The sequence below is a fragment of the Acinetobacter amyesii genome, assembly GCF_002018365.1.
Classification (GTDB): Bacteria; Pseudomonadota; Gammaproteobacteria; order Pseudomonadales; family Moraxellaceae; genus Acinetobacter; species Acinetobacter amyesii.
On the sequence record NZ_MVKX01000014.1, the window covers coordinates 1 to 49,143 of the forward strand.

At 41.7% G+C, this 49,143-nt stretch carries 40 protein-coding genes and 1 rRNA gene; 21 read left to right on the forward strand and 20 right to left on the reverse strand.

What is annotated here, in order from left to right; translation table 11 throughout:
- Window positions 1–82 precede the first annotated feature (82 nt).
- Entirely contained in the window at window positions 83–1,360 is a 1,278-nt protein-coding gene (gene tviB / locus B1202_RS16160; RefSeq protein ID WP_078191621.1) for a Vi polysaccharide biosynthesis UDP-N-acetylglucosamine C-6 dehydrogenase TviB, read from the reverse strand.
- Window positions 1,361–1,758: 398 nt separating this feature from the next.
- On the opposite strand from tviB, the gene B1202_RS16165 reads away from it, so the two are divergent.
- From B1202_RS16165 to ahr, 12 genes are all read left to right on the forward strand, one after another.
- Complete coding sequence (locus B1202_RS16165) at window positions 1,759–2,835, forward strand: polysaccharide biosynthesis/export family protein (RefSeq protein WP_078191622.1); 1,077 nt, start codon at window positions 1,759–1,761, stop codon at window positions 2,833–2,835.
- On the forward strand, window positions 2,835–3,263 hold the full coding sequence (locus tag B1202_RS16170; protein ID WP_078191623.1) for a low molecular weight protein-tyrosine-phosphatase: 429 nt from the start codon (window positions 2,835–2,837) through the stop codon (window positions 3,261–3,263). The genes B1202_RS16165 and B1202_RS16170 overlap by 1 nt, the downstream gene beginning before the upstream one ends.
- A 16-nt stretch (window positions 3,264–3,279) precedes the next feature.
- Window positions 3,280–5,466, forward strand: coding sequence for a polysaccharide biosynthesis tyrosine autokinase (locus tag B1202_RS16175; protein ID WP_078191624.1), 2,187 nt, complete (start codon window positions 3,280–3,282; stop codon window positions 5,464–5,466).
- A 249-nt stretch (window positions 5,467–5,715) separates the two neighbouring features.
- On the forward strand, window positions 5,716–6,429 hold the full coding sequence (locus B1202_RS16180; protein WP_078191625.1) for an FKBP-type peptidyl-prolyl cis-trans isomerase: 714 nt from the start codon (window positions 5,716–5,718) through the stop codon (window positions 6,427–6,429).
- Window positions 6,430–6,483: 54 nt separating this feature from the next.
- Window positions 6,484–7,176: an FKBP-type peptidyl-prolyl cis-trans isomerase gene (locus B1202_RS16185; RefSeq protein ID WP_078191626.1), complete on the forward strand. Its 693-nt coding sequence runs from the start codon at window positions 6,484–6,486 to the stop codon at window positions 7,174–7,176.
- 193 nt (window positions 7,177–7,369) lie between these two features.
- Window positions 7,370–8,110: a dienelactone hydrolase family protein gene (locus tag B1202_RS16190; RefSeq protein WP_078191627.1), complete on the forward strand. Its 741-nt coding sequence runs from the start codon at window positions 7,370–7,372 to the stop codon at window positions 8,108–8,110.
- Between the two features lie 51 nt (window positions 8,111–8,161).
- Window positions 8,162–8,521, forward strand: coding sequence for an HIT family protein (locus tag B1202_RS16195; protein ID WP_078191628.1), 360 nt, complete (start codon window positions 8,162–8,164; stop codon window positions 8,519–8,521).
- Window positions 8,522–8,675: 154 nt separating this feature from the next.
- Complete coding sequence (gene mutY, locus B1202_RS16200) at window positions 8,676–9,722, forward strand: A/G-specific adenine glycosylase (RefSeq protein WP_078191629.1); 1,047 nt, start codon at window positions 8,676–8,678, stop codon at window positions 9,720–9,722.
- Window positions 9,723–9,789: 67 nt separating this feature from the next.
- Entirely contained in the window at window positions 9,790–10,317 is a 528-nt protein-coding gene (locus B1202_RS16205) for a M23 family metallopeptidase (protein ID WP_143221638.1), read from the forward strand.
- Between the two features lie 15 nt (window positions 10,318–10,332).
- Window positions 10,333–10,578, forward strand: coding sequence for a hypothetical protein (locus B1202_RS16210; RefSeq protein ID WP_078191630.1), 246 nt, complete (start codon window positions 10,333–10,335; stop codon window positions 10,576–10,578).
- Window positions 10,579–10,597: 19 nt separating this feature from the next.
- Window positions 10,598–11,167, forward strand: coding sequence for a DNA-3-methyladenine glycosylase I (locus B1202_RS16215; RefSeq protein WP_078191631.1), 570 nt, complete (start codon window positions 10,598–10,600; stop codon window positions 11,165–11,167).
- A gap of 25 nt (window positions 11,168–11,192) precedes the next feature.
- Window positions 11,193–12,215 (forward strand): NADPH-dependent aldehyde reductase Ahr, encoded by a 1,023-nt coding sequence (gene ahr / locus B1202_RS16220; RefSeq protein ID WP_078191632.1) that lies wholly within the window; start codon window positions 11,193–11,195, stop codon window positions 12,213–12,215.
- 70 nt (window positions 12,216–12,285) lie between these two features.
- Here ahr and B1202_RS16225 read toward each other — a convergent pair whose 3' ends face one another.
- Window positions 12,286–13,722 (reverse strand): PLP-dependent aminotransferase family protein, encoded by a 1,437-nt coding sequence (locus tag B1202_RS16225; protein WP_078191633.1) that lies wholly within the window; start codon window positions 13,720–13,722, stop codon window positions 12,286–12,288.
- 107 nt (window positions 13,723–13,829) lie between these two features.
- On the opposite strand from B1202_RS16225, the gene B1202_RS16230 reads away from it, so the two are divergent.
- Window positions 13,830–14,258, forward strand: a complete 429-nt coding sequence (locus B1202_RS16230; protein ID WP_228145188.1) for a hypothetical protein — start codon at window positions 13,830–13,832, stop codon at window positions 14,256–14,258.
- A 32-nt stretch (window positions 14,259–14,290) separates the two neighbouring features.
- On the opposite strand, the gene B1202_RS16235 is transcribed toward B1202_RS16230, so the two are convergent.
- Both B1202_RS16235 and dapB read right to left on the reverse strand, forming a co-directional pair.
- A complete protein-coding gene (locus B1202_RS16235; protein ID WP_078191634.1) occupies window positions 14,291–14,935 on the reverse strand; it encodes an START domain-containing protein in 645 nt (214 codons plus the stop codon).
- 58 nt (window positions 14,936–14,993) lie between these two features.
- Window positions 14,994–15,815: a 4-hydroxy-tetrahydrodipicolinate reductase gene (gene dapB, locus B1202_RS16240; protein ID WP_078191635.1), complete on the reverse strand. Its 822-nt coding sequence runs from the start codon at window positions 15,813–15,815 to the stop codon at window positions 14,994–14,996.
- Window positions 15,816–16,013: 198 nt separating this feature from the next.
- Between dapB and B1202_RS16245 the strand changes: the two genes are divergently transcribed.
- Window positions 16,014–17,657 (forward strand): PglL family O-oligosaccharyltransferase, encoded by a 1,644-nt coding sequence (locus B1202_RS16245; RefSeq protein WP_078191636.1) that lies wholly within the window; start codon window positions 16,014–16,016, stop codon window positions 17,655–17,657.
- A gap of 93 nt (window positions 17,658–17,750) precedes the next feature.
- Here the strand turns inward: B1202_RS16245 and dnaJ are convergent, their stop codons facing one another.
- The 4 genes from dnaJ to B1202_RS16265 all read right to left on the reverse strand — a co-directional run bounded on the left by dnaJ (window position 17,751) and on the right by B1202_RS16265 (window position 23,730).
- Window positions 17,751–18,869: a molecular chaperone DnaJ gene (gene dnaJ / locus B1202_RS16250; protein ID WP_078191637.1), complete on the reverse strand. Its 1,119-nt coding sequence runs from the start codon at window positions 18,867–18,869 to the stop codon at window positions 17,751–17,753.
- A 106-nt stretch (window positions 18,870–18,975) separates the two neighbouring features.
- Window positions 18,976–19,353 (reverse strand): hypothetical protein, encoded by a 378-nt coding sequence (locus tag B1202_RS16255; protein WP_078191638.1) that lies wholly within the window; start codon window positions 19,351–19,353, stop codon window positions 18,976–18,978.
- A gap of 133 nt (window positions 19,354–19,486) precedes the next feature.
- Window positions 19,487–22,624, reverse strand: a complete 3,138-nt coding sequence (locus B1202_RS16260; RefSeq protein WP_078191639.1) for an efflux RND transporter permease subunit — start codon at window positions 22,622–22,624, stop codon at window positions 19,487–19,489.
- Complete coding sequence (locus B1202_RS16265; RefSeq protein ID WP_078191640.1) at window positions 22,624–23,730, reverse strand: efflux RND transporter periplasmic adaptor subunit; 1,107 nt, start codon at window positions 23,728–23,730, stop codon at window positions 22,624–22,626. Before B1202_RS16265 ends, B1202_RS16260 begins: the two co-directional genes overlap by 1 nt.
- Window positions 23,731–23,881: 151 nt before the next feature.
- Between B1202_RS16265 and B1202_RS16270 the strand changes: the two genes are divergently transcribed.
- From B1202_RS16270 to B1202_RS16285, 4 genes are all read left to right on the forward strand, one after another.
- Complete coding sequence (locus tag B1202_RS16270; protein WP_143221636.1) at window positions 23,882–24,505, forward strand: TetR/AcrR family transcriptional regulator; 624 nt, start codon at window positions 23,882–23,884, stop codon at window positions 24,503–24,505.
- Between the two features lie 152 nt (window positions 24,506–24,657).
- Complete coding sequence (gene ppc / locus B1202_RS16275) at window positions 24,658–27,342, forward strand: phosphoenolpyruvate carboxylase (RefSeq protein WP_078191642.1); 2,685 nt, start codon at window positions 24,658–24,660, stop codon at window positions 27,340–27,342.
- Between the two features lie 297 nt (window positions 27,343–27,639).
- Window positions 27,640–28,944: a solute carrier family 23 protein gene (locus B1202_RS16280; protein ID WP_078191643.1), complete on the forward strand. Its 1,305-nt coding sequence runs from the start codon at window positions 27,640–27,642 to the stop codon at window positions 28,942–28,944.
- Window positions 28,945–29,060: 116 nt separating this feature from the next.
- Window positions 29,061–29,963: a LysR family transcriptional regulator gene (locus tag B1202_RS16285; RefSeq protein ID WP_078191644.1), complete on the forward strand. Its 903-nt coding sequence runs from the start codon at window positions 29,061–29,063 to the stop codon at window positions 29,961–29,963.
- A gap of 9 nt (window positions 29,964–29,972) precedes the next feature.
- On the opposite strand, the gene B1202_RS16290 is transcribed toward B1202_RS16285, so the two are convergent.
- A complete protein-coding gene (locus B1202_RS16290) occupies window positions 29,973–30,710 on the reverse strand; it encodes a sulfite exporter TauE/SafE family protein (RefSeq protein WP_078191645.1) in 738 nt (245 codons plus the stop codon).
- 377 nt (window positions 30,711–31,087) lie between these two features.
- Here B1202_RS16290 and B1202_RS16295 point away from each other — a divergent pair, with 377 nt between their 5' ends.
- Window positions 31,088–32,584 (forward strand): ATP-dependent nuclease, encoded by a 1,497-nt coding sequence (locus B1202_RS16295; protein ID WP_078191646.1) that lies wholly within the window; start codon window positions 31,088–31,090, stop codon window positions 32,582–32,584.
- Between the two features lie 146 nt (window positions 32,585–32,730).
- Here the strand turns inward: B1202_RS16295 and B1202_RS16300 are convergent, their stop codons facing one another.
- From B1202_RS16300 to ilvD (B1202_RS16320), 5 genes are all read right to left on the reverse strand, one after another.
- Window positions 32,731–33,627, reverse strand: a complete 897-nt coding sequence (locus tag B1202_RS16300) for a DUF4747 family protein (RefSeq protein ID WP_078191647.1) — start codon at window positions 33,625–33,627, stop codon at window positions 32,731–32,733.
- A 201-nt stretch (window positions 33,628–33,828) separates the two neighbouring features.
- A complete protein-coding gene (locus B1202_RS16305) occupies window positions 33,829–34,116 on the reverse strand; it encodes a chorismate mutase (protein ID WP_078191648.1) in 288 nt (95 codons plus the stop codon).
- Window positions 34,097–35,419: a hypothetical protein gene (locus tag B1202_RS16310; RefSeq protein ID WP_078191649.1), complete on the reverse strand. Its 1,323-nt coding sequence runs from the start codon at window positions 35,417–35,419 to the stop codon at window positions 34,097–34,099. The genes B1202_RS16305 and B1202_RS16310 overlap by 20 nt, the downstream gene beginning before the upstream one ends.
- 151 nt (window positions 35,420–35,570) lie before the next feature.
- Entirely contained in the window at window positions 35,571–37,256 is a 1,686-nt protein-coding gene (gene ilvD / locus B1202_RS16315; RefSeq protein ID WP_078191650.1) for a dihydroxy-acid dehydratase, read from the reverse strand.
- A 687-nt stretch (window positions 37,257–37,943) separates the two neighbouring features.
- Window positions 37,944–39,773 carry a dihydroxy-acid dehydratase gene (gene ilvD, locus B1202_RS16320; RefSeq protein ID WP_078191651.1) on the reverse strand — a complete coding sequence of 610 codons (1,830 nt, stop codon included), beginning with the start codon at window positions 39,771–39,773 and terminating at the stop codon, window positions 37,944–37,946.
- 437 nt (window positions 39,774–40,210) lie between these two features.
- Between ilvD (B1202_RS16320) and fmt the strand changes: the two genes are divergently transcribed.
- Window positions 40,211–41,170: a methionyl-tRNA formyltransferase gene (gene fmt / locus B1202_RS16325; RefSeq protein ID WP_078191659.1), complete on the forward strand. Its 960-nt coding sequence runs from the start codon at window positions 40,211–40,213 to the stop codon at window positions 41,168–41,170.
- Window positions 41,170–42,477, forward strand: a complete 1,308-nt coding sequence (gene rsmB / locus B1202_RS16330; RefSeq protein WP_078191652.1) for a 16S rRNA (cytosine(967)-C(5))-methyltransferase RsmB — start codon at window positions 41,170–41,172, stop codon at window positions 42,475–42,477. Before fmt ends, rsmB begins: the two co-directional genes overlap by 1 nt.
- Before the next feature lie 77 nt (window positions 42,478–42,554).
- On the opposite strand, the gene B1202_RS16335 is transcribed toward rsmB, so the two are convergent.
- From B1202_RS16335 to rrf, 6 genes are all read right to left on the reverse strand, one after another.
- Window positions 42,555–42,662 (reverse strand): methionine/alanine import family NSS transporter small subunit, encoded by a 108-nt coding sequence (locus tag B1202_RS16335; RefSeq protein WP_078191653.1) that lies wholly within the window; start codon window positions 42,660–42,662, stop codon window positions 42,555–42,557.
- Window position 42,663: 1 nt separating this feature from the next.
- Window positions 42,664–44,148, reverse strand: a complete 1,485-nt coding sequence (locus tag B1202_RS16340; RefSeq protein ID WP_078191654.1) for a sodium-dependent transporter — start codon at window positions 44,146–44,148, stop codon at window positions 42,664–42,666.
- A 367-nt stretch (window positions 44,149–44,515) separates the two neighbouring features.
- Window positions 44,516–45,076, reverse strand: a complete 561-nt coding sequence (locus B1202_RS16345; RefSeq protein WP_143221637.1) for a DUF1287 domain-containing protein — start codon at window positions 45,074–45,076, stop codon at window positions 44,516–44,518.
- 87 nt (window positions 45,077–45,163) lie between these two features.
- On the reverse strand, window positions 45,164–46,609 hold the full coding sequence (locus B1202_RS16350) for an aldehyde dehydrogenase family protein (protein WP_078191655.1): 1,446 nt from the start codon (window positions 46,607–46,609) through the stop codon (window positions 45,164–45,166).
- A 359-nt stretch (window positions 46,610–46,968) separates the two neighbouring features.
- Window positions 46,969–48,342 carry an MFS transporter gene (locus tag B1202_RS16355; protein WP_078191656.1) on the reverse strand — a complete coding sequence of 458 codons (1,374 nt, stop codon included), beginning with the start codon at window positions 48,340–48,342 and terminating at the stop codon, window positions 46,969–46,971.
- Between the two features lie 640 nt (window positions 48,343–48,982).
- A 5S ribosomal RNA gene (gene rrf / locus B1202_RS16360) occupies window positions 48,983–49,097 on the reverse strand.
- Window positions 49,098–49,143 lie beyond the last annotated feature (46 nt).

The window sequence follows — 49,143 nt, forward strand, 5'->3', positions numbered from 1 at the left end:
CACCTGTTACCAGCCATGTTTTAGGCGCTGTTTTAAGGTTTTCACATACCTGTTGATATTGATTCATTTTGGTATGGCTCACTTATAAACGAAGATCAGATTCGGCTTGAGATAGCACGTATTTCAAGTCATACAGCACATGATCAGCTTTACCCAAAGCACGGATGGCATCTACGCCCATGTCTTTAAATTGCTCATGCGCGACTGCCAAAATCACAGCATCATATTCACCTTGTGCAGGCGCTTGTACAGGCTGAATCCCATATTCATGCACAGCTTCAGCAGCATCCACCCAAGGATCATATACATCAACATTGACATGATATTCTTGCAGTTCTTTCACAATATCAATGATGCGGGTATTACGGATATCAGGGCAATTTTCTTTAAAGCTTAAACCTAAAATTAAGACTTTGGCATCTTCTACTTGAATGCGTTTTTTCAGCATGGCTTTCACCAACTGAGTGACCACATAAGCGCCCATACCATCATTTAAACGGCGACCCGCTAAAATAATTTCAGGGTTGTAGCCAATCGCTTGTGCTTTATGGGTTAAATAGTACGGGTCAACGCCAATACAGTGACCGCCAACCAAACCAGGGCGGAACGGTAAGAAGTTCCACTTAGTACCTGCCGCTTGCAATACCGCTTCGGTATCAATACCCATTTTATTAAAAATTAAAGCCAATTCATTAATTAAGGCAATATTCACATCACGCTGGGTGTTTTCAATCACCTTGGCTGCTTCTGCAACTTTAATGCTGGCTGCTTTGTGTGTGCCTGCTTCAATAATCAGGTTATAAACTGCATCAACATAATCAGCGACTTCAGGCGTAGAACCCGAGGTGATTTTTAAAATATTCGTCACACGGTGCAGTTTATCGCCTGGGTTAATACGCTCAGGGCTATAACCTGCATAAAAATCTTGATTGAATGTTAAACCTGAGTTCTTCTCTAAAACAGGAATACAGACTTCTTCAGTCGCACCAGGATAAACCGTTGATTCATAGACAACCACGTCACCTTTTTTCAACACTTTTGCAATGCTTTCTGAAGCTTTTACCAATGGGGTTAAATCTGGCTGTTTATATTCATCAATCGGGGTTGGAACAGTAACAATAAAAAAATTACAGTCATTTAAGTCTTCTAAATTTGCGCTGTAACTTAACTGAGCCGACTGTGCTAACTCTTCAGGAGAGACTTCTAAAGTATGATCACGTCCGCTACGTAATTCATCAATACGCTTCTGATGAATATCAAAGCCCACCACGGGAACTTTTTTTCCAAACTCAACAGCTAGCGGTAAACCGACATAACCTAATCCGATTATGGCAATTTTTAATTCGGAGAGTTGTAACATACTGAAGCCTATGTCATCGATGAACTATCAATCATCGTTATGTTGTAAATAGCGTTAAATTATATCAGAAAATCAAATTTCGATTGTGTAATGATGTTCTATGACGACTGTAATTTTAATCAAGAATATTTATAGGATTAAACAATTCCCCCTATAAAACAAACATTACTCATTTAAAAAAAATCAACTAACAACAAGATCTTTAAAAGATATTCATACATGCAAGTCTTGATTAAACTTACGATTTAAAACAAATGTAAAGCTATATTCTACAAGGTGAATAGTATAAACTTAACATTCTAAAATGAGTAATTTGGGTACTTAAACCCGCATTTTAATGATTCAAAAATTTTATAAATAGGATTTGTATTCGAGTGAGTTACTATCGTTATAGCTGTATGTTAGCTTTGAGTCTAAGTATGACGGGTTGTGCCATTACTTCAGGCTTACAAACCTATGACCTTCCTAAAGAAGGCACATTTCAGACTGATTTAGGCTCGACAGTCAATGTTATTAAACTAACTCAAGAAAATTTAGTTGCTGTTCAACCCGCCCAAGTAAATCAGCAAAATTTTGCCCATCTATTCAATCAACAACAAAAAAGTTATCGTCTAAACTCAGGTGATATTTTATCTATTTATTTATGGGCATACCCTGAAATTACACCACCCACAAATACAATTAACAATCAAGATGCCATTATTTCTAATGGCTATCAAATTGATCAAAGTGGCTATATCCAATTTCCAATTATTGGCCGATATAAAGCTGCAGGAAAATCGCTGACACAAGTCAATCAGGAATTACGCAGCCAACTTGCTCGTTACTTAAAAACCCCAGATGTGATTGTTCGCGTACTTTCCTACCAAGGACAACGTTTTTCGGTTCAAGGTAACGTGATGAAAGGTGGTCAGTTTAATTTAACCGACCAACCTACCAGCGTATATACTGCACTTGGTCTTGCTGGTGGCGTGAATACGCAATTTGGTGACAATACGTCTATTACCCTGGTACGCCAAGGACAAACTTACAACTTAAATAGCATCCAGTTAGAAAAAGCAGGCTATTCACTACATAATCTGCTCATCCAACCTAATGATACGATTTATGTCAATTCACGCGAAAATCAGAAAATATATGTGATGGGTGAATCTGGTAAAAATCAATCCCTTCCAATGCGTGATCAAGGCATGAGCTTAAGTGATGTCCTCGGAGAGAGCTTAGGGGTAAATTCGCTTTCCGCAAGTCGAGGTAAAATCTACGTAGTGCGTAGCGATATGAACAGCCCGATGACTGAAATTTACCATTTAGATTTAACCAGTATTGGTGACTTTGGGCTCGCAAACCAGTTCAAAATGCGTAGCAACGATATTGTATACGTTGATGCATCTGGTTTAGCTCGTTGGCAGCGTGTGATCAATCAGGTAATTCCTTTCTCAAATATGATCTATAACATCGACAGAATGGGTCAATAATGTTATTTAAAAATATTCTGGTGGTCTGTGTAGGTAATATTTGCCGAAGTCCTATGGCAGAATATCTTCTGAAAAAGGATCATCCCGACCTGAATATTTATTCAGCGGGAATCGCAGGGATGATTGGACATGCAGCAGATGAAAAAGCTCAATACTGTATGCAAAAAATTGGCATCGATATGAGTGGACATATTGCCCAAAAATTGAATGCTGAACTGATCAAAAAATCAGATTTAATTTTAGTCATGAGTTCAAATCAACAAAAGCATATTGAACAAACGTGGCCATTTGCAAAGGGAAAGACCTTTCGTTTAGGACATTGGCAAGGTAAAAATGTGCCTGACCCATACCAGCACGATCAAGCCTTTTTTGACCAGACCTCAGAACTGATCCAATCTTGCGTTGCAGATTGGACTAAACAAATTTAACTTTTGATGTACGATTATGAGCCAAAATACCAATACAGAAGATACAATTGATTTAAAAGAATTATTTTTCTCTCTGATTGCACAGTGGAAGTTAATTGCTCTATGTGTGATTTTAAGCCTCGTTTGTGCCTTACTTTATTTAAGAGCAACACCAGATACTTATGCAGTCAATGCTTTAGTACAAGTTGAAGAAAGTAAAGGGGCTTCAGCTGCTTTGTTAGGTGATCTGTCTAATATGATTGATCAAAAACAACCCGCCCAAGCAGAAATTGAGATTCTTAAATCGCGTTTAGTTCTAGGTACCGTGATTCAAAATTTACATCTCGATCTAAAAATTTCGGGTACTGAAAATTCCTTTACTGACCGATTAATCTCAGCTCATGAATATGCCACCGAATATAAAAATAAATCTGTGGTTTTCAAAGATAATGAAAAAAGTTTTGAAATCCGCCAATTTGATATCCCCGCACTCTATCGCGACAAGGATCTTGGCCTACAGTTTCAAGAAAATAAATTTTCTTTAATTGATCTTCAGACTGAGCAAACAATTTTAACAGCACCATTGAACCAAAAAAATTCTTTACGTACTGCAGAAGGCCTTTGGGAAATCTCAATTTATAGTAAAGATCAATTCAAAGATCACTATTTAATTCAAAAGCAGTCTCTTCCTGCCGCAGTTGACAGTATTTTGGCAAATTATTCTGTTGCTGAAAAAGGTAAAATGACGGGCGTGCTTGGCCTTAACTATCAAGGCCAAGATAAAGAACATATTACAAAAGTTCTAAATGCCATTTTAGCAGCCTACAGTCATCAAAATATTGAACGACGCTCTGCTGAAAGTGCACAAACTTTAAAATTTTTGGATGAACAACTCCCCGAACTGAAACAACAACTTGATGTCGCAGAACGTGAATTTAACAAATTCCGTCAAGAGTTTAATACCGTCGATGTAACCAAAGAATCTGAACTATATTTAACTCAAAGCGTCACTCTTGAAACTCAAAAAGCTGAATTAGAGCAAAAAGTTGCTGAAGCTTCTGCGAAGTACACTAGTGAACATCCTGTAATGCAGCAAATGAATGCTCAATTGGGTGCAATTAACAGCAAAATTGGTGAACTCAATACCACCTTAAAAAAATTACCAGATTTACAGCGTCGTTATTTACAACTCTATCGTGAAGTTGAAGTCAAGCAACAACTGTACACTGCTCTACTTAACTCTTATCAACAATTACGTATTGCCAAAGCTGGTGAAATTGGCAATGTCCGTATTGTGGATACTGCTGTAGAGCCGATTAAACCGATTGCGCCGAAAAAACTACAAATCTTGATACTTTCAATTTTCCTCGGTGGTTTCCTCGGTACATTACTTGCACTACTACGTAACATGCTTCGCTCAGGAATTAAAGATTCTTCAGAAATTGAAAACAATCTGGATCTTCCTGTTTATGCCACTGTGCCACGTTCACCTGTTCAAGAAAGCCGTATTAAACTCTTGAAGAAGAAGAAAACAATTCCAGTTCTTGCAGTTAAAAATAGCGATGATATTGCAATTGAAAGCCTGCGCAGTATGCGTACTGCCATTCACTTTGCACTGACATCTGCAAAAAATAACCTGATCATGATTTCAGGTCCTGCACCAGAAGTCGGTAAATCATTTATTTCAACCAACTTAGCTACGATTCTTGCGCAAAGTGATAAACGCGTTTTAATTATTGATGCCGATTTACGTCGTGGTTATTTAAACAAATACTTCAATCATGATAACCAACCAGGCCTTTCTGAGTATTTAAATGGTCAGCGTGATCTAGACAGCATCATTAAAACCACTGAAATTCCAAATTTAAGTGTGATTACTCGCGGTAAGAGCCCTTCTAACCCATCTGAGCTTTTAAGTTCTGGTAAATTTAAAGAATTCTTAGATTTGATTTCACCGATGTTCGATCATGTGATCATTGATACCCCTCCTGTACTTGCGGTGACAGACGGTATCATTATTTCGCAATTTGCTGGCGTGAATCTGGTGATTGCTCGTTATGCGAAAACTCAGTTGAAAGAATTAGAGTTAACCGTGAACCGCTTTGAACAAGTGGGTGTGAAGGTCAATGGTATTATTCTAAACGACATTCAACGTAGCTCAGCTGGTTATGGTTATGGCTATAACTATTCTTATGGTTATAAAGCCTCAAAAGACCAAGACTGATTCAAGCCTATTCAACAAAAAAGCCACCGAATACGGTGGCTTTTTTTATTTGCGAAATTTATGTTGCATGCATCATTCTGTATAAAAAATGTTTTATATATTCATACCGTTATAGTATAAAAATAAGAACATGACTATGATGATCTTTCCTGCACCTTACCTGATCATAGAGATAGGTAAGCGCTGAACAGGAAAAGTCTGCTAGAATTTCAGCAACTTTTTACATATAAAATAATTGTGGGAAAATATATGAGTAAGGCCCTACCTATCGCTGTCGCTGTATTACTCGGCGGTGCCGCACTTGTTCCTGTTTACTATGCAACTAAAACACCTGCTACGCAATCAGCAACATCAACTCAACCAGCTGCAAATGCTTCTGCTGTCGCTAAAATCAGTTATGCACTTGGTTATGAAGTTGCCCATCAAACGCCTCCAGAATTAGATATTGATAGCTTTGTCACTGGTGTTCGTGCAGGCCATGCTCGTGCAAAACCTGCATATACTGAAGAAGAATTACAAAAAGCATATGCTGAGTTCCAGCAAGAAATGCAAAATAAGCAGCTCGAAAGCAATAAGCAAGCACAAAGTAGCAGCGATAATTTCTTAACAGAAAACAAAAGTAAAGCTGGGGTTAAAACCACTGCTTCTGGTTTACAGTACCTAACAACGAAAGAAGGTACAGGTAAACAACCGCAAGCCACATCAGTTGTTAAAGTTCACTACACAGGTAAGTTAGTGGATGGCACTGTATTTGATAGTTCAGTACAGCGCGGCGAGCCAATTGAATTCCCACTGAATCAAGTGATTCCAGGTTGGACTGAAGGTCTACAGTTAATGAAGGAAGGTGGCAAAGCCACTTTGTATATTCCTTCAAACCTAGGGTATGGTGCTCAAGGTGTTCCAGGAACGATTCCACCGAACAGTACTTTAATTTTTGATGTAGAACTCATTGAAGTTAAATAATAAAACCGGTACAGGAGAGCTTTTCGCTCTCCTGCTTTATTTTGAGACTCGGTCATGAAATTACAGATCAGTATTTTGTGTTTGGCACTCTGCTCAAGCACTGTATTTGCCAAAGATGTCAGTAATAAAAGTAGTGCTGCAGAACAAGTCGGTTATAGTTTTGGTTATTTAATGGGACGCAGTAATGCTGAATCCATTAAGGACTTAGATATTGATGCATTTGTTGCAGGTTTAAAGGCAGCATCTAAAGGTCAAGCTTCGTCACTAACAGATGAAGAAATGACCCGTGCCTTAACCCAATATAAAAAGCAAACCGAAGCGAAACAACTGATTGAACTGAAACAAAAAGCGGATGCAAATGCCACCATTGGTGCAGCTTTTCTTGCTGAAAATGCAAAAAAACCGGGCATTCAGGTCACGAAATCTGGCCTGCAGTATCAAGTCATTCAAGCCGGTAAAGGTAAATCACCCAAAGCCAATTCAACAGTGAAAGTTCACTATGAAGGTCGCTTAATTGATGGCACTGTTTTTGATAGTTCAATTGCACGCAACCAACCTGCGATGTTCCAGGTGAGCCAAGTGATTCAAGGTTGGACAGAAGGTCTACAGTTGATGAAAGAAGGTGCAACATATCGCTTCTTCATTCCTGCAAATTTAGGCTATGGTCAAATTGGTTCAGCAGATGTCATTGAGCCAAACAGCACACTGATTTTTGATGTAGAGCTCATTGAAGTTCTCCCGAAATAACAATACTCCCTTCAGGTGCATCGACAAATCTCGGTGCTCCTTAATATTTCATCGTTCCATTATTTTCTTTTACAATTTTTTTGATTGATTTGACTTAAAATTCACATTGATATCTTATATTTATTTCACAAAAACTCATTTCCCTTTATCTTATATCTTCATCAACTGCGTAGCCGCACATAAGGATTTGACCATGACCGTTAAAATTAAGACTCGCGAAATTCAATATACAGCAGCTGATGGAACTCAACTTTTTGGCTATTTTGCCGCACCAGAGTCAGACACTGCGGTCGCAGGTGTGTTAGTTGCCCCTGAATGGTGGGGACGCAATGAATATACCGAACAACGTGCGCGCGAATTGGCAGAACAAGGCTATGCTGCTTTCGCTTTGGATATGTATGGTGACAAAAAAGTCACCACTGATGCCAAGCAAGCTTATGAATGGATGATGCAGACTTTTGATCATGCCAACACCATTGTGACCCGCGCGTCTGCTGCATTAAACACTTTGGCACAGCAAAAAGAAGTAAATGCAGATAAACTCGCAGCTATAGGCTTTTGCTATGGCGGAAAAGTCGTGCTGGATTTAGCTCGTTCAGGTGCTGCATTAAAAGCTGTGGTGACCTTCCATGCAACACTTGCTACAGCGACTCCTGCACAAACTGGACAAGTCCAAGCAGAGATTTTAGTGCAACATGGTGAGCTCGACTCGATGGTGAGCTTAGATGATGTTGCAACCTTTAGAAATGAGATGGATGCTGCCCAAGTTAAGTATCAAATCAATATTTTTGAAGGTGCAAAACATGGCTTTAGCAACCCGATGGCGGATGAGCGTGCCAAAGCCAACGGCGTAGATTTAGCTTATAACGCTGCTGCAGAACAGCAAAGCTTAGCAGCCATGTATGCCTTGTTAGCACGCCAGCTTGGTTCTTAAAGCCATAAGAACCAATACCAATATTTAATTTATAAAAATGAGGAGAGCACAATGACAGAACTCAATTGTCCATATTGCAATTTTGACGAATATGACGTGATTGCAAAAAATGATTTTGGTGTTGTACTTCCTGAACCACATACCCTGTCTAAAGGGCATGCTGTCATTGTCCCGCTACGTCATGTTGGTTCATTTTTTGAAATTACTGATAAAGAACGTAAAAGTTTAATGTCCTTACTTGAACAAGCGCGTAATGAATTAAATTTACGCTATCAACCCACTGGCTTTCATATTGGATTTAATGATGGACAAGTTTTTGGCGAAGCCACTGAACATGTGCATATTCATATTATTCCACGTTATGAAAACCAAACATTGGCGCTTGATACCCGCTGGGGTTTTAAAAGCTAAGCTTTCAAAATTTACACTCACTAAGGAGCTTCGGCTCCTTTTTTGATAGCCGCTATTTTTGCATTTCCCCTGATATACAGATTCATTTTGAACAAAAAGAATGACTATTGAAAGATGTATACTAGGCCAGTTTTTTCAATTTTGACTGTATTACATGTTTAACTTTTCTGATGCCCTTCTCGATTGGTTTGATGTCCATGGTCGTCATGACTTACCGTGGCAAGTGAAGGATGACCCTTACAAAGTATGGGTTTCAGAAATTATGCTACAACAAACCCAAGTCAAAACCGTCTTACAATATTTTGATCGATTTATTCAACGATTTCCGACTGTTGAAGATTTAGGCTATGCATCTTGGGATGATGTGGCGCCCTATTGGGCTGGCCTAGGCTACTATGCACGGGCTCGGAACTTACACAAAGCCGCAGGAATTGTTGCACGTCAGGGACATTTTCCAAGCAATCTTGAGCAGTGGATGGAACTACCGGGCATCGGCCCGTCTACCGCGGGTGCGCTGATGTCTTTAGGTTTAAGACAATATGGCGTGATTATGGACGGCAACGTCAAGCGAGTATTGTCTCGTTTCTTTGCTATAGAAGATGATTTATCGAAACCTATACATGAACGGGCCATGTGGCAACTGGCGACAGAGCTCTGCCCCACTGAACGTAACCACGATTATACCCAAGCGATTATGGATCTTGGTGCAACGGTATGCACGCCGAAAAAACCACTCTGTTTATATTGTCCCATGCAACAGCACTGCAAAGCACATGCTCAGGGTTTAGAAACTGAATTACCTTATAAAAAGCCTAAAAAGCCTGTTCCAGTGAGAGAGGCTCAAGTCATGCTGATTCAATCTGCAGGAGAATGGCTGTGGATACAACGTCCGAATAGCGGGCTATGGGGTGGTCTGTGGTGTTTACCTATTTTTGATCAACCCCATGAGTTTCAATCCCACACTCAGCAGCTTGGTCTGAAACCTACCACCACTCAAGTGCAAATATCACATAGCTTTACCCACTTCACTTGGCTTTTAGAGGCTACAGTGTTTAGCGTTGCCGCCGATCAAAAAGAGCATTTAGCCATTGAATGCAACGCACAGTGGTATACCCCGATACAAGCCACTGCACTCGGTATTCCAACCGCCATGAAAAAACTCATTTCTACGCTAGAACTCGAAAGCCATTCTATGCCATAGTTTTGAACTGCTCATCAATTGTATAGGGACAAATGTGATTCAAGGATTTTTTCAGCTTCGCAAAGGGTTGTTCGGCGGTATTGGTTTTATTTTGCTTTTACTCAGCGCCTGTACGTCGACTCCACCCAAACCATCAGGCAGTACATTGCCTGCTCATGAAGTGAAAAAATTACAAAGCATGCGTTTATCCAATCAATTGCCTGTTCCTGTTCATCAAGTCAAACGAAGTGCGCTCAAGGATACTTGGGGCGCAGCGCGTAGCCAAGGACGAAGCCACGAAGGCATTGATATTATGGTTCCACGTGGAACAAAAGTCCTCAGTGCTACAGAAGGTTTAGTTGCTGACTTACGTAATAACAATTTGGGTGGTAAAGTGATATGGATTATGGGGCCTGCAGGTTCTTGGCATTATTATGCGCATCTTGATGGTCATAAACGCGGCTTAAACGTCGGCGACTATGTCAAAAAAGGTGATGTCATTGGCTATGTAGGTAATACTGGCAATGCTCGACATACTGCACCACATTTGCATTATGGCATTTACTTGGGTGGTAAAGGTCGCAATGCTGTTAACCCCTATCCGTATTTACGTTAATTTTAGGAAACATACATGTCAGAAGCGTTGATCAATCGTCTGGTGGAATTTGCAGAATCTGGTAATCAACAAAAAATCAGCCTCAATGGACAGTCTTATCAGGGCTGGATCATGGAGATCACTGAAGAAGCATTACTCATCAGCACCGGCTACGCAGACAAATCAGGTAAAGATGTATGGATTCAATTTGCCGATCTCGATCAAGCGGAACTGTTGTATTGGGACAATAAAAACGATCAATGGACTGTCTTTAAAATTTAAGTCAAAAGGAGCATTCAACATGACGATACAACGCTGTGCTTGGTGCTCCGAAGATCCTTTATATATTGCCTACCACGACACTGAGTGGGCTAAACCTAGTTTTGATGAGCAGCATCTCTTTGAAATGCTGTGTCTTGAAGGACAACAAGCGGGGCTGTCTTGGATTACTGTACTGAAAAAGCGGGCCTGCTATCAGCAGCATTTTTTTCAATATCCCATTGCCGAAATTGCAGCGTTGAGTGACCTACAATTACAAGAAAAATTACAAGATTCAGGTTTGATTCGCCATATCGGCAAACTCACTGCCATTCGAGATAATGCAAAAGCATGGCAACAGTTAAAAGCCCAAGGGATTCATCCTGTGGAATTTCTTTGGAGTTTTGTCGAAGGTCAGATTGCCAATAATGATGTAGTTGAATATCGCAGCGCCCCTGCACAAACTGCCCAAAGTCAGGCCATGTCCAACGCATTAAAAAAGCATGGTTTTAAATTTGTCGGCCCAACGACTTGCTATGCTCTGATGCAAGCCATTGGCATGGTCAATGATCATGAAAATCACTGTGACTTTAAATACACACACGCAGAATGACCTCAAAAACAGAAAGGATAGAATAATGAGTGACAACACATTCCACGCCTATGCAGCAATGAACAGTGGTGAAGCCCTTGTTCCCTATCAATTTGATGCAGGTGAATTACAAGCCCATCAGGTTGAAGTCAAAGTCGAGTATTGCGGTCTTTGTCACTCAGATATTTCTATTATCCAAAATGATTGGAAATCTTCGGTTTATCCTGTGGTCCCAGGGCATGAAGTGATTGGAACCATTACCCAACTCGGCAGCGAAGCCAAAGGACTGAAAATCGGACAACGTGTGGGCATTGGCTGGACAGCAGAAAGTTGTCAACATTGTGACCCATGTATCGATGGTCGCCAAGTGCAATGTACTGGAACCAAGACAGCGACAATCGTCGGTCATGCAGGTGGCTTTGCCGACAAAGTCCGTGCGGGCTGGCAATGGGTTATTCCACTTCCAGATGATCTCGATCCAACCAGTGCTGGCCCTCTGCTCTGCGGTGGGATTACGGTATTTGATCCCATCTTACAGCACCAAATTCAGGCCATTCATCATGTTGCCGTGATCGGCATTGGTGGTTTAGGTCATATGGCGATTAAACTGCTGAAAGCTTGGGGCTGTGAAATTACTGCGTTCAGTTCAAACTTAGATAAAACCGATGAACTTAAAGCCATGGGGGCTGACCATGTGGTGAATAGTCGTGATCTTGCCGCGATTAAAGCGCAGCGTGGGAAATTCAATTTGATTTTAAGCACGGTCAATGTGACGTTGGATTGGCAAGCCTATCTTTCGACTTTGGCACCGAATGGAAGCGTTCACATGCTCGGCCTAGCACTTGAGCCGATGCAAATCCCCGCAGGAATGTTGATCAGCGGTGCTAAATCTGTCACTGGCTCATCAACAGGCTCACCTGCAGCACTGCGTGAATTACTTCGATTCGCTGCACGTCAAAATATTGCTCCACAAATTGAAATGTATCCTATGTCTCAGGTGAATGAAGCGATTGAACGTTTGCATTCAGGAAATGTTCGTTATCGAATTGTGCTGAAAGCTGATTTTTAACGGTAAAAATCTAAGCCCAAAAAGCCTGCTGCATGCAGGCTTTTTTGTGTCCTTTATACACTCATCAAAATTAGACGGTATTTGAGTTTATGCATTCCTTACGCACCCAATCTGCAAGCAATAAAATGGCCTGCTGAATTTCTGTAGACAACTCATGCCCTGCATTTAGGCGAATACAATTGTTATAACGATTGTCCTCACCAAAAATTAAACCTGGCACAATATTGATGCCATGTTTTTGCGCATGGTAATACAGCGCCAAACTGTCTATTTGTTCAGGCATCTGCAACCACAGTGCATAACTGCCTTGAGGCCGATTTAGACGGATATCAACCCCTTGAAAAGCATCGTAAATATACTGACGATACTGCTCGACTTGCACCATTAATTTAGGACGCAATTCAGCAAGATGTTGGCGATAAGCACGACTAAAAATCAAATCTGCAAGTCCTAACTGCAAAGGCGTATTCACCGAATCATTTTGCAAAAGTAATTTGGGACGCAAATGTTGCAAATGTGGTGGAAGACAAAACCACCCCACCCGATAAGAAGGCGATAAAGATTTTGAAATCGACGCACAATAGATCACATAGCCCGCCCGATCCCAGTATTTGATAGGCAATGGCCGCTTTGCATTGAAACTACACTCAGCATAAATATCATCTTCAATCACATAACATTGATATTTTTCAGCCAGTTGTGCAATTCGTTCCTTATCTTCATTACTTAAGCAAAAACCCAAAGGATTTTGAAAATTTGCAGTCAATAAGCATACTTTCGCGCCTGAATCCCGCATTGCCTGCTCTAAACGATCTAAATCAAAACCTTCAGTATTGGCAGGAATTTCAACAATTTTCCGCTTTAATAAAGCTAATAATTGCAATTGCCCGTTATAGTTCGGCGTCGGGACAATGACACTCTCCCCTTCCGCACTCAGATTTTGCAACATCACTGACAAAGCAGGCATACAACCATTGCTGATGTAAATATCATCCTTAGGCATGTAAAAACCATCTTCAGCCCAATGTGCCGACAAAGCTTCACGCAATTGTGGATGACCTTGCCGATTGTTATATAAAAAATCCTCTGGTTTACAATGCTTTAATGCCCTTTGGATTGAACGTCTGATTGCCTCAACAGGAACAAAATTGGGGGACAACTGAATTGAACCCAAATGAATCAGGCGACTATTTGCAGATGCTTCATGGATCTGAATTTGCAATTCTAAATTCGAAATTTCACGAGGTCGGGAATCAAAATCAGGATGATTCGGCACGGCAATTTGCTGGGCTTTCTTTGAGGATTGCACAAAATAACCAGACTTTTCTTTGACATAAATGAGGCCTTTGGCTTCAAGTAATTCATAGCAGCGTTTCGCGGTATTTAAACTGATCTGATGCTGCTGTGAAAATTGACGCAGCGCATACAAACGCTGCCCTGCAGCCAATTCACCACTATAAATTTTCTGTGCCAACTGCTGCGCAAGCTGCTGATATTGAAAAGCCATCTGTACCCTTTTTTTAATCATTCTTGTATCTGTACCCATTAAGTTAACAGATTTAAGCTGAATGCATCAGGTTGATATCTCAAAAATAACGATAGGGGGACAATTACATGAATGACTTCACACAGCTTCGAGCGGGTCTAATCATCTTCAGCACACTCACGCTTATGGCGTGCCAACCCGAACAGCACACTCAAGCTCAAAGCCAGCAAAATTTTATCTGTAAATCTCTAATTCAAGGTTTTTTAAGTGCCCAAAAACTGACGCAATATGAACTTGAGCAGATCCAACCGATCACTAGCGGCGGGTTACATCAGCAGCTATATATTTATAAAGCCAAATCTGAAAACGGCATGAATATCATGCCGCAGCAAGTCAAACTTCGCTTTGCATGTGAACAAATGACCGCGCGGCAATTTCAAATCAAGTTACATCCGCATCAATTTCCAGAACAGACCTTACTCAGCATCGAACTTCCAGAAACACAGCACATGCAGCAGTTGACTGCATTTCGCCTGCCTGAGATGCAAAGTCATTGATCGTTCATATTGAACTGAATCATTACTGGTGCTTATTTTAAAATTTCGGGAAATGCCGTTGCAGTTTTGCTTTTACCCAGCTGCACTTTCATTTTTTGTAGCATTTGATAAGGCTGTTGCTGCACGAACATATTCACAAAACTGAGCGGAATGGAGCCTTCCGGATTGGCATAGCCATAGGTCGACACTTTGACTTTTTGATTGCCTAAACGTTGGAAGGTCCAATCGCCCTCATAGTCGGTGAGGCGTACATAATTGGGATTGATCGGATAACCTTTTTTCACCGCTTTATTTTGGATGCTAATGATGCCTTGTGCATCTTTACGCATTTTGCCTTGTACCACCAAATCACGGTCTTTTAAGGGAAAAGGAAAATCCAGCACCATATATAAACTGAATTCACCTTTCTGGTCATCACGGGATAAAACTTTAACACTGCCCATATAAGGGACCCAATTCACTGCATTTTCCACATCTAAAATCAGGGAAACTGCTTTTTCGATGGGCACATCAAAACTGGTTTCAGCTTTGTATTGAAAGACAGGATTTTGAGCATTTTGGTAGGTCCAAACCTTAATATTATTTTTATTAATCGTGAGTTTGGCATTATCCATAGTTTTCGCTTGTACTGCCGCAGTGAATGCGACAGCACAGGCCATAAAGATGACTTTTTTCATTCCATTGATCGTCTTATTTTAATTTTATGCTGTTGTTATAACGGATTTTAACGCGCTTTTATACGTCAATATCGTTAAAACCCAGTACATCTTTCATATCGTACTTACGTGCTTCACGACCGACTACCCATGCAGCTGCACGTACTGCACCAGAAGCAAAGTTCATACGGTTGGTTGCTTTATGGGTAATTTCAACACGTTCGCCATCCGCGATAAACATCGCAGTATGTTCACCGACAATGTCACCACCACGAATCGTTTGAAAGCCAATGGTTTGACGTTCACGTGGACCCGTATGCCCTTCACGGCAATACACAGCATCTTGTTTTAAGTCACGTCCTAAAGCACCGGCAATGGCTTCGCCCCACATTAGCGCTGTACCTGATGGTGCATCAACTTTATGACGATGATGGGCTTCAATCACTTCAATATCTACAGTATCGCCAAATACTTTTGATGCCAATTCAAGAAGTTTGATTGAAACGTTTACACCGACAGAATAGTTCGCTGCATAGACCACAGGGGTTTCTGTTGCTGTTTCATCGAGATATGCTTTTTGCTCATCATTCATACCTGTGGTACCAATGACAATCGCAACGCCTGCTTCACGGCAAAGTTGAAGATGCTGTGCCGTTGCTGCAGGTGCAGTAAAGTCGATTACGACATCACAATCTTTTAAAACTTCAGCTAGGTTACCGACAACCTTTACGCCAACCGCGCCAATCCCTGCAAGTTCACCGGCATCCGCACCGACCAAGCTACTTTCAGGACGTTCTACCGCAGCAGCCAATTGATAACCAGCTTGCTGAACCGCCTGAATTAAGATGCGTCCCATACGACCGCCTGCGCCCAAGATACCAATACGTGGAGCTGCTGACATAACATTTTCCTAATGTTGATTCGAAATTGGTCTTACTATATCAAAACTCCATGCGCAGGCTAAGTTACAAACAAAAAAATCCTGCATTTTCCGAAGGACTTTTGCAAATCAAGCTCTTCGACAGACGCTGACTATTCCCTCACCAAGTTTGAGCATTTTCACGGTATGATAGGCGCGTTCTATTGATCTTGAATATTCATGAAAACCCTATTGTATCTTTGTGCGGCAGTCTGTATTGCACTGGCATGGCTGATTCCAATTCATTACCGACCTTGGGCCACTTATACCGGTGAGCTTTATACCTTCTTTGCACTGTTTGCCTTAGCGGCAACGTTCTTTAAAGAAAAGCTCATGGTGGCAAAAATTTCCTTGCCCCTTTTGCTCTTAGCGCTGATTCCCTTCATCCAACTGGCTTTTGGGCAGGTGTATTATTTTAGTATTGCCTTACTCTGTATGCTGTTTGTGTTCAGCTTCTGGCTGTGTATCAATCTTGGTTTTAGCCTATCTCAAGGTACGGAAAAACGCGAAAAAACATTCCTATACCTGAGCTATACCTTTGTTGCATCTGGGGTCATGACGGGACTCATCGCAATATTTCAGTGGTTAGATTTCGACTCGTTTCTTCCTTTTGTGATGAAAATTAGTGGAACTACGCGCCCATTTGCAAACTTTGCTCAGCCGAATAACATGGCCACGTTTCTGCTCATGTCCTTGTTAGCCTGCTTATATGTTTATGAACAGCAAAAAGTTAAAACCCGCTATTTGGTCGCTTGTGCAATTCCTATTTTAATTGGGGTCGCGCTCAGCCAATCTCGCACATCTTGGGTAGCAAGTATCTGCGTCCTAATCTATTTGGCTTATGCACAGTACAAAGATTATATCCGACTCCGCTGGTTTTATAGCTTGGCATGGTTTATCGGCTTTGTGGCACTGATTGTATTGATGCCAAAATTAAGTCAAATCATGAGCCAAATGTCCGACATGAATATTCAAGAAAGTCGTGACGTGGTCAAACGTGCTGGTGGCGATATGTCGCGTTTAGCTATTTGGCAACAAATGGCGCATGCCGTGGCTGCACAGCCTTGGTTTGGCTATGGTTGGCATCAAACCAGTAGCGCTTTTGTCTCGATCTCTGACACGGTGCAAGGGCCTGTATGGATTCGTAGCTCACACAATTTTATTTTGGATTTCTTATTGTGGAATGGCGCCATTATTGGTGTGCCGTTCTTGGCCTATTTCGCTTATTGGGGCATCCAATTACAGAAGTTAGCCAAGTCTGCATTATCTGTCATTGGCCTATTGATGGTCGGTGTCTTCGTTATTCATGCCATGTTAGAGTTTCCGCAAAACTACGCATACTTCTTACTGCCTGCGGGTTTTATTATCGGGATTCTTCAAGCAGCGAAGCCACAGACGGCTACATTGAGTCTGTCTCCGTGGTTTATCCGCATTGTTTTCGTGATTAGCGCCGTGCTGATTACGGTGATTTATCGTGATTATGCCAATGCAGCGATTCAGCTGGGTCAGGCATCAAAATATGAAAAAACGCCGGAGAAAATCACCAACCATGAGCCGATCTATTTGCTGACGGAATTTAGACATCGCGTAGCGATTATTCGTTTAAATCCGTATTCCATCGTTTCTGAACAAACCATTCAGGAGACTGAAAAATTGGTTCGCAGCTACCCAGCGAAATACCACATCATTAAATATGCACGTTTATTGGCATTTAATGGTCGCGAGGCTGAAGCACGTCATCAGCTACAGCGTCTGAAAAATATTTATCGGCTCGACATGAGCTATGAGAGTTTATTGCCGTCGATATCTCCGCCGAAACCTTAAAACGCTCAATAAAAAAGCCTGCAATTATGCAGGCTTTTTTATGCCTGAGTTCACATCACAGCAAACTCGGGGAAATTGACTGAATCAAGTCAATTAATCAAATAAACGGTCGAAGAATGATTTTTTCTTCGGAGAAGATTTATTGTCATCGCCATCCATCGTGTCTTGTAACTCTTTTAACAACTCACGTTGACGAGCCGTTAAATTCACTGGCGTTTCCACCACGATACGGCAGAGTAAATCACCAGTCATGCTGGTACGTACAGGTTTCACACCTTTACCACGCAAACGGAACAATTTACCGGTTTGAGTTCCTTCAGGCACTTTCAAGCTCACACGACCATCAAGGGTTGGAATTTGAATTTCTTTACCCAATGCAGCATCTGCAATGCTTACAGGCACATCCATATACAGGTCAGCGCCATCACGTTGGAAGATTTCGTGTTCACGTACCACCACTTCTACATATAAGTCGCCTGCTTGGCCATCACGGATCGCCTCGCCTTTGCCACTTAAACGTACGCGGTCGCCATTGTCCACACCTGCAGGAATGGTCACCTCTAAAGTTTGCTGACGGTCAGAAACCCCTGAACCATGACATTTATTACATGGGTTCTTAATGATTTTACCTTGACCACGACAGGTGCTACAGGTTTGCTGCACAGAGAAGAAGCCCTGTTGCATACGCACTTGACCGGCACCATGACAGGTTTTACAGGTTTCAACGTCATTCGGATTTTTAGATCCTTTACCATCACAGGCATCACATGGTGCTGGTGCAGTAAAGGTAATGGTTTTTTTCACGCCCTTCACAGCTTCCTCAAGGGTAAGCTCCATGACATAGCGTAAGTCTGAACCACGGCGTGCACGTTGCTGACCACCACGGCCACCACCGCCAAATGCGCCACCGAAAATGTCGCCAAACTGACTAAAGATATCTTCTGCGCTAAATCCGCCACCGAAGCCACCGCCGCCGCCCATGCCGCCTTCAAACGCTTGATGTCCCATACGGTCATACATACTGCGTTTTTCGCCATCAGAAAGAATTTCATAAGCTTCGGCAGCTTCTTTGAATTTTTCTTCAGCTTCTGGGTTGTCTGGGTTACGGTCAGGGTGATACTTCATCGCCAACTTACGGTAGGCTTTTTTAATTTCATCATCACCTGCGGTTTTAGAAACGCCTAAAACCTCATAATAATCACGTTTAGCCATGTCTGGCGATGCTCCTCACGGAATTTAATTTAATACTTAACTGTGGTCTGAAATTGGGGAATCAAACCATTTTTTCAAGGGGTAGGCAGGAAAAAAATAAATCGACTTAGAAGACAGCCTTATTTTTAACGAATTTGGATAGACCTTGGATCCATGCATTTAATAGATACAAAAAGGCAATCGCAGAAAAGACCACGCCAATTACCGTGCATGCAGTCACCCAAAGATAGGTGTCCCAATAATAGAAAAATAAAGGAATAAACCACAGTGCGGCAAAAATGGCCATCATCGAATAAATCACAACGGTGCGCATGACCCAAAGCGCTTGGGCTTGGAGCCAAACTTCTGCAGAATCGATTTGAGTTACTTTGCGTGCAAAGCCGTAGGCAAATACACCACTAATCAGGGTAAATAAAGCGAAAAACATGAAGACATAAGAAATCGCAACATAACGGCGATACTTAGCTAAACTCTCTGCTGTCATCTGTGATTCAACCCCGTACACCACAATATGCCGCGCTGCACTTGTGGTTGTTTTACTTTTTAAAAATGTCTTTGTAGATCAGGTGCTACTATAGAGAAAAATTCAATATTTCGCACCCAATATTATGACACTTTTAAGGATTCTGCTGAGTTTTTTTCACTTTAAACCACTGTGCATACAACGCAGGTAAAAAGAACAAGGTCAGCAGGGTCGCCACGATCAATCCACCCATAATCGCCACGGCCATTGGACCGAAGAAAATACTGCGAGAAAGTGGAATCATCGCCAATACAGCGGCCAATGCAGTCAGCACAATTGGACGGCAACGACGGACAGTCGCATTGATAATCGCATCCCAAGCCGACTCGCCAGACTGAATATCTTGTTCAATCTGATCAATCAAAATCAGTGAATTGCGCATAATCATGCCAGACAGTGCAATCGTGCCGAGCATCGCCACAAAACCAAAGGGTTTATTGAACAATAACAGGAATAACACCACGCCAATAATGCCCAAAGGTGCAGTTAAAAATACGATCATCGCCCGTGACATGCTGCGTAATTGAATCATCAACAAAGTCATGACAACTGCGAGGAATAATGGCATGCCTGCATTCACAGAAGTTTGACCTCGTGCTGACTCTTCCACAGTACCGCCTACTTCGAGTAGATAACCATTCGGCATCTCTGCACGTAATTGATCAAATGAATCTTTTAACTCACCCACCACCGTTGCAGGTTGCAATTTACTGCGAATATCCGCGCGCACAGTAATGGTCGGTAAACGGTTACGATGCCAAATCAGCCCTTCTTCAAAGCTATACTCAATTTTCGCAATCTGCGCCAATGGCACTGAACCACCATTGCTGGTCGGTACAGCCAAACTGCTGAGAGAGCCGACATCCAATCGCTCCGCTTGATCACCACGCATCCGAATTTCAATCAGCTCTCGTTTCTCACGATACTGATTAATCACCGCACCACTGATTGAACTATTCAAGAAATTGGACAGATCTAGACTGGAAACCCCCATTTGACGTGCGCGATCTTGGTCGATGTCCAGTTTAATGACTTTGCTTGGTTCACCCCAATCCAAATGCACATTGGTGGTGTTCGGGTTTTCACTGACTTTGGCAGACACGCGTTGTGCCCACTCACGAACCAAGCTCAAATCTTCACCCGACACGCGGAACTGCAATGGATAACCTACGGGTGGGCCATTTTCTAAAAGTGAAACGCGAGTACGTACTTCAGGTAAAAGCTTACGAATTTCTTCTGCTAATGACTGGCGGATTTCATTGCGATCATCTAAAGATGAAGCCAACACCACAAACTGAGCAAAACTGGCTTGGGGTAACTGCTGATCTAGAGGTAAATAAAACCGCGGTGAACCTGTCCCCACATAAGCCACAAAATTATCAATGCCCTGTTTTTTCGACAAGAACGCTTCGACTTTTTTTACTGCCGCTTCTGTTGCTTTCAGAGATGCACCTTCCTCAAGCTTTAAATCCACTAAAATTTCAGCACGGTTTGACGGTGGGAAAAACTGCTGTGGTACGGTTTTAAACATTAAAATCGATAACACAAAAATGCCAACCGTCGCGGCAATCACCGTCTTCCGATAGGTCACACAAGTATCGACCCACCCACGGAAACGTTGATAAAACGGAGACTGATAAGGATCGTGATGTTCGCCAGCATGATGTACCATCGGCTGAGGTTCAGGTTGTTTGCGCAAACGTGCCCAAAGGCGCTGATACCACGGGGCTTTTTGCACCAAATCTTTGTTGAAATCGGGCAGTAATTTATCCCCTAGATAGGGAACAAACAGCACCGCTGCAAACCATGACACCACCAATGCGATAGTGACTACTTGGAAAATCGAGCGGGTATATTCCCCAGTACTCGATGCTGCTGTGGCAATCGGCAAAAAGCCGGCCGCAGTAATTAATGTGCCTGTTAGCATTGGAAATGCAGTCGTCCGCCATGCATGTCCGGCGGCTTGTAACCGGCTATAGCCCTGCTCCATTTTGATCGCCATCATTTCGACAGCAATAATCGCATCATCCACCAATAAACCGAGTGCGAGAATCAATGCTCCCAAAGAAATTTTGTGCAAACCGACATCAAACATCTGCATGCCAGCAAAAGTCATGGCCAAGACCAAGGGAATGGAAAATGCTACGACTAATCCCGTACGGAAACCTAAGGAGAAGAAGCTCACCAATAGGACGATAATCACCGCCTCAGCGAGGACTTTCATAAACTCATTGACGCTGCGCTTCACGGCTACAGGCTGATCCGACACTTTTTTCAGTTCCATGCCCAAAGGCAAGGTTTTTTGCAGACGGGCAAATTCTGTTTCTAGGTTTTTACCCAAAGCCAGAATGTCGCCACCTTTACGCATCGACACGGCAATGCCTAAACCATTTTCACCCATAAAACGCATACGCGGCTGTGGTGGATCACTAAAGCCCCGATGTACATCTGCCACATCACCCAATTGAATGGTTCGTCCATTCACCAATAAGGGCATCTGACGCAGTTCATCAATGTTTTGTAAATTGCCGCTGACACGCACTTGAATCCGGTCTGAATTGGTTTCAAAAAAGCCGGCACTGGCAACTGTGTTTTGCTGCTGCAAGGCTTGTTGAATCGCCGTCACGGGTATGCCTATTTGCGTAGCTTTGGTGTTGGAAATTTCAATCCAAACTTTTTGATCTTGCAGACCAATCAAATCCACTTTCGCAACGTCTTTGACCCGTTGTAACTGGAGCTGTAAACGGTCGGCATATTCCTTCATGGTCGCATAGTCAAAGTCTTTGCCAGTCAGCACATAGATATTACCAAAGGTGTCACCAAACTCATCATTAAAGAAAGGACCTTGCACCCCAGATGGCAATTGATGGCGAATATCATTGACCTTTTTACGCACGGTGTACCAAACATCCGGGACTTGCTGCGAACGTAAACTGTCCTTGGCCACAAAGGTCACCATGGATTCACCCGGACGTGAATACGCCATAATGCGTTCATACTGCCCCGTGGTCATCAGTTCTTTTTCAATCCGATCGGTGACCTGTAGTGAAACTTCTTTGGCCGTTGCACCAGGCCAATAGGTTTGAATCACCATGACTTTAAAAGTAAATGGCGGGTCTTCACTCTGCGACAATTTGGAATAAGAAAATATCCCAACGATGCCCAGCAGAATCATAAAATAAAGGATTAAGCCTTTATTTTTCAGTGCCCACTCAGACAAGTTAAAATTCATTATTTAACTCCTGCCTGAATGTGTACCGCTCGATTTTCACGATCAACAGGTTGTATTTTTTGTTTTTCGCGGAGCAAATGCACGCCGCCAACCACCACAAAATCCCCTGCTTGCAGACCACTGAGTACGGGCACGCTGTCACGTCCGTATTCGCCTAAACTTACTGGAACTTTACGTACCGTATTATCTGCATTGACCACCATCACATATGCCTGCTGACCACTCGCAGACACACTCGATAACGGCACATGCAAAACATTCTGCTGTGCTTTGGTTAAAAATACCCGTGCACTTTGCCCCAGTTGAATGGCGCTATTGCCTTCACGCAATGCCACCTTGACACTATATGTACGAGACTGATCGGCAGCAGGACTAATTTCACGCACATAGCCTGCAAATTTTTCCTGTGGTTTCGACCACAAGGTAACCCATGCATCCTGCCCAGTTTTAATTTCAGTAACCGCTTGTTCAGGCACACCAATGACCACTTCACGTTCACCTGCAATCGCCAATTGAAATGCCGGTTGTCCTGCTGCAATCACTTGACCAATCTCAATATTACGCTCAGTAATGACCCCATTTTTATTGGCAATTAATTGGTTATAACCGGTCTGATTACGACTCACATCATAATTTGCTTGGGCTTGCTTTAAGTTCGACTGTGCCGCTTTATATTGGTTTTCCACCGCATCGTACTGCGAACGACTCACGGCATTGACTGGCAGTAATTGCTTAAAGCGTTTTAGTTCATCTTCAGCAATCTGTGCAGCGGAACGCGCACTTTCAAGCTGTGCTTGTGCTGCATTCAGTTGCAACTGTGCATCTTTGACGTCTAATTTTGCCAAGACTTGCCCGACTCGGACTTGGTCTCCAACATCGACATAGCGCTCAGTGATTTGGCCGCCAACCCGAAAAGCTAAAGCTGTTTGCTGGCGGGCTTGTACATCACCCGCATAACTTTTTTGTTCAAAATGTGTGGCACCGGGCTGAGTCACCATCACAAATGGCACTTCCTGTTCCGTTTGGGCTTTATCCTTGCTGCATCCCCATAAGGTCACACTGCAAACGATAATCATGCTGACAACTGTGGTCTTAATCGTACTCATGAAGTTCGCTCTTAATAAAAAGTCTTTTTTAGGGCAGAATATTATTCAATTAATTTGGTTATTTTTTAATTAATAAACCATGCGGTACATTAATTAGATTAATTATCCAAAATCAATGACCTTTTCGCCTTTTTTGGAATTTTTTCAGCAAATGAATGTCGGCCGCCCGAAAGACTTAGAAAAACGACAACGGATTTTAGAGTCTGCAAAACAATTATTTTTAGAAATGGGCTATCACGGTTGCAGCATGAATCAGATTGCCCAACATGCAGCGGTCACCAAACTGACGGTCTATAACCATTTTCAGGACAAAGCCACCTTATTTACCAGTGCGATTGAAGATACCTGTGAATATATTTTGAATACTCGCCCGCGACATCTGCACAGCGAAAGTCATTTTATGCAGGCTTTCGTTGAAATTTGTGAGTTGGGGCTGAACATCATGAATTTGCCAGAAGCCATTAAACTGGATTTATTACTTTTGGAGCTGGCTGCCGAACACAGTCCGTTGGTCGACCAGTTTTTCCGTGCCTCACATTTGAAAATGCGCCAAGTCTGGGAAAACTTTTTTCAAGACGCAGCCGCTTTAAATTTCATTCAGCAGGATCACCCTGCCCGACAAACTGAACTGATTGTGTCGCTACTGATGGGACTACGCCATCAAGAGGTTTTATTGGGCATGCGCCCAGTACCTGAAGCAGCAGAGCGGCAGGCCATTATTCACTCTGCCATCGACATCTTTATGCTGAAATATCAACTCAGCGCACAGAGCTAAGCATTTTCTGAAATATTTCAACGCTAAACTGAAACAAATGGCATAGCTATTGCTCATTTAGCTAGAAAAGTCATCCGACTTTTGTCTGTACCCCCTTTTGCCACGGCACTTTCGGGGTATAGTCGAGACAGGAATACGCGGAGAAATAACAAATGATTCAACAAATTGATGCTCCATTACGTGAAGACGTGCGCTTACTGGGCAATTTATTGGGTGAAACCCTAAAGCAGCATGCAGGACAAGATTTGTTTAATCAGGTAGAGCAAATTCGCGCTTTGTCTAAAGGCGCGCGCGATGGACAAGTTGAAGCCGAAAAACAGTTAGAACAATTATTTTTAAATTTAAAAGATGAAGAAATTCTGCCACTGACCCGTGCATTTACGCACTTTCTCAACTTTGCCAATATTGCCGAACAATACAATGTGGTGCGCAGCCGTCGCCAAAGTGAGTTTGATGAGCAGGCACCCTCACCGAATCCACTGGATCATTTATTTGAAAAATTTAAAAGCAATAACATCAGTGCGGAACAACTGTTCCAACAAATTTGTGAATTAAAAATTGAATTGGTACTGACTGCACATCCAACCGAAGTCAGCCGTCGTACCTTGATCCAAAAATATGATGGGATTAATGATTGCCTGTTTAAAATGGATCAACAAAAACTTACGCCACGCGAACGCAAAGCCGTACTGGATGATTTAAAACAACTGATTTGCTCGGCATGGCAAACGGATGAAATTCGTCAACATCGCCCGACGCCTGTCGACGAAGCCAAATGGGGCTTCACGACCATTGAACAGACCTTGTGGAATGCTGTACCCAAATTCATGCGTGAATTGGATGGCATGGTTCAAGATCATTGTGGCAAGACCTTGCCTTTAAATGTTGCCCCTGTGCGCTTTGCGTCATGGATGGGCGGTGACCGTGATGGTAACCCAAACGTCACCCATAATATTACTCAAGAAGTGCTGTGGCTTTCACGTTGGAAAGCTGCCGACCTGTATTTACGCGATATCGAAGACCTGCGTTGGGAACTCTCGATTCAAGAATGCAGCAAAGAGCTTAGTGATGCCTTGGGTCATTTCCACCCTGAACCCTATCGTGAATATCTACGTGAAGCGCGGGAACGCCTCAAAGCCACTCGTCACTGGTTGGCACTGAAACTCCGTGGCGAAGATGCGGACGATAGCCAAGTCATTAAAAGCCGCCATGAGTTGCTCGATCCACTGTTGGTTTGCTATCGCTCACTGATTGACAGCGGTTTACCTGAAATTGCCAATGGTCAGTTACTCGACTTTATTCATCGGGTGAATTGTTTCGGTATCGAATTACTCAAATTAGATATTCGTCAGGAATCCACACGTCATCGCCAAGCGATTTCTGCTATTACGGAATATTTAGGTTTAGGTAATTTTGAAACATGGACGGAGCAAGCCCGTCAAAACTTCTTGATTCAGGAACTGCAAAGCAAACGACCACTGCTACCGAAGTTTTTAAATGAACCGAAACAAAGCCTGATTGAACATCCAGATGTACAAGAAGTCTTTGCAACCATGCGCACTTTGGCAGAGCAACCACCTGAAAGTTTAGGGGCTTATATTATTTCCATGGCCGAACATCCGAGTGATGTCTTGGCCGTATTGTTACTGCAAAAAGAAGCGGGCATCAAACAAGCGCTACGCGTCGTGCCACTATTTGAAACCTTAAAAGATTTGGATGGTGCAGCCCGTACCATGAATACCCTATTTAATATGCATTGGTATAAACAGCATATTCAGGGTAAACACGAGGTGATGATTGGCTATTCAGACTCAGCCAAAGATGCGGGCTTTATGTCGGCAAACTGGGCGCAGTATCGTGCGCAGGAAGAATTAACCGCAGTTTCGAAAAAACATGATGTACAACTGACATTATTCCATGGTCGTGGCGGTTCAATCAGCCGTGGGGGTGCGCCGACACAGCAAGCGCTGTTTTCACAGCCCCCAGGCTCTATTTCAGGGGCGATCCGTGTCACTGAACAAGGAGAAATGATTCGCTTCAAGTTTGGATTAGAAGGCATTGCCTTACAAAACTTAGAAATTTACACCGCAGCGACCTTAGAAGCGACTTTATTGCCACCGCCTGAACCAAAACAGGAATGGCGTCAGCTCATGCACAGCATGACGGATCTGTCGGTACAGGTGTATCGTCAAACCGTGCGTGAAAATCCGCATTTTGTAAAATACCTACGGACTGTGACACCCGAACTGGAGCTACAAATGTTACCGCTCGGCTCACGCCCAGCCAAACGTAAAGTTAGCGGTGGGATTGAGTCTTTACGTGCGATTCCTTGGGTGTTCGCATGGACGCAAATTCGTTTGATGCTACCTGCTTGGCTCGGTACAGGTGCTGCGATTAATCAAGTGATTGATCAAGGTCAAAAGCAGACACTCGAAGAAATGTTGGAGCAATGGCCGTATTTCCAAACCCTGATTGATATGTTGGAAATGGTCTTGTCCAAAGCCGATGGTCATGTAGCACTGTATTATGAGTCTCATCTGACGGATGACGCAGACCTCAAACAGTTGGGTGAAGAGTTACGTCAGCGTTTACGGGATGCGGTACAAACGCTATTAGCACTCAAAGGTGAATCGAAATTACTCAGCAGTAACGATGTGCTCGACCAATCCATGAAGGTGCGTAAGCCTTATTTATTGCCACTTCATTTACTGCAAGCAGAGCTAATGAAACGCCGCCGTGCTTACCTTGCCGAGCGTCAGGCTGAAAATACCCCAGTCGACCATGCGTTGATGGTCAGCATCGCGGGTATTGCGGCAGGTTTGCGTAACACTGGCTAAATCTTCCAAGTTTTCAAAAAGCACACAGAACCGTGTGCTTTTTTTTTGATCAGTCATATTGGTTTTAATTTATTTTGGAATATATAAAATAAGAAAAATTTATGAAGTATTGACTCTTATCCTATTTGATTAATTGCATGATTTAATGCCTTTTTTACACCCTTAAAACTTTTACCATTTGGTAAATTTACATGTAAAGTCATGTAATTAGTTTGAACAAAATATTTTTAAAAGAGATTAAATCTTCTAAAAAACAAGAGTATGATGTGCACAATTTATCTATTGAGTGCTCATTTTATGTCCAATTGGTTTCCCAAATGGCGCCCGTACGAAGGCAATATTGATGCACGTCCTGTAGGTACAAATGAGTACCTACCTCCGGTGCAAAGTGTGGTATTGGGGATACAACATGCCTTTGCAATGTTTGGTGCAACTGTCCTTGCGCCATTTTTGATGGGCTTTGATGCCAACCTTGCGATTTTAATGTCGGGGATCTGTACTATCCTGTTCTTCTTTATGACAGGTGGTCGTGTACCAAGTTATTTAGGCTCTAGTTTTGCCTTTATTGGTGTGGTGATCGCGGCAACCGGTTATGCAGCATCAGGTACTGGCGCGCCAAATGCCAACATCGCGATGGCGGCCGGCGGGATCATGGCCTGCGGTATCTTATATGCCATTTTTGGTTTTATCGTGATGGCAACGGGTACACGTTGGATTGAAAAACTCATGCCGCCTGTCGTTACAGGTGCGGTGGTGATGATTATTGGTCTGAACCTAGCCCCTGTCACTATTAAAGGAGTTGCAGGCAACAACTTTAATATGTGGATGGCATTAGTCACTGTACTATGTATGGGTTCGATTGCGGTGTTCACGAAGGGCTTATTACAACGCTTATTGCTGTTGGTCGGTCTGTTACTGGCATATTTGGTGTATTACATCATTTCCAATGTCATGGGTCATGGCACACCAATCAATTTCGTTCCCGTACAAGAAGCGGCTTGGTTTGGTGTTCCGCACTTCCATTCACCCGTCTTTGACTTCAATGCCATGCTCATCATTGCACCGATTGCGTTGATTTTGGTTGCAGAAAACCTTGGTCACATCAAAGCTGTGGGCGCGATGACAGGTGAAAATCTCGATCCACACATTGGTAAAGCCTTCGTTGCAGATGGTGTTGCAACCACACTTTCAGGCGGTGTCGGCGGTCCAGGTATGACCACCTATGGCGAAAATATTGGTGTGATGGCGGTAACGCGTGTTTACTCGACCATCGTGTTTGTATTTGCGGGTGTATTCGCCATCTTCCTTGGTCTTTCTCCAAAGTTTGGTGCGATTATTCATACCATTCCGCAAGCCATTTTGACAGGTGCATCGATTGTTGTATTTGGTCTAATTACCATTGCAGGTGCGAAAATTTGGATTGAAAACAAAGTCGATTTCTCAAAAAATAAAAACCTGATGGTGGCAGCAGTCACGATTATTTTAGGTACAGGTGACTTTGCACTTCAATTCGGTAACTTCAACTTAGGTGGTATTGGTACTGCTACATTTGCAGCGCTGATTTTGAACTGGTTCTTTAGCTTGGGCGACAAATCAGAATAAGCCCCCCAAGGCATTTAAAAAAGAATACAACATTCATTTGAAAAGCGGCCAAAAGGTCGCTTTTTTTTATAGCTACTCTTTCGGTAAGATAAGGCATTAGCCAAGGAATGCACCGTATGCGACTGGATTTGTTCGACCTTCAATTGGTACTGCACATTGTAGACAGCGGTAGTCTGACCAAAGGCGCTGCTCGTTCTGCCATCTCGCTACAAGCTGCCAGTGAACGAATTAAAAAACTCGAACAGCATTACCGCACGGCCCTGTTCACTCGCCAAGCCAAAGGGGTCAAACTGACCCTTGCCGGTCAAACCTTGGTTGAACATGCGCAGCGCATCTTAGGTGAGGGGCAACAATTAGAACACGCGATGCTGCCCTTTGCCCATGGGCTAAGTTCCAATATGACCTTATGGTGTAATTCATCTGCACAAAGTGAATATTTGCCGGTTTTGCTACCGCGCTACTTGCTAGAAAATCCCAATACACAAATTGAGCTGCATGAAGCCGAGTCTAAAGACATCATTGCAGCGATAGAGCAAGGTAATGCACAACTGGGCTTAATTTCAGGTTTCTTTAAATCTGCACAGTTACAAACACTAGAGTTTGCAGATGATCCTTTGGTACTGATTTGTCCTATAACCCATGAATTGGCCACCACATCCAGCCTAAAACCCGCAGAGATTTTGAATTATCCTTTTGTCGGTTTGATGCAATATCATTCCTTGCAACAATCGATCGAGGCTCAAGCCAAATTATTCGGCTGTGAAATTCAGTATCGGCTGCGGTTGCCGAACTTTGCCGCGATCGCCCAAGTGGTGGCGAATGGTGTGGGCATTGCCATCATGCCAAAACGTGCAGCCCAACGATTAATCAATTTGTATGCCTTTGCACAAGTTGAGCTCAGCGGTGAATGGGCCAATCGAAAACTGCTCCTCACCGCACGTAATTTTGATGATTTACCCTTAAATTATCAGCATTTCAGTCAGTTTCTACTGTCACAAAAATCTGCTTTGGATAGCTAAGTCTAGCCATTAAATCACGCCAAACTGGTGCAGCATCATATAACCACCGAGGGCAATCAACCCGATAAAAAACACCTTACGGAATTTTTGTTCTGGAATGCGGTAACGGATTTTTTTCCCTGCCCACATGCCAATGAGCGCAGGAATCAGTGCCATGGCTGACATGGCATAATCAATCGGGAGATCTTCCACAGGATTTTGCTGTAAGAACACCGCCAAACAAATGGTTGACGTGGTAAAGGCCAAACCGAGTGACTGTACGAGATCATCGCGTTTGAGCTGCAAACCTTGCAAATATGGCACCACAGGGATCACCACCACACCTGTCGCAACAGTCAGCGCTCCACCGAGATAACCGATAATTGGAGATAGCCATTTTTCATGCGGTGCAAAGTTCGGCAAGCTTTTGGCACAAAGCCCATACAATCCATATAGTGCCAACATGCCCCCTAGTAAAGCTTCACTTTTAAATTCACCATGCCCTAAAGTTGGGAAAATACTCCAAATTGAACCGACGATGATGCCGAGTAACAAGGGCCAAAAGCGTTGAATGAGGCGCAATACCTGCCCTTCAGCAAATAGTTGCCAAAAGTTGGTGACCATAGATGGAATGATCAATAACGTGGCTGCCTGAAATGGACTGATCACCATGGTGAGTAAACCCATCGATACCGCAGGCAGGCCTAACCCAATCGTGCCTTTAATTAGACCTGCGATTGCAAAAACTGTGATGACGAACCAAATCATGGCGAAACTCGCTGAAGAATTGGTTCTATGCTATGCAATTCAGGCGCTTTGAAAAATCAGTGTTTTTGGAATAGAGCCTCAATAAAATGTTGAGGCTAGGTTATAGCGTCTAAAACAGATAGCGTAGATGGGCTAAACAAACTCTTCTGATTTTGAATAAGTTATAAGCGTATTGGTTGAATAGTAATATAAAAACCGTTCCAATATGCTGTTTACTAGAACGGTTTTTAATAAAATATTGATACTTATAGAAAAATTTCAAGAATTTCGTATAACGTGTATTATGTTAATTTTAGGAAAACTTAATTATTTAAAAAAATCATATATAAATTAATATGTTATATAATTAGATTGTCAAAATATTGAAATTGGTAAAAATGAGTACATTAAATTTAAAAATTGAAAATTTAAGAGGAATTAATACATTTGAAATTAATGTACCGATAAAAAAAGGAATACACATTATATGTGGTTCTAATGGTATTGGAAAAAGTACAGTTATGACAACTTTATCTAAAATTGTTTATAGAAATGCTTTGAATAAATATTTTAAGCATTCAAATAATACTGCTGTCATTTCTTATGCTTACGAAAATACGACTAATACATGGAAGCCAAACCATAAATCTTCTTGGTCTCTGACTGAAAAAGATGAAAGTCAGATCAGTTTCGATGGCATATTTGAGAGTAGTTTTATTTATGGTAATCGATTTACAGATGCACATAAATCTAAAATTGGTAAGATACTAAGCACCAAAAAAGAAGAATTTATTGATGCCGATCAATTTGTTTATGAATGGCTAGGCTTTATATTAAAAGATAATAAAAAATATTACAGTAATCTAAAAAAGACTAAATCAGATTTTGATTTGAAAAAATTAGATTTAAGCAGACCGATGTATGCCCTTATTACTGAAGATAGAATTATTCATCAATGTACTATGAGCTCTGGTGAATATCTAATTATCAGTTTACTAGATTACCTAAAGGAAAGGCTTGATACACTTAAAAATGATAAACAACATGAGCCAGCTATTGTTATTTTAGATGAAGCAGATTTAGCTTTACATCCAGCCTCACAAGAAAGACTTATTGAGTTTTTTGAAGAAATCTATGATAAATATAATCTATGTGTATATATTTCTACTCATAGTCCTGTAATCATCTCTAGAATAAATAAAGAAGATATTTTTCTACTAGATAAAGACGAAAAAAATAATATTGAAGTTACTTATAATTGTTATCCAGGTTACGCAATGCGAGACGTTTCTCTTGGATATTATTTTGACCGAATTATTCTCGTTGAAGATGTTTTAGCTAAAGCATATATTGAAAAAATTCTACGGGATAAGCTTTCTCATCTAAATGCATTATTCCAAGTTATATGTATTGGTGGTTATTCTGGTGTAATTAACTTTCATCGTGAAGCCATGCGTATTCGACTAGGTGGCGCTGGTTGTAAGATCATGTCAATACTTGATGGTGATGTAGAAACAGAAGTTAAGCAGAAATTTAAAGATGATATACAAGCGATAAACTTATGTTTTTTACCTATTGATAGTTTAGAGAAATTTTTATACATAAATATTATAGAAACAAAAAATCGTGAGTTATTTCAGAAAATTGAGAGTAGCTTTTTTAGGCAAAAGAGCTTAAAAACAGTTATAAATGCCCACATTCAAAACACCCAAAACACTTCAGAGAAAGAGCTAAAAAAAGGGAAAAAATTATGGGAAGAATTAAAATCTGAGGCTTTGAAACAGGGTGCTACTGAATCTAGATTCATTGATTTTTTATGTGACCTTGCTTTAAAAGAAGTGAGTAATGAAAATTTAGAAAAAAGATTGCTAAGTTTTCTTGAAAAAAATACTTAAAATAAGATGAGCCTGTACATTATATAAGAGTAATTTACAGGCTCAATTTAACATAAAATCTCTTATACAAACCAAAAAATGGAAGTCTATAACTTCCATTTTTAATATGATTTTTCAGTTTATTTAGCATAAAATTAGTTAAAATCTTAAGAAAGCTGTTCTGCTATTTTTCTCGTTTCTCGTATTAAAAAATCTCCATAAACTTCTTCTGGAAAAATTTTTAACCGTTTCGTGAAGGGTGAAATAATAAGTGTACTTTTCTTTTCTGTTAGATTATCTATATTTTTATAATGAAATTTTACAAATCCATATTCTACAGCTAATCTAATAAAATCTTTATTTAAATCAGTTAGTTCCAAGAATTTTGTTTTTTTAGTTTTGAAGACCTGAGAATAAGACTCTAAATTACTATCTGCCAAACTTTTTAAGAAAGCTCTATCCTTATCAGATAAAACTATATTTTGCTCATCAAAGGAATCTGGAATGTTATTGATAACAGCTTCTACGTAAGTCAATGTTTTATTATGGTTAATATCATCAGCCGTAATTTTTTCATAAATTGGTGTTATTTCAATTCTTTTAAATTTATTATTTAGTGTAGGTGTATTAACTAACGTTTTAAGAAACTCTTCAACAATTGCATGTGTTGTTTTATTCTTTTTGAAAGCTAATTCACAGATAATTTTTCTTTCCGATGGGTAGAAAATAGCACTGAAATCTTTAGGGTTTGCTTTATAGTTTGTTGGGATATATTTATGAGTATCTAATTTCACATTCTGAGATTCTACTGTATCTCTAAAATTACTAGTAAGCCCAGTACTTTTAAAAATTTCGCATCTAAAACCATGCTCTAATTTATCGTCATTTAATGGCTTTACACTATCAAACTTTACGTAGTTGGAACGAGCTTGTAAAGGTACTTCACGAAGATTTCTACTTAGATCCAAAAACAAATCTATATATGTCTTTGTTGAAACATCATCAGAAAAAATCTGTACATCAAAAGCTGTATAAAGCACAGAACATGAACGTGATCCTGACATATTTTTCTCATTAAGATTATCGAGCAACGATTATACAATCTATTATTTTTTTCTTCTTTTTCATAATCATATAAGTTGTTACAACTTGTAAATTTAGTTCATAGCCTGTTTTATTCTATTAGTTCAAAATTTTTGGCGCATTAAAAATATACTAGGATATTTAACATAAAATCTCTTATACGAAATTCAAATCCGCCCTAACTATGGTCGAATCTCTTTCAACTCACGTTGAATAAAATGCTGAATCATATCGCGGTATAAACGTTCCACAATATCTGCATTTACACCGTGCTCTGTGGCTTGTAGACGAATTTTACTTATCACCGCTTCAACACGTTCTGGTGATTGAACATCCTGTACTGAACGCTTAAAACGCACCGCTTGATCGACATAAAACTGACGTGCAGCAATGAGCTCAATAATCCCCTGATCAATCACATCAATCTGTGCGCGGGCTTGCTCTAATGACTCAACTTTTTCTTTCTTCATCTTCTCTGGCTTCACTTTCAGCGGTGTTTTCACTTTTATACTTCTCTTCTAACACATTACTGAAAATACTTTCAATCATCCAAACGCGGTATAAGCTATTAAATACATAGCTTTGACCTGCAATACGTAATTCCAAAACGGGAAAATCGGGCTGTGACTTCATCTCACAGTGCATATCATTTTCTGTTAATTTTTCAGCAATATCCTCAGTGCTCAGTTCAGAAATCTCTAACTCATACTGTAAAGCCTGAAAATGTGCTTTGAAGGATAAATCACGCCCTTTGGTCCATACGGTTTCCAAAATGCGATACATCACATCAATACGCTGCTCTTCAGGCGCACTGTAGTACAGCTGAGACATAGCTAAAGTCGCAGCTTCTGTAGGTCGGCAAAATGGCGTGAACTTAACTTCTGTACGTTTAGACAGACGTGTTGCCAAACTCCAGTCAAACAAATCTCGACCGTGATACGACAATGGATACACATTTAACTGGATATTGTAATAGTCCGCCAATTCCTCACGAATATAAGCCAACAGTAACCATGAAATCGGATCTTCCATCGCGATGTAGAGATCAAGCTCAGGATCGAGTCCCTGAATTTCATTCAACTCCTCTGCATCACTAATCAGGTGCTCACGCCATTCAATATGATTGATCATAAAGATCGGGTTATCTGTCAGGAGTTTTTGTTGTTTTAAACGGCGTGTTAAACGCAGTAAATCATCTACAGCATGGTACTTACGTTCACCAAACTCAAAATACCCCGTCAAAATTGGTACGTCAGAAAAGATCCGTTCTAGAAAATCTTGCGCTTTATGATGACGGCTGGCCATCGCGTACAGTGTTCTCAGCTTGCCATACTGCTTTTGCCACAACATGTGGAACACATCTTCAAGTAAATAGAGAAAATCTTGGCCGCGTAATGGGGTATTTTTTAGAATAATTTCGGCTTGTTCTAAAGCTTCAGCGGTCGGTTGTTCAGGTGTTTCATGAAAACTAAAACGATGCTGCCGCGCTAAAATTTGGGCATCATTCAGACAATATTGTTGCCATTCTATCGATGACATTTGATTGGGAGGTTCAGCACTCTGACGACAAATAATCACTTTCAGTGGTTTAATTTCATCACTGAGAATTTCTTCTAATTGAGGCAGTTGCTGCGCAGCCAAATAGCTATAGACATCATCCAGTCGAAGATAAACACTCAGACCTTGTTCCGTGGGTAACACCGCTTGTCGGGTCGGTTTCTGATAAAACCAACTCGATCGGATTGGATCGAACCAACGGCGTAACAGTGACATGCGTTTTTTGCCTCAAAATGATGAATTGTGCCGAACCTGCCAGCACATGCTTAAAATTCAACTTCTATTATGAAGCTGTTTTAAATGAGATATAAGCCTTGTGCAAAACTTATATCAAGTCAGGGCTGAATGTTCAATGTTTAACAATGGATTAGACGTCTAGATTTAGGTCAGTCACCGCACCTTTCTCTGCACCAGAGGTCAACTTGGCAAATTTAGCCAAAGCGCCGTGGGTATAGTTTGGTTTCGGTTTGACCCAGGCCGCGCGACGTGCAGCAATTTCATCATCAGCCACATGCCACGTCATTTCACGGGTTTCAGCGTTAATTGAAATTTTATCGCCGTTTTTAACCAAGCCAATCGGGCCGCCTTCATAGGCTTCTGGCGTTACATGACCAATCACAAAACCATGGCTGCCGCCCGAGAAACGTCCATCGGTCAACAGTGCAACAGATTGGCCTAGGCCCTTACCAATAATTGCAGAAGTCGGTTTTAACATTTCCGGCATACCTGGCCCGCCTTTCGGCCCGACACCGCGAATCACCACCACTTCACCTTCTTGCACTTCGCCATCTAAAATACCGCGCATAGCACCCTGCTCACCCTCAAACACCCGCGCAGGCCCTTCAAAATACAACCCTTCTTTACCGGTAATTTTAGCCACAGCACCTGTCGGTGACAGATTGCCTTTCAGCACCACTAAGTGCGAATCCTTTTTGATTGGTGCATCAAATGGCAAAATAATCTGCTGACCTTCTGGATAATCTGCTACATCGGCTAAGTTTTCCGCCAAAGTTTTGCCCGTGACCGTCAGGCAAGAACCATCGAGCATACCTGCATCCAGCATGCGCTTCATCAGCGGTTGAATGCCGCCAATGGCAATCAGTTCCGACATTAAATATTTACCCGATGGACGTACATCGGCCACCACAGGAATGTCTTTACCGATGCGTACAAAATCATCCAAAGAGAGTTCCACGCCTGCGGTATGCGCCATGGCAATCAAATGCAGCACGCCATTGGTTGAACCACCTAAGGCAATCAGCACTTTAATCGAGTTTTCAAAAGCGGCTTTGGTCATAATGTCACGCGGCTTGATATCAAGACGCAGCAGATTCATCACGGCTTCACCTGCACGCTGGCAGTCGGCAATTTTATCCGCGGATACCGCTTCCTGTGCTGAAGATCCCGGCAGACTCATGCCCAGCGCTTCAATCGCTGAAGCCATCGAATTGGCCGTGTACATACCGCCGCACGACCCCGGCCCCGGCAGCGCGACTTCTTCAATCTGCTTCACTTGAATTTCATTGATTTCGCCTTTGGCGTGCTGACCCACTGCTTCAAATACCGAAATCATGTCGGTATGTCCTGCTCCGGGTTTGATGGTGCCACCATAAATAAACAGACCCGGACGGTTTAATCGCGCCAAACCCATGATACAGCCCGGCATGTTCTTGTCACAGCCGCCAATCGCAATCACGCCATCATAGGCCTGACAGCCCACCACAGCTTCAATAGAGTCGGCAATGATTTCCCGCGACAGCAGTGAATACTTCATACCTTCAGTACCATTGGAAATGCCGTCAGAAATAGTAATGGTATTGAAAATAATGCCTTTTCCGCCTGCAGCATTGACCCCGTTCTCAGCTTCACGCGCCAATCCATCAATATGCATATTACACGGCGTGACGTTGGCCCAAGTTGAGGCAATGCCTATAAATGGGCGAGTAAAGTCAGCATCTTGGAAGCCTGTTGCACGCATCATGGAACGTGCAGGCGCATTTTCTATGCCGTCATAAACAGGCGCTGAATGTTCGCGGATATTATTTTTACTCATTGTTCTTCCTTGGCGATCGCTGATTTTGTGCCTCAGCTTTGGCGGATTCTTTTAAAATTATTGTATAGAAAGCGCTCAGTATGTAAAAGAAATTAGATCTCAACAAAAAAGATTTTTAGCGCATGCAATACCATTCAATCACATGACAAAGCGACATGGATGTCGCTGTTTTCCTGTATGGCAGGGATGCCATATCAGGAGAACAAAAGATTTTTGTTACTTTTGATCTTTCAAAAGTAAGGGATTGCCTACACAAAGTCATATAAATTATAGCTACTATTCGAGGCTGTCTTTTTTAGAATTTTAATGACATCAACTAATTATTAAATTTTATTTAGTTGCTTCAAGAAACATTCTTTTTAATCAGATTAATAAATCTATAACTTAGAATTATTGTCCCATTATTTCATTTAAAAGCTGAATACAGCGGAGTCTTACCTCTATAAAAGCTAATTTTCGGAGCTCGTATGTTACTTTTGTTTCGGCAAAAGTAACCAAAACCATTTGTCATCCGCAAAACTCGGCAACTGTTTGCAACTAAAAAAATGATCGCAGAAACATTCACTTTTAAATTACCATTTGCCTCAAACAGTTGCGGATGACGTTTCCTCGTATCCAATGCAAGTTATGCAGATGCAAATTAAAAAGCACTCCATTTGGAGTGCTTTTTAATTAAAAATCTAAAGCTTAGATTTCACGTACTGCGCCTTTCGCTGCACTTGTGGTATGCATGGCATACGCTTTCAATGCTTTCGAAATTTTACGTGGACGCTCTTCAACTGGATGCCAACCTTTAGCTTCTTGCGCTGCACGGCGAGCTGCCATAGTCGCTTCATCAACAGCTAAGTTGATGGTACGGTTTGGAATATCAATTTCGATTAAATCGCCATCTTCCACCAAACCAATTGCACCGCCTTCTGCTGCTTCAGGAGACACGTGACCAATAGAAAGGCCTGATGAACCGCCAGAGAAACGACCATCCGTTAATAGTGCACATTCTTTACCTAAACCTTTGGATTTTAGGTAGCTGGTTGGGTACAGCATTTCTTGCATGCCTGGACCACCGCGTGGACCTTCGTAACGAATAACAACCACATCGCCTGCTTTGATTTCATTGCCCAAAATCGATTCTACTGCAGAATCTTGGCTTTCAAATACACGTGCAGTACCGTTGAATTTCAGAATAGAATCATCCACACCTGCCGTTTTTACAATACAGCCATCTAGCGCGATGTTGCCATAAAGCACCGCTAAACCACCATCTTTAGAGAATGCATGTTCTGCATTACGGATTACACCCGCTTCACGGTCACCGTCAAGACGTTGGTAATAACGATCTTGAGAGAATGCTGTTTGCGTTGGCACACCACCCGGCGCTGAACGGAAGAATTGGTAAACGTCTTCATTTTCAGTACGGATGATGTCCCATTTATCCAAAGCATCTTTTAGTGAAGCTTCATGAACGGTACCAACCGAAGTATCGAGCAAGCCTGCACGGTCTAATTCACCGAGAATTGACATGATGCCGCCCGCACGGTGTACATCTTCCATATGCACGTCGTTTTTCGCAGGTGCAACTTTACAGAGTACAGGCACTTTGCGAGACAAACGGTCAATGTCGTCCATCGTGAAATCAACGCCAGCTTCATTTGCAGCCGCTAATAAATGCAGAACAGTATTAGTTGAACCACCCATGGCGATATCCAAAGTCATGGCATTTTCATACGATGCTTTGGTCACCATTTCACGTGGCAATACGCTGTAATCATCTTGTTCGTAGTGACGCTTGGTAATTTCTACGATTAATTGACCAGCTTTTTCAAATAATTTTTTACGGTTGGCATGAGTTGCAAGTGTAGAACCATTACCCGGTAAAGACAGACCCAATGCTTCTGTTAAGCAATTCATTGAGTTTGCAGTGAACATACCTGAGCATGAACCGCAAGTTGGGCATGCAGAACGTTCGTATTCAGCAACTTCTTCATCAGTATAGTTGTCATCGGCAGCCACAATCATGGCATCAATCAAGTCGATCGCTTTGTCATTGCCACGGATTTTGACTTTACCCGCTTCCATTGGCCCGCCAGAGACAAATACCACTGGAATGTTCAAGCGCATTGCCGCCATCAACATCCCTGGGGTAATTTTGTCACAGTTGGAAATACATACCATGGCATCGGCACAGTGCGCGCTCACCATGTATTCTACTGAGTCTGCAATCAAGTCACGTGAAGGCAATGAATACAGCATGCCGTCATGGCCCATCGCAATACCGTCATCGACTGCGATGGTGTTAAATTCTTTAGCAACACCGCCTGCTTGCTCAATTTGACGCGCCACAAGTTGACCAAGGTCTTTAAGATGAACGTGACCCGGTACAAATTGGGTAAATGAGTTCACGACGGCAATAATTGGTTTACCGAAGTCTTCATCTTTCATACCAGTTGCACGCCATAAGCCGCGCGCACCCGCCATATTTCTTCCGTGTGTCGATGTTTTTGAACGATAGTCAGGCATTTTATATTTCCAACAAAGTTTGAGCTTGAAATGAACCCTGCAGATTCACTCTGGCTAAATCATACTGACAATGATGTAAAATCAGTCGAATTTTGAACCTATCATACACCAAGCCATTGTTTTTAAAGATGGCTTTTTAAGCTGAGATTTGGGCAGATGGGTCTATAAATAAAACCGAGTGATTTGACGACAAAAATCTTTTAACTGAAATCTACTATACCGCCATCAAAGGCTGCACAATACAAAACTTTCATGAATAATTTTTAAATTTTATATAAATATAATTTATTTAAAAATTGTAAATTTGCATTTTTGGGTTATGAAATCATTGAGCTTGGACAGCTTCAAAGTTGCAAAAATCAATTTCTAATGTTCTAAATTACGCTTTAATCCTTTGCTATAATCCACATATTCAACACAGATTCGGTTCATTCATTTTGAAAATCATCTTTGCCGGTACACCAGAATTTGCCGCAACAGCATTAGCTGCATTGCTCAAAACACAACATGAAATTGTTGCGGTATACACTCAACCTGACCGCAAAGCAGGTCGTGGACAAAAATTAACAGCATCCGCTGTTAAAGTCTTAGCACTTGAACATGATATTCCTGTTTACCAACCCCTTCATTTCAAATCATCGACTGAAGAAGGTTTAGCCGCACAGGCGGAATTAAAAGCCTTAAATGCCGATGTTATGGTGGTTGCAGCCTATGGTTTGATCTTGCCGCAAGTGGTGCTAGATACCCCGAAATATGGTTGTCTGAATATTCATGGCTCATTGCTGCCACGTTGGCGTGGTGCAGCACCGATTCAACGTGCCATCGCTACAGGTGATGCTGAAACTGGCGTCACCATTATGAAAATGGCAGCCGGACTGGATACTGGCGACATGATGTATAAAACCATCTGCCCGATTGAGGCAACGGATACCTCCGCAACTTTGCATGACAAACTTGCAGAGCAAGGTGCAACCGCAATTGCTGCTGTTTTAGATACTGAACAAACGTTGCAGCAATATTTAGACAGCCGTGAAATCCAAGACGAAGCATTAACAGTTTATGCACATAAGCTTTCAAAAGCTGAAGCAAAAATTGATTGGTCCATCGATGCCGTACAAATCGATCGCAACATCCGTGCCTTTAATCCGTGGCCGGTAGCATTTATTCAGTTAGATGAACAAAACAATTTACGCGTTTGGCATTCTGAACTTTCTGCTGCATCTGCACCAAATGCTCAAGCAGGTGAAATCATCGCCATCGACAAAAAAGGCATACACGTTGCTTGCGCCAATGGCAGCGTGATTATTTTGACCTCTTTACAATGGCCGGGTGCTAAACCACTCAACCCTGTACAAATTTTACAAACCCAAAAATTGACTATTGGACAAATTTTATAATGAAGCAATCTCCCAACGCCTCGACCCGAGACCTTAATTTACGTGCTCAGGTAGTGAAGACGTTATTGGCTGTCCAAAATGGTCAATCGCTGCAATCTGTCCTCGCGCAGCAAATGAATATCGTGTCAGATAAAGACCGTGCTTTATTCCACGAATTGGTGCTTGGTTGTTTACGTCAATGGTATGCATTGAAACAACTGACTTTACCACTTCTGTCTAAGCCGGTAGATAACCAAGTGGTTGAAACCTGTTTATACCTTGGTTTGTACCAATTATTGTGTACCCGTGTCGCGGCTCATGCTGCAATTTCTGAAACGGTAGAAGCTGCAAAACAATTGGGTATGGGAAGTCTAAGTGGCTTAATCAACGCAATTTTGCGCCGTGCAACACGTGAAACAGAACAGTTCTACGACGTGCTTGAACAAGCCACCAATTTACCAAGTTGGTTAACCAAACGTCTGAAAAAAGACTGGGGTGAACAATTTGATGAACTTAGCTATGAGCTTAAACAAATTGCGCCACTGACTTTACGTGTCAATACACGCCAAGTGAGCCGTGACGAATACCTCGATATTTTGGAAGATGAAGGCATCGATGCACATCGCTGTGAACTGTCTGATGTCGGCATTGTGATGGATGAAAGTCTACATATTCCAAGTTTGCCGGGCTTTGAAGCCGGTGGTTTTTCGGTACAAGATGAACATGCTCAGCTGTGTGCAACACTATTGCCAAATCTCGATGGTAAATTTGTGATTGATGCTTGTGCTGCGCCGGGTGGTAAAACCGCACATATTTTAGAGACTTTCCAACCGAAGAAACTCATTGCACTGGATCAAGATGAAAAGCGTCTGAAACGTGTAGTTGAAAACCTTGATCGTTTGGATCTCGATGGTAAACATGTCGAAATCCAAACTGCTGATGCCATCACCTACACTGCTCCTGAACTTGCTGATTGTATCGTGCTCGATGCCCCATGTACTGCTGTCGGTGTAATGCGTCGTCATCCTGACATTCGTTTACTACGTCAATCGGGCGACATTGCGAAAACCGTTGTGTTACAAAAGCAAATTTTGGAAAACATGTGGAAGCAGCTTAAAGTCGGCGGCACGTTGCTTTACATCACTTGCTCGATTTTAAAAGCTGAAAATGAACAGCAAATGGTTGAGTTCTTTGCCAATCATGCCGATGCCCAAGAAATTAAAATTGAAGCAGATTGGGGCGTTGAACAAATCCATGGTCGTCAACTTTTCCCGAAAGTGGGTTATGGCGATGGCTTCTTCTACTGCCGCATTCAAAAAAAGGCTTAATCCGCAATAGAAGTTGCTTTTAAGCACCACATAAAAAAAGGAACCCAAAGGTTCCTTTTTTTTATCAGCGATGAAGCTTAATCTTCTTCATCTGGATGTTTTGCTAAATGAATCGACGCTAAGATCAAGCCGCCCCAAAGCAAAACAATTGAAATGATCATCATGATTAATGCAGATGTATTCATGTTATTTCTCCTCTGGGTTTTGGTCTTTCATGCAACTAAATACAATCGCACCAAGCACAAAGATCGCAATGACAAAACCGGCTACAGGCAATAATACCTCTACCGGATAACCACCATAGCCTTTAGATGCAACGTCTTTAATGGTTAAGCCTAAAGCCACCAATAATGAAAGCGGAGTAACAACCGTTAATAAGAAGTTCCAACCGAAGCCCAATTTGATACTTGAATATTGATTCACATGATCACGTAATTGCGCAAGCAATGGACGACGGAACCAAGACACCAAAATAATAGAGAACAAACCACCCGCAACGATACCAATGTTATTGGCAAAGTAGTCAATGATGTCAACGAAAGTAATCGCACTGTGGGTTGAGAAAATTAAGGTCGATACAATGGCAGAACCACCCGCAACAATCGTTACAGCTTTTTTACGTGACCAGCCCAATTTATCTTGGAACGATGCGATTGGCACTTCCAAAATACTCACCATTGAGGTGATACCCGCAACCGCAAGTGATGAGAAGAACAAGAAACCAAATAAATCACCGCCTGCACCCAAGCTCGAAATGATTTTCGGGAAGGCAATGAAGGCCAAGCCAATACCGCCTGAAACCACTTCATTTACAGGTACACCCGCACTATGCGCCATAAAGCCCAATGCTGCAAAAATACCAATACCCGCTAAGATTTCAAATGACGAGTTGGCTAATGCAACCACTACACCTGAACCAGTCAAGTTGGTTTTTGCTTTTAAGTAAGACGCATAGGTCAACATGATCCCGAAACCAATCGATAACGAGAAGAAGATATGACCAAAGGCTGCTAACCATACTTTATAGTCAGTCATCGCTTCCCAGTTTGGCGTAAAGAATGCATTTAAACCTTCTGTAGCGCCAGGTAAACGCACCGCTTGAATCACTAAAATCGAGAATAAAATCACCAACAATGGAATAAAGATTTTATTCGAAAGCTCTACACCCTTCTTCACACCACCATATAAAATGAACATGGTAATCGCCCAAACAATCACCAATCCAAAGAATAAGGTCGGTACAAAACCAAAGGCAATTCCATCGGCATTTTGCAAGTAGGTATTAAAGAAGAAGCCTTGAGTATCTTCACCCCATTTTTGACCGATTGAGTAGAAAATATAACTGCCGGCCCATGACAATACGCTGGCATAGTAGATCCCGATGATGAGTGTCACCATCACCTGCCACCAGCCTAATGCCTCACTGTTCATAAGTTTTTTATATGCAGTTGGCGGTGCTTTTCGGAATTTATGCCCCACCGCATAATCTAAGAACAATAAAGGCAAACCCGCTGCAAAAATTGCAATTAAATAGGGAATTAAAAATGCACCACCACCATTTTCATACGCCACGTAGGGGAAACGCCAAATGTTTCCCAAACCTACAGCGGAACCAATAGCGGCAATGATAAATCCTGATCGTGCCGACCAGTTTTCACGATTATCTGACATAGAACACCTAAACCTCAGGCATCTTTAACTGCTGCTTGTTATGGTTATATCGCGAGCAAAAAAAGAACCATAAAAATAAAATTCTGGGTGTTTGATCTGGTGAGATACCTTGTGAGCGTCTATACCAAATTGCAAACAGAAAAATCACATGCGCATTTTGGTTAAAAACACCACAAATAACTTTCCCTTTGTATGAATTAACAATACTCACTTTTTTTAAGTTTTTCTGTAATTTCTACGGCAAATATTCCATTTTTATAATATGTTTAAGTTTAAATGTTCATTTAATCAGCTTATTTTTCATACAATTTAAGTTATCAATAATATAACTTTTAGGAATGTTTTATTTCCTATTAAATTTTTAAAGTTATTTCACTCGATAATGTCCGGTAATTTGATAGGCATGCAAAAGATCTTCTTCCTGTGCGCCCTCTCCAATATTATGGATGATCAGCGGAACATCGCTAGCTTTCACTTTACGATCTGAAACCACGCCAATATGCACTAAACGACGCCCTAAGTCCCAAGTGACAATATCTCCTGCCAAATACTGCTTATCTTTGACAACATAGCCCTGACGTTGCATCCAAGTTTGAATATTGGGAACACGTCGATGATCAATATTTTTATCGGTTCCTTTTAAGCCCCATTTTTGTGGATACTGCTTAAAATTGGCTTTCATATCTTCATGAATGGCTTGTTGTAAATCAATCCCTTGCTGTCGTAATGCACGAATTACCACGTCGGTACAAACACCCTTGATTAAAGGGACATCTCCCATCGGATAACGCAGTGCAGTATACGCAGGATCATAATATAAGGTTTTCCCAATTTGACTGCGTGCATCCGTCACCATTTGAGTGGCATTAAATGCAAAGACAGCCATATTCACGGTCATCAAACTGACCAATAATAAAATTCGTTTCATTTTTTCTTATTCACTTTAGATTTTTGAAATGATTCAAAAACTGGGCTTCGAACAGATCCATACTGAACCAAGCCCATGTTTAAACAGCTACAGTTTTATTGCCAATACGCGTTCTTCTTGCATATCTCGAATGGCAGACTGAATTCCTTCACGGCCTAAGCCAGAATCTTTTACGCCACCATAAGGCATGTTATCGACACGGAAAGATGGAATGTCATTAATAATCACTCCACCGACCTCTAAGTGATTCCACGCATACAGCATTTTATTCAAATTTTGCGTATAGACACCCGCTTGTAAACCAAAACGGCTGCTATTAATTTTGGCGATGCCTTTTTCAAAATTTTTGTATTTTTCTAAAATCGCTACAGGGCCAAAGATTTCATCTTTATACACTTCTAGTGATTCATCGACATTTTCCAATAAAATTGGATCGAGCAAAGCCCCCTGATGTTCACCACGTACCAATGCTTTGGCACCTTTTTTTACTGCTTTATCGACCCATTTATGCACGCGTGTTGCTTCTGCTTCCTTAATCATAGGACCGACCATGGTGCTTTCCAAGTGAGGATCAGCCGCTTTAAGCTGCTTCATTCTCGCCACGAGTTTTTTCTTCACATCGGCATAGATATCAGCATGCACCAAGATGCGTTGTACGCTGATACACACCTGCCCTGCGTGGTTATACGCCCCACCCACTAAGCGTTCAATAAATGCCGCTGAAATTTCTGTATCAGGCTCAACCAATACAGCAGCGTTGCCACCGAGTTCCAAAGTCACTTTTTTACGCCCCGCACGCGCTTTCATATCCCAACCAACCACATCGGAACCGGTAAAGCTGAGCAGTTTAAATCGGTCGTCTGTGACCAAGACATCTGCATGTTCACGTGGACAAGGTAAAACCGAAAAGGCACCTTTTGGTAAATCCGTTTCGGCCAAAACTTCCGCAATTTTTAAAGCTGAAATAGGCGTCAAACTTGCAGGTTTCAGCACAAATGGACAGCCTGCGGCAATGGCAGGTGCAATTTTATGCGCAGTAAGATTGATCGGAAAATTAAACGGGCTGATCAACGATACAGGACCAATTGGCACATGTTTGACCATACCTTGATAGCCAGATGCTGCTGCGGTAACCGCCAATGGGATCATGCGACCATCATCCATCTGTGTGACAGCATCGGCAGCAATTTGAAAGGTATTGATTAAACGTTCAACTTCAGCAGCTGCGGCTTTACGCGGTTTTCCACCTTCCGCAATTAAAATTTCAGTCAATTCTGCACGCATTTCGTTAAAGCGTTTTACACAGTGCAGTAAGATTTTTTGTTTTTGAAAAGGTTCCAATGCCGCCATTGCAGCGCTAGATTTAACCGCTGAATCAATGGCTTTTTCAATGGTTGCAGCATCTGCGAGTGCAACGCGTGCATATACGTCTTGGGTATATTTATGATTCACTTCTAACCACTGATCGGTAGTCGCTGCTTTACCTGCAACATAGAGCGGATAATCTTTTATATCTTGTACGGCTTTGGACATGACGATATTTCCATGATCTTGAGACATTATTGATAAATGTGAATAAATCTATGCCTCTATCATGCGCTGACTGAGCACAGAGTTCACTATATTTAAGTAACAAAATGAACCACAAGCCTCAAACTTGATTACTTATACGCCCTGAACTTCATCCCCTATTTTCAGATCTCGGCTTGTACTGAAAAACATATGATCGAGTCTCTATATAACGATGAAATTAAATTAGAAAAGCTATTTAAAATATTAAATCTCATTATTTATCAATTTTTAATAAATCATTCAGCCCAAATTCAATGATAAGAATTATGAGTACAACATAAAAAAAGCCCATCAAATGACGGGCTTTTTAAATCTATGTTTTAGCTATACGAACGCTGTGTTTTCACTGAAGCCTTATTCACATTTTCCAGAGCGGCAAACTCTTCATCCGTTTGTGCTTTGCGAATAAAGAACACTGCAATCGCTGCGATGACTACTGGAATTCCCACGGCCATAAAGTTAATTTGATGTGGCAATTCTTGTGATAATAAATAGCCGATCAGAATCGGGCCAACAATCGCACCTGTACGACCGACTGCAGAAGCCCAACCAATACCTGTCGAACGTACAGACAACGGATAGTACTGTGCAACATAGCTATACAGCAAGATTTGCGAACCAATTGCCGATGCACCTGCGACTGCAACCAAAAGATAGATCACAGGCTGTGGTGAATTAAAGCCGAGTAAAGATAGTGCCACAGCACCTGCAAGACATAATGTAATGATCACCGGTTTTAAGTGGAATTTGTCCGCTAAAATACCGCCGCCAATCGTACCAATTACGGCACCAATATTCATCGCCAATAGGAAGGTCAAACTGCTACCTAATGAATAACCTGCGGCCATCATTAGTTTTGGTAACCAACTGCCTAATGCATAAAGGGTTAATAGGCACATAAAGAAACACAGCCAAAATAACATCGTACTTACACCACGACCTTGCTTATACAACGCTTTAACAGACGTTCCACCCGGAACCGCAACTTCAGTCAGTTCCAGTTGAGTATTTGCAGTCACCGTTTGCTCAGGTGCAATGGTTTGAATCATACGACGTGCTTCATCGTGACGATTCACCTTCACCAAAAATGTGAGCGATTCAGGTAAAAACTTCCAAGCAAATGGCAGCAGTAACAGTGGAATACCCGCAATGAAGAACATGATTTGCCAGCCATAATCCGCAGTAAACCATGAACCAAATAGAGCCGCCATGATGCCACCCATTGCATAACCACTGAACATAGTTGTCACTAAAGTACTGCGTAGATGCTTAGGTGCATATTCCGAAGTCAATGCCACAAGGTTCGGTAATACCCCACCAATACCAAGTCCAGCAATAAAACGTAAAGCACCAAATTCCGTAGGATTTGAAGCAAAACCACCTAAAAATGTGAATGTACTGAATAAAAATACACAGATCATGATGACTTTTTTACGGCCAATCTTATCAGCCAAAGTACCAAACATCATGGCACCAAACATCATCCCTGCTAATGCTGTACTCGCTAGCATACCTGCCTGAACAGCTGTTAATCCCCAATCTTTCATCAATAAAGGCAGCGCAACACCATTGATCGCTAAGTCGTAACCATCAAATAAAATAAGAATTAGACACCACATCATGATGCTGAAATGCGATTTTGTGAACTTAGCGTTATCGACAACGCTATTCACATTCATTGTGCTTGTAGACATTGAACCTCACCTCCAATTGTGAGTTTTATTTTTCGCTACAATGCCGTTTTTGACTGTAAATTGTCCAAAATTACAAAGGTATAGACCCATACCTTTCAGATATATCCATGTTGTTTGGGAATAAAATGTCATAAAAACCCGGATATTTTTGAAATATTTATACATAAAAAAGTCGATGGACTGCGGGTCTAGTTTTTATAATGATTAATTATCAATGTGTTATTAAAAGCTAAATCACAATCAGACGATAGATTATTTGATATGAAAATTGTCAGAATAAAACTCAAATTTTATAGAAAAAAATCGCAGCTCTACGATCTAAGTCGTAGATTTCTAAATCATAAGTCATCAGACATCACTTAAGTCGATAGTTAGGCATTTAAACGGTTGTTTTGGCTTACTTACATTCAGGTTTTCCTACATTTTTAAGCTGAGAATTCACTCAATTGATGCTTTTTGAATGCGTTGATTGTCTAATAATCATCCATGTTTAGATAATTCAAGCCTCAATCTAACAATATTTTTATCATTTCCCTATTTTATCCTGCTGCTTTTCTTCTTATTTTTTCCTATTTGCTTCTTATTTTTTGCACACATAAAAAAACACCCCCTGAGATATCAGGGGGTGTTTCGAATAATGAGCTGGCGATGACTTACTCTCACATGGGTAACCCCACACTACCATCAGCGCTAAGAGGTTTCACTTCTGAGTTCGGGAAGGGATCAGGTGGTTCACTCTTGCTATTGTCGCCAGCACAACTGTTATGGATACTTGCTTAGTCTTACGTATTGCTAAGTTTT

Coding starts and splice junctions, on each gene's coding strand:
- tviB (WP_078191621.1), bottom strand. CDS start 1,360: ATGTTACAACTCTCCGAATTAAAAATTGCCATAATCGGATTAGGTTAT.
- B1202_RS16165 (WP_078191622.1), top strand. CDS start 1,759: ATGTTAGCTTTGAGTCTAAGTATGACGGGTTGTGCCATTACTTCAGGC.
- B1202_RS16170 (WP_078191623.1), top strand. CDS start 2,835: ATGTTATTTAAAAATATTCTGGTGGTCTGTGTAGGTAATATTTGCCGA.
- B1202_RS16175 (WP_078191624.1), top strand. CDS start 3,280: ATGAGCCAAAATACCAATACAGAAGATACAATTGATTTAAAAGAATTA.
- B1202_RS16180 (WP_078191625.1), top strand. CDS start 5,716: ATGAGTAAGGCCCTACCTATCGCTGTCGCTGTATTACTCGGCGGTGCC.
- B1202_RS16185 (WP_078191626.1), top strand. CDS start 6,484: ATGAAATTACAGATCAGTATTTTGTGTTTGGCACTCTGCTCAAGCACT.
- B1202_RS16190 (WP_078191627.1), top strand. CDS start 7,370: ATGACCGTTAAAATTAAGACTCGCGAAATTCAATATACAGCAGCTGAT.
- B1202_RS16195 (WP_078191628.1), top strand. CDS start 8,162: ATGACAGAACTCAATTGTCCATATTGCAATTTTGACGAATATGACGTG.
- mutY (WP_078191629.1), top strand. CDS start 8,676: ATGTTTAACTTTTCTGATGCCCTTCTCGATTGGTTTGATGTCCATGGT.
- B1202_RS16210 (WP_078191630.1), top strand. CDS start 10,333: ATGTCAGAAGCGTTGATCAATCGTCTGGTGGAATTTGCAGAATCTGGT.
- B1202_RS16215 (WP_078191631.1), top strand. CDS start 10,598: ATGACGATACAACGCTGTGCTTGGTGCTCCGAAGATCCTTTATATATT.
- ahr (WP_078191632.1), top strand. CDS start 11,193: ATGAGTGACAACACATTCCACGCCTATGCAGCAATGAACAGTGGTGAA.
- B1202_RS16225 (WP_078191633.1), bottom strand. CDS start 13,722: ATGGCTTTTCAATATCAGCAGCTTGCGCAGCAGTTGGCACAGAAAATT.
- B1202_RS16230 (WP_228145188.1), top strand. CDS start 13,830: ATGAATGACTTCACACAGCTTCGAGCGGGTCTAATCATCTTCAGCACA.
- B1202_RS16235 (WP_078191634.1), bottom strand. CDS start 14,935: ATGAAAAAAGTCATCTTTATGGCCTGTGCTGTCGCATTCACTGCGGCA.
- dapB (WP_078191635.1), bottom strand. CDS start 15,815: ATGTCAGCAGCTCCACGTATTGGTATCTTGGGCGCAGGCGGTCGTATG.
- B1202_RS16245 (WP_078191636.1), top strand. CDS start 16,014: ATGAAAACCCTATTGTATCTTTGTGCGGCAGTCTGTATTGCACTGGCA.
- dnaJ (WP_078191637.1), bottom strand. CDS start 18,869: ATGGCTAAACGTGATTATTATGAGGTTTTAGGCGTTTCTAAAACCGCA.
- B1202_RS16255 (WP_078191638.1), bottom strand. CDS start 19,353: ATGACAGCAGAGAGTTTAGCTAAGTATCGCCGTTATGTTGCGATTTCT.
- B1202_RS16260 (WP_078191639.1), bottom strand. CDS start 22,624: ATGAATTTTAACTTGTCTGAGTGGGCACTGAAAAATAAAGGCTTAATC.
- B1202_RS16265 (WP_078191640.1), bottom strand. CDS start 23,730: ATGAGTACGATTAAGACCACAGTTGTCAGCATGATTATCGTTTGCAGT.
- B1202_RS16270 (WP_143221636.1), top strand. CDS start 23,882: ATGAATGTCGGCCGCCCGAAAGACTTAGAAAAACGACAACGGATTTTA.
- ppc (WP_078191642.1), top strand. CDS start 24,658: ATGATTCAACAAATTGATGCTCCATTACGTGAAGACGTGCGCTTACTG.
- B1202_RS16280 (WP_078191643.1), top strand. CDS start 27,640: ATGTCCAATTGGTTTCCCAAATGGCGCCCGTACGAAGGCAATATTGAT.
- B1202_RS16285 (WP_078191644.1), top strand. CDS start 29,061: ATGCGACTGGATTTGTTCGACCTTCAATTGGTACTGCACATTGTAGAC.
- B1202_RS16290 (WP_078191645.1), bottom strand. CDS start 30,710: ATGATTTGGTTCGTCATCACAGTTTTTGCAATCGCAGGTCTAATTAAA.
- B1202_RS16295 (WP_078191646.1), top strand. CDS start 31,088: ATGAGTACATTAAATTTAAAAATTGAAAATTTAAGAGGAATTAATACA.
- B1202_RS16300 (WP_078191647.1), bottom strand. CDS start 33,627: ATGTCAGGATCACGTTCATGTTCTGTGCTTTATACAGCTTTTGATGTA.
- B1202_RS16305 (WP_078191648.1), bottom strand. CDS start 34,116: ATGAAGAAAGAAAAAGTTGAGTCATTAGAGCAAGCCCGCGCACAGATT.
- B1202_RS16310 (WP_078191649.1), bottom strand. CDS start 35,419: ATGTCACTGTTACGCCGTTGGTTCGATCCAATCCGATCGAGTTGGTTT.
- ilvD (WP_078191650.1), bottom strand. CDS start 37,256: ATGAGTAAAAATAATATCCGCGAACATTCAGCGCCTGTTTATGACGGC.
- ilvD (WP_078191651.1), bottom strand. CDS start 39,773: ATGCCTGACTATCGTTCAAAAACATCGACACACGGAAGAAATATGGCG.
- rsmB (WP_078191652.1), top strand. CDS start 41,170: ATGAAGCAATCTCCCAACGCCTCGACCCGAGACCTTAATTTACGTGCT.
- B1202_RS16335 (WP_078191653.1), bottom strand. CDS start 42,662: ATGAATACATCTGCATTAATCATGATGATCATTTCAATTGTTTTGCTT.
- B1202_RS16340 (WP_078191654.1), bottom strand. CDS start 44,148: ATGTCAGATAATCGTGAAAACTGGTCGGCACGATCAGGATTTATCATT.
- B1202_RS16345 (WP_143221637.1), bottom strand. CDS start 45,076: ATGAAACGAATTTTATTATTGGTCAGTTTGATGACCGTGAATATGGCT.
- B1202_RS16350 (WP_078191655.1), bottom strand. CDS start 46,609: ATGTCCAAAGCCGTACAAGATATAAAAGATTATCCGCTCTATGTTGCA.
- B1202_RS16355 (WP_078191656.1), bottom strand. CDS start 48,342: ATGTCTACAAGCACAATGAATGTGAATAGCGTTGTCGATAACGCTAAG.